Source organism: Flavobacterium sp. (genome assembly GCF_028689845.1).
Lineage (GTDB): Bacteria > Bacteroidota > Bacteroidia > Flavobacteriales > Flavobacteriaceae > Flavobacterium.
Map to the genome: position 1 here is coordinate 1 of NZ_JAQVCH010000007.1, position 57,671 is coordinate 57,671.

At 34.1% G+C, this 57,671-nt stretch carries 54 protein-coding genes (1 of these 54 running past the window's edge); 26 read left to right on the forward strand and 28 right to left on the reverse strand.

Features of this window, described 5'->3' with window-relative positions; translation table 11 throughout:
* Together PHR76_RS04260 and PHR76_RS04265 are read right to left on the reverse strand one after the other, a co-directional pair.
* On the reverse strand, positions 1 to 617 hold a 617-nt coding region (locus PHR76_RS04260; protein ID WP_300058907.1), incomplete at its 3' end, for a DUF3078 domain-containing protein.
* A 35-nt stretch (positions 618 to 652) separates the two neighbouring features.
* Positions 653 to 2,425 carry a 1-deoxy-D-xylulose-5-phosphate synthase gene (locus PHR76_RS04265; protein ID WP_300058909.1) on the reverse strand — a complete coding sequence of 591 codons (1,773 nt, stop codon included), beginning with the start codon at positions 2,423 to 2,425 and terminating at the stop codon, positions 653 to 655.
* A gap of 38 nt (positions 2,426 to 2,463) precedes the next feature.
* On the opposite strand from PHR76_RS04265, the gene PHR76_RS04270 reads away from it, so the two are divergent.
* The 3 genes from PHR76_RS04270 to PHR76_RS04280 all read left to right on the forward strand — a co-directional run bounded on the left by PHR76_RS04270 (position 2,464) and on the right by PHR76_RS04280 (position 9,946).
* On the forward strand, positions 2,464 to 2,907 hold the full coding sequence (locus PHR76_RS04270) for a nucleoside deaminase (protein WP_300058911.1): 444 nt from the start codon (positions 2,464 to 2,466) through the stop codon (positions 2,905 to 2,907).
* 119 nt (positions 2,908 to 3,026) lie between these two features.
* Positions 3,027 to 8,525: an MG2 domain-containing protein gene (locus PHR76_RS04275; protein WP_300059066.1), complete on the forward strand. Its 5,499-nt coding sequence runs from the start codon at positions 3,027 to 3,029 to the stop codon at positions 8,523 to 8,525.
* Between the two features lie 212 nt (positions 8,526 to 8,737).
* Positions 8,738 to 9,946 (forward strand): SGNH/GDSL hydrolase family protein, encoded by a 1,209-nt coding sequence (locus PHR76_RS04280; RefSeq protein WP_300058913.1) that lies wholly within the window; start codon positions 8,738 to 8,740, stop codon positions 9,944 to 9,946.
* Positions 9,947 to 10,016: 70 nt separating this feature from the next.
* On the opposite strand, the gene PHR76_RS04285 is transcribed toward PHR76_RS04280, so the two are convergent.
* Positions 10,017 to 10,280: a hypothetical protein gene (locus PHR76_RS04285; RefSeq protein ID WP_300058915.1), complete on the reverse strand. Its 264-nt coding sequence runs from the start codon at positions 10,278 to 10,280 to the stop codon at positions 10,017 to 10,019.
* Between the two features lie 216 nt (positions 10,281 to 10,496).
* Between PHR76_RS04285 and pbpC the strand changes: the two genes are divergently transcribed.
* On the forward strand, positions 10,497 to 12,890 hold the full coding sequence (gene pbpC, locus PHR76_RS04290; protein WP_300058917.1) for a penicillin-binding protein 1C: 2,394 nt from the start codon (positions 10,497 to 10,499) through the stop codon (positions 12,888 to 12,890).
* 2 nt (positions 12,891 to 12,892) lie between these two features.
* Here the strand turns inward: pbpC and PHR76_RS04295 are convergent, their stop codons facing one another.
* The 3 genes from PHR76_RS04295 to PHR76_RS04305 all read right to left on the reverse strand — a co-directional run bounded on the left by PHR76_RS04295 (position 12,893) and on the right by PHR76_RS04305 (position 16,135).
* The gene (locus PHR76_RS04295) at positions 12,893 to 13,849 is read right to left on the reverse strand and encodes a T9SS C-terminal target domain-containing protein (RefSeq protein ID WP_300058919.1); all 957 of its coding nucleotides are present in this window, start codon (positions 13,847 to 13,849) and stop codon (positions 12,893 to 12,895) included.
* A gap of 118 nt (positions 13,850 to 13,967) precedes the next feature.
* Positions 13,968 to 15,512, reverse strand: coding sequence for a ribonuclease E/G (locus tag PHR76_RS04300; protein WP_300058921.1), 1,545 nt, complete (start codon positions 15,510 to 15,512; stop codon positions 13,968 to 13,970).
* Between the two features lie 329 nt (positions 15,513 to 15,841).
* Positions 15,842 to 16,135 carry an HU family DNA-binding protein gene (locus tag PHR76_RS04305; RefSeq protein ID WP_112085891.1) on the reverse strand — a complete coding sequence of 98 codons (294 nt, stop codon included), beginning with the start codon at positions 16,133 to 16,135 and terminating at the stop codon, positions 15,842 to 15,844.
* Positions 16,136 to 16,268: 133 nt separating this feature from the next.
* On the opposite strand from PHR76_RS04305, the gene mutY reads away from it, so the two are divergent.
* From mutY to gldD, 4 genes are read left to right on the forward strand one after another with little or no spacing between them, the layout of a single operon-like run.
* Positions 16,269 to 17,309, forward strand: coding sequence for an A/G-specific adenine glycosylase (gene mutY / locus PHR76_RS04310; protein WP_300058923.1), 1,041 nt, complete (start codon positions 16,269 to 16,271; stop codon positions 17,307 to 17,309).
* Between the two features lie 50 nt (positions 17,310 to 17,359).
* Positions 17,360 to 17,806: a single-stranded DNA-binding protein gene (gene ssb, locus PHR76_RS04315; protein WP_300058925.1), complete on the forward strand. Its 447-nt coding sequence runs from the start codon at positions 17,360 to 17,362 to the stop codon at positions 17,804 to 17,806.
* A 22-nt stretch (positions 17,807 to 17,828) separates the two neighbouring features.
* Entirely contained in the window at positions 17,829 to 19,124 is a 1,296-nt protein-coding gene (gene gldE / locus PHR76_RS04320; RefSeq protein WP_300058927.1) for a gliding motility-associated protein GldE, read from the forward strand.
* Positions 19,117 to 19,686, forward strand: coding sequence for a gliding motility lipoprotein GldD (gldD, locus tag PHR76_RS04325; protein ID WP_300058929.1), 570 nt, complete (start codon positions 19,117 to 19,119; stop codon positions 19,684 to 19,686). Before gldE ends, gldD begins: the two co-directional genes overlap by 8 nt.
* A gap of 128 nt (positions 19,687 to 19,814) precedes the next feature.
* Here gldD and PHR76_RS04330 read toward each other — a convergent pair whose 3' ends face one another.
* A complete protein-coding gene (locus tag PHR76_RS04330) occupies positions 19,815 to 20,321 on the reverse strand; it encodes a cation transporter (RefSeq protein WP_300058931.1) in 507 nt (168 codons plus the stop codon).
* Positions 20,322 to 20,439: 118 nt separating this feature from the next.
* Between PHR76_RS04330 and PHR76_RS04335 the strand changes: the two genes are divergently transcribed.
* The gene (locus tag PHR76_RS04335; RefSeq protein WP_300058933.1) at positions 20,440 to 21,306 is read left to right on the forward strand and encodes a DMT family transporter; all 867 of its coding nucleotides are present in this window, start codon (positions 20,440 to 20,442) and stop codon (positions 21,304 to 21,306) included.
* A gap of 47 nt (positions 21,307 to 21,353) precedes the next feature.
* Here PHR76_RS04335 and PHR76_RS04340 read toward each other — a convergent pair whose 3' ends face one another.
* On the reverse strand, positions 21,354 to 23,393 hold the full coding sequence (locus PHR76_RS04340) for a pitrilysin family protein (RefSeq protein ID WP_300058935.1): 2,040 nt from the start codon (positions 23,391 to 23,393) through the stop codon (positions 21,354 to 21,356).
* A gap of 10 nt (positions 23,394 to 23,403) precedes the next feature.
* The gene (locus PHR76_RS04345) at positions 23,404 to 24,729 is read right to left on the reverse strand and encodes a pitrilysin family protein (protein ID WP_300058936.1); all 1,326 of its coding nucleotides are present in this window, start codon (positions 24,727 to 24,729) and stop codon (positions 23,404 to 23,406) included.
* Between the two features lie 200 nt (positions 24,730 to 24,929).
* Here PHR76_RS04345 and rplU point away from each other — a divergent pair, with 200 nt between their 5' ends.
* Positions 24,930 to 25,553 (forward strand): 50S ribosomal protein L21, encoded by a 624-nt coding sequence (gene rplU / locus PHR76_RS04350; RefSeq protein ID WP_300058938.1) that lies wholly within the window; start codon positions 24,930 to 24,932, stop codon positions 25,551 to 25,553.
* Between the two features lie 28 nt (positions 25,554 to 25,581).
* Positions 25,582 to 25,842 (forward strand): 50S ribosomal protein L27, encoded by a 261-nt coding sequence (gene rpmA, locus PHR76_RS04355; protein ID WP_290860439.1) that lies wholly within the window; start codon positions 25,582 to 25,584, stop codon positions 25,840 to 25,842.
* A gap of 305 nt (positions 25,843 to 26,147) precedes the next feature.
* On the opposite strand, the gene PHR76_RS04360 is transcribed toward rpmA, so the two are convergent.
* Both PHR76_RS04360 and ahcY read right to left on the reverse strand, forming a co-directional pair.
* Positions 26,148 to 26,498 (reverse strand): hypothetical protein, encoded by a 351-nt coding sequence (locus tag PHR76_RS04360; protein ID WP_300058942.1) that lies wholly within the window; start codon positions 26,496 to 26,498, stop codon positions 26,148 to 26,150.
* 76 nt (positions 26,499 to 26,574) lie between these two features.
* Positions 26,575 to 27,891: an adenosylhomocysteinase gene (ahcY, locus tag PHR76_RS04365; RefSeq protein WP_300058944.1), complete on the reverse strand. Its 1,317-nt coding sequence runs from the start codon at positions 27,889 to 27,891 to the stop codon at positions 26,575 to 26,577.
* A 138-nt stretch (positions 27,892 to 28,029) separates the two neighbouring features.
* Here ahcY and PHR76_RS04370 point away from each other — a divergent pair, with 138 nt between their 5' ends.
* The 6 genes from PHR76_RS04370 (at position 28,030) to PHR76_RS04395 (ending at position 34,924) form a co-directional block, all read left to right on the forward strand.
* Complete coding sequence (locus tag PHR76_RS04370) at positions 28,030 to 28,668, forward strand: 4'-phosphopantetheinyl transferase superfamily protein (RefSeq protein ID WP_300058946.1); 639 nt, start codon at positions 28,030 to 28,032, stop codon at positions 28,666 to 28,668.
* Positions 28,650 to 29,384 (forward strand): geranylgeranylglyceryl/heptaprenylglyceryl phosphate synthase, encoded by a 735-nt coding sequence (locus PHR76_RS04375; protein ID WP_300058948.1) that lies wholly within the window; start codon positions 28,650 to 28,652, stop codon positions 29,382 to 29,384. Before PHR76_RS04370 ends, PHR76_RS04375 begins: the two co-directional genes overlap by 19 nt.
* Complete coding sequence (pnuC, locus tag PHR76_RS04380; protein ID WP_300058950.1) at positions 29,377 to 30,000, forward strand: nicotinamide riboside transporter PnuC; 624 nt, start codon at positions 29,377 to 29,379, stop codon at positions 29,998 to 30,000. Before PHR76_RS04375 ends, pnuC begins: the two co-directional genes overlap by 8 nt.
* Entirely contained in the window at positions 29,961 to 32,075 is a 2,115-nt protein-coding gene (locus PHR76_RS04385; RefSeq protein ID WP_300058952.1) for a DUF4301 family protein, read from the forward strand. Before pnuC ends, PHR76_RS04385 begins: the two co-directional genes overlap by 40 nt.
* Positions 32,075 to 32,476 carry an alternative ribosome rescue aminoacyl-tRNA hydrolase ArfB gene (gene arfB / locus PHR76_RS04390; RefSeq protein WP_300058954.1) on the forward strand — a complete coding sequence of 134 codons (402 nt, stop codon included), beginning with the start codon at positions 32,075 to 32,077 and terminating at the stop codon, positions 32,474 to 32,476. Before PHR76_RS04385 ends, arfB begins: the two co-directional genes overlap by 1 nt.
* 285 nt (positions 32,477 to 32,761) lie before the next feature.
* A complete protein-coding gene (locus PHR76_RS04395) occupies positions 32,762 to 34,924 on the forward strand; it encodes a TonB-dependent receptor (protein WP_300058956.1) in 2,163 nt (720 codons plus the stop codon).
* Positions 34,925 to 34,963: 39 nt separating this feature from the next.
* Here PHR76_RS04395 and PHR76_RS04400 read toward each other — a convergent pair whose 3' ends face one another.
* Positions 34,964 to 35,383, reverse strand: coding sequence for a hypothetical protein (locus PHR76_RS04400; RefSeq protein WP_300058958.1), 420 nt, complete (start codon positions 35,381 to 35,383; stop codon positions 34,964 to 34,966).
* 232 nt (positions 35,384 to 35,615) lie between these two features.
* Here PHR76_RS04400 and greA point away from each other — a divergent pair, with 232 nt between their 5' ends.
* Together greA and PHR76_RS04410 are read left to right on the forward strand one after the other, a co-directional pair.
* The gene (greA, locus tag PHR76_RS04405; RefSeq protein ID WP_300058960.1) at positions 35,616 to 36,092 is read left to right on the forward strand and encodes a transcription elongation factor GreA; all 477 of its coding nucleotides are present in this window, start codon (positions 35,616 to 35,618) and stop codon (positions 36,090 to 36,092) included.
* Between the two features lie 12 nt (positions 36,093 to 36,104).
* The gene (locus tag PHR76_RS04410; RefSeq protein WP_300058962.1) at positions 36,105 to 36,494 is read left to right on the forward strand and encodes an HIT family protein; all 390 of its coding nucleotides are present in this window, start codon (positions 36,105 to 36,107) and stop codon (positions 36,492 to 36,494) included.
* A gap of 29 nt (positions 36,495 to 36,523) precedes the next feature.
* Here the strand turns inward: PHR76_RS04410 and PHR76_RS04415 are convergent, their stop codons facing one another.
* The 3 genes from PHR76_RS04415 to PHR76_RS04425 are packed head-to-tail and all read right to left on the reverse strand — an operon-like array spanning position 36,524 to position 38,625.
* Positions 36,524 to 36,997, reverse strand: coding sequence for a hypothetical protein (locus PHR76_RS04415; RefSeq protein WP_300058964.1), 474 nt, complete (start codon positions 36,995 to 36,997; stop codon positions 36,524 to 36,526).
* Positions 36,960 to 38,120 (reverse strand): hypothetical protein, encoded by a 1,161-nt coding sequence (locus tag PHR76_RS04420; protein ID WP_300058966.1) that lies wholly within the window; start codon positions 38,118 to 38,120, stop codon positions 36,960 to 36,962. The genes PHR76_RS04415 and PHR76_RS04420 overlap by 38 nt, the downstream gene beginning before the upstream one ends.
* A 49-nt stretch (positions 38,121 to 38,169) precedes the next feature.
* Positions 38,170 to 38,625: a hypothetical protein gene (locus tag PHR76_RS04425; RefSeq protein ID WP_300058968.1), complete on the reverse strand. Its 456-nt coding sequence runs from the start codon at positions 38,623 to 38,625 to the stop codon at positions 38,170 to 38,172.
* A gap of 123 nt (positions 38,626 to 38,748) precedes the next feature.
* On the opposite strand from PHR76_RS04425, the gene PHR76_RS04430 reads away from it, so the two are divergent.
* Positions 38,749 to 39,123, forward strand: a complete 375-nt coding sequence (locus PHR76_RS04430; RefSeq protein WP_300058970.1) for a helix-turn-helix transcriptional regulator — start codon at positions 38,749 to 38,751, stop codon at positions 39,121 to 39,123.
* An 81-nt stretch (positions 39,124 to 39,204) separates the two neighbouring features.
* On the opposite strand, the gene PHR76_RS04435 is transcribed toward PHR76_RS04430, so the two are convergent.
* On the reverse strand, positions 39,205 to 40,635 hold the full coding sequence (locus tag PHR76_RS04435) for a peptidoglycan DD-metalloendopeptidase family protein (RefSeq protein WP_300058972.1): 1,431 nt from the start codon (positions 40,633 to 40,635) through the stop codon (positions 39,205 to 39,207).
* Positions 40,636 to 40,893: 258 nt separating this feature from the next.
* Positions 40,894 to 42,042: a HAMP domain-containing sensor histidine kinase gene (locus PHR76_RS04440; RefSeq protein ID WP_300058974.1), complete on the reverse strand. Its 1,149-nt coding sequence runs from the start codon at positions 42,040 to 42,042 to the stop codon at positions 40,894 to 40,896.
* 101 nt (positions 42,043 to 42,143) lie between these two features.
* Between PHR76_RS04440 and PHR76_RS04445 the strand changes: the two genes are divergently transcribed.
* The 3 genes from PHR76_RS04445 (at position 42,144) to aat (ending at position 44,190) form a co-directional block, all read left to right on the forward strand.
* Entirely contained in the window at positions 42,144 to 43,022 is an 879-nt protein-coding gene (locus PHR76_RS04445; RefSeq protein ID WP_300058976.1) for a flavin reductase family protein, read from the forward strand.
* Positions 43,023 to 43,056: 34 nt separating this feature from the next.
* Positions 43,057 to 43,434 (forward strand): DUF3127 domain-containing protein, encoded by a 378-nt coding sequence (locus PHR76_RS04450; protein ID WP_300058978.1) that lies wholly within the window; start codon positions 43,057 to 43,059, stop codon positions 43,432 to 43,434.
* A gap of 108 nt (positions 43,435 to 43,542) precedes the next feature.
* Positions 43,543 to 44,190, forward strand: a complete 648-nt coding sequence (gene aat, locus PHR76_RS04455; protein WP_300058980.1) for a leucyl/phenylalanyl-tRNA--protein transferase — start codon at positions 43,543 to 43,545, stop codon at positions 44,188 to 44,190.
* A gap of 3 nt (positions 44,191 to 44,193) precedes the next feature.
* On the opposite strand, the gene PHR76_RS04460 is transcribed toward aat, so the two are convergent.
* The 7 genes from PHR76_RS04460 to rplM form a co-directional block, all read right to left on the reverse strand.
* Entirely contained in the window at positions 44,194 to 44,349 is a 156-nt protein-coding gene (locus PHR76_RS04460) for a hypothetical protein (protein ID WP_300058982.1), read from the reverse strand.
* A gap of 160 nt (positions 44,350 to 44,509) precedes the next feature.
* Positions 44,510 to 45,070 (reverse strand): DNA-3-methyladenine glycosylase I, encoded by a 561-nt coding sequence (locus PHR76_RS04465; protein ID WP_300058984.1) that lies wholly within the window; start codon positions 45,068 to 45,070, stop codon positions 44,510 to 44,512.
* Entirely contained in the window at positions 45,060 to 45,287 is a 228-nt protein-coding gene (locus tag PHR76_RS04470) for a VF530 family protein (RefSeq protein ID WP_300058986.1), read from the reverse strand. The genes PHR76_RS04465 and PHR76_RS04470 overlap by 11 nt, the downstream gene beginning before the upstream one ends.
* An 88-nt stretch (positions 45,288 to 45,375) precedes the next feature.
* Entirely contained in the window at positions 45,376 to 46,200 is an 825-nt protein-coding gene (gene tsf, locus PHR76_RS04475; protein WP_300058988.1) for a translation elongation factor Ts, read from the reverse strand.
* A 136-nt stretch (positions 46,201 to 46,336) separates the two neighbouring features.
* Positions 46,337 to 47,110, reverse strand: coding sequence for a 30S ribosomal protein S2 (gene rpsB / locus PHR76_RS04480; RefSeq protein WP_300058990.1), 774 nt, complete (start codon positions 47,108 to 47,110; stop codon positions 46,337 to 46,339).
* A gap of 146 nt (positions 47,111 to 47,256) precedes the next feature.
* Entirely contained in the window at positions 47,257 to 47,643 is a 387-nt protein-coding gene (gene rpsI, locus PHR76_RS04485; RefSeq protein ID WP_188361125.1) for a 30S ribosomal protein S9, read from the reverse strand.
* Positions 47,643 to 48,098, reverse strand: a complete 456-nt coding sequence (rplM, locus tag PHR76_RS04490) for a 50S ribosomal protein L13 (RefSeq protein ID WP_300058993.1) — start codon at positions 48,096 to 48,098, stop codon at positions 47,643 to 47,645. Before rplM ends, rpsI begins: the two co-directional genes overlap by 1 nt.
* 302 nt (positions 48,099 to 48,400) lie before the next feature.
* On the opposite strand from rplM, the gene PHR76_RS04495 reads away from it, so the two are divergent.
* Positions 48,401 to 49,420 (forward strand): LacI family DNA-binding transcriptional regulator, encoded by a 1,020-nt coding sequence (locus tag PHR76_RS04495; RefSeq protein ID WP_300058995.1) that lies wholly within the window; start codon positions 48,401 to 48,403, stop codon positions 49,418 to 49,420.
* Positions 49,421 to 49,424: 4 nt separating this feature from the next.
* On the opposite strand, the gene PHR76_RS04500 is transcribed toward PHR76_RS04495, so the two are convergent.
* Both PHR76_RS04500 and polA read right to left on the reverse strand, forming a co-directional pair.
* Positions 49,425 to 49,805, reverse strand: a complete 381-nt coding sequence (locus PHR76_RS04500) for a hypothetical protein (protein ID WP_300058997.1) — start codon at positions 49,803 to 49,805, stop codon at positions 49,425 to 49,427.
* Positions 49,806 to 49,881: 76 nt separating this feature from the next.
* Positions 49,882 to 52,743, reverse strand: coding sequence for a DNA polymerase I (polA, locus tag PHR76_RS04505; RefSeq protein WP_300058998.1), 2,862 nt, complete (start codon positions 52,741 to 52,743; stop codon positions 49,882 to 49,884).
* A gap of 401 nt (positions 52,744 to 53,144) precedes the next feature.
* Between polA and PHR76_RS04510 the strand changes: the two genes are divergently transcribed.
* On the forward strand, positions 53,145 to 54,380 hold the full coding sequence (locus tag PHR76_RS04510; RefSeq protein WP_300059000.1) for a metallophosphoesterase: 1,236 nt from the start codon (positions 53,145 to 53,147) through the stop codon (positions 54,378 to 54,380).
* Between the two features lie 73 nt (positions 54,381 to 54,453).
* Entirely contained in the window at positions 54,454 to 54,750 is a 297-nt protein-coding gene (locus tag PHR76_RS04515; RefSeq protein ID WP_300059002.1) for a thioredoxin family protein, read from the forward strand.
* Here the strand turns inward: PHR76_RS04515 and PHR76_RS04520 are convergent.
* Positions 54,747 to 55,391, reverse strand: coding sequence for a polysaccharide deacetylase family protein (locus tag PHR76_RS04520; protein WP_300059004.1), 645 nt, complete (start codon positions 55,389 to 55,391; stop codon positions 54,747 to 54,749). The genes PHR76_RS04515 and PHR76_RS04520 overlap by 4 nt on opposite strands.
* Positions 55,392 to 55,431: 40 nt before the next feature.
* Positions 55,432 to 57,671 carry the 3' portion of a DUF2723 domain-containing protein gene (locus PHR76_RS04525; protein ID WP_300059006.1) on the reverse strand. Its footprint extends 958 nt past the window's final position, so the window shows 2,240 of its 3,198 coding nt (coding positions 959–3,198); the start codon falls outside the window, past its right edge — the gene reads right to left on this strand; its stop codon occupies positions 55,432 to 55,434.

The window sequence follows — 57,671 nt, forward strand, 5'->3', positions numbered from 1 at the left end:
CCCTCTTCATCATAAATCGCTTTATCGACTCCAAACGAGCCTAAATCTGCTAAGCGTTGGGCTAAAACAAAGGTTGTTTTAAACGTTAAGGGCGAAAGATAAAAGGTAGCATTCCAATCTTTTCGAACGTATTCACTTCCTACTCCTAAAAAAACATAAGCAGGGGCAAACAAACGCGAAATTGCTGTTTCCGTGTCCGGATAAGCATATCCATTTGTAAATTGCGTGTTGAAATTAAAACGAGCCGTATTATACCAATTTGAATTTTTACTTGTTTTGTAGCCGTAATTAGATAAAATTGATAACGCATCATCCGTTTTTCGTAGCTCTCGTTCTTCTTGTTTATTGATGCCATATCGAATGCTCATTTCATTGTTCCAAAGTACATTTCCACGGGTATATTTTTTGGAGAAATCACCTTTGAATAAGCCGGAGATAGAGCTGTTTCCACCGGCATTCCAATTCACAAAAGCAATTTCAGAAATATCTAAACCAATCGCTTTTCGTTGTACCCAATACGTAGTATCTTTTTTAGCGATTACAGGTATAGAATCGGGAGCTTGTGCATAAAACGGTTTAAAAATAAGCAAGCAAAATAGCAATGAAATAAATTTCATATTCTTTAAAATTGGTTAGACTTTTGCAAAAGTCACTATTTCAGAGAAGCTAACAAAATTAAGACGATGTTTTCCGTGTTAATTTTACTATAATTTTGCAATTCTTCAACCGTTCCGTGTTCAATGAATTCATCTGGAATACCAAGAATCTGAATTGGATTAGGATAATTGTGTGCTGCTTTAAATTCAGCTATAGCGGCTCCAAAACCACCAATTTTCGCTCCGTCTTCTAAGGTGATTAGTGTTTTGTGTTTTCTAAAAATCGTATGAAGAAGGTCAATGTCCAAAGGTTTTACAAAAGCAAAATCGTAGTGTGCAAAATTATCTGAATTTGGAAGTTGATGGAAAGCATCGGTTACATTTTTTCCAATAAACCCATTCGATAAAATTGCTGTTGTGCTGCCTTCTTTTAATAAAGTAGCTTTTCCTATTTCAATTTTTTGAAAAGGTTGCTGCCAATCAACTACATTTCCTCTTCCTCTAGGATAACGGATGGCAATAGGATGCGATAAACCTAATTGAGCAGTGTAGAGCATGTTGCGTAATTCTATTTCATTTCGAGGCGAAAAAAGAATTAGATTTGGAATACATCGCAAATAAGCCAAATCAAAAACTCCATGATGTGTCGCTCCATCTTCTCCAACTAAACCCGCCCTGTCTAAACAAAAAATGACGGGTAAATTCTGTAAAGCCACATCATGAATGACTTGGTCATACGCTCTTTGTAAAAAAGTGGAGTATATATTGCAAAAAACAACCATTCCTTGGGTGGCCATTCCAGCTGATAATGTTACGGCATGTTGTTCTGCAATTCCCACATCAAAAGCTCTATCTGGAAAAGCATCCATCATGAATTTTAAAGAGCTTCCCGTTGGCATTGCTGGAGTAATGCCAATTATTTTTTTGTTCTGTTGAGCGAGTTCCACTAATGTTAATCCGAAAACATCTTGAAATTTTGGAGGTAAATGTCCTTCTTCTTTTATAAGAATTTCACCTGTAATTTTATCAAACTTGCCTGGAGCATGATATTTTACTTGGTCTTCCTCTGCTTTTTGAAGGCCTTTCCCTTTGGTGGTGATGACATGTAAAAATTTTGGTCCTTTTATTTTTTTTAAACGATGTAATTCTTGAATTAAAGCATAGATATCATGACCATCAATCGGACCTGAATAATCAAAATTCAAGGATTTAATCATGTTATTCACCTTTGGGTTTTTCCCTTCTTTAACAGCAGTCAAATAATTTTTGAGAGCACCCACACTCGGGTCAATGCCTATTGCATTGTCATTGAGGATGACCAATAAATTTGCATCGGTAACACCTGCGTGATTTAAACCTTCAAAAGCCATTCCGCTCGCAATTGAAGCATCTCCAATCACAGCAATATGGTGTTTGTCTTCTCCTTTGAGTTGAGAGGCAATAGCCATTCCTAATGCTGCCGAAATGGAAGTGGATGAATGGCCAACTCCAAATGTATCGTACACACTTTCACTGCGTTTTGGAAAACCGGAAATGCCATTTAATTGCCTATTTGTATGAAAAATAGCTCGTCTTCCAGTTAAAATTTTATGTCCATACGCTTGGTGTCCCACATCCCAAACTAATAAATCGTCGGGTGTTTGAAAAACATAATGCAAGGCAATCGTGAGCTCAACAACACCCAGACTCGCCCCTAAATGGCCTTCTTTTACAGAAACGATATCAATGATAAAATTTCGTAATTCTTGTGCCAATTCAGGGAGCAGATTTACAGTGAGTTTGCGTAGATCTTCAGGCGAATCAATATGTGAAAGTATTTTTTCAAGCATAAGGCAAATGTACGAATTGAAATTGTATTTTTGTTTCTATGGAAAATCCTTTTACAGATGAATATTTTATGAAAAAAGCCTTGCAAGAGGCTGAAATGGCTTTTGAAAAAGGAGAAGTTCCAGTTGGTGCAGTAATTGTAGTAGATGATAAAATTATCGCTCGCTCACACAATTTAACTGAATTACTTCATGATGTTACCGCTCACGCCGAGATGCAAGCGATTACTTCTGCAGCAAATTATATTGGTGGAAAATACTTAAAAAAATGCACGATGTATGTCACGTTAGAACCTTGTCAAATGTGTGCTGGTGCTTTATATTGGAGTCAAATTTCCAAAATTGTATTCGGAGCCAGAGATGAACAACGCGGTTTTATGACTTTAGGCACGCAATTACATCCAAAAACGGAAGTTGTTTCCGGTATTTTAGCTCAAGAGGCCTCCGATTTGATGATTCGTTTTTTTGCTTCGAAAAGAAAATAAATTAACCTAAATTTTCTTCTTAAAAATTAGTAAATTAGAAGACAATATTTGGAATGCTTTTTGTGTTATCGCAAAGAGATCATCGCTATTTTAGTTTACCACTTTTAATCATCCAGACCATGTTAATTAAACGTTTATCACTGCTTTTAGTTACTTTTTTAATTATGCAATCGTGTGCTAAAAAAGTGCCAACAGAAGAATTTAATTCGGATTTTTCCTTATATAAAGACTATGTTTTAAGTTTTAGTTCAGGTATAGTGTCCGCAAATTCTGACCTACGTGTGACCTTAGCGTTTGATAAAACCGAATGGAAACCCAATCAAGAAATAGAGAATGATTTATTTGAAATCTCGCCAAATGTAAAAGGGAAAATGATGGCTTTGGCGTCCAACACGATTGCTTTTATTCCAGAAAAACCCTTGGAACAAAATACAGAATATCGGATAACGTTTCATTTATCAAAATTAATTAAAACCCCGCAAGAATTAAAAGAATTTAGATTTTCCGTTAAAACAATAAAGCAAGATTTTATTGTCAATGTATTGGATTTACAATCGTATAGTCGGGACTTAAATTACTTAAACGGGACGATTCAAACCAGTGACCGAATGAGTTTTGAAATGGCTTCAAAACTGCTAGAAGCTTCGCAAGATGGAAAAAAATTAAAAATAAAATTTGATAAAGCCTTAAGTACCGAAACCGAATTTAAATTTCTCATAGATAGCATTCAAAGAAAGGTAAAAGATGATTTTATTCAAATTAAATGGAATGGCGAACCTTTTCAAATGAAGCAAAAAGGAAGTATCGATTTTGAAATTCCAGGAAAAGATAACTTTAAAATTGTTGGTGTAGAAATTGGCGATGAAGACAACCAATCGTTGTTTATCAATTTCTCTGATCCCGTTAAAAAAGGACAAGACTTAAGTGGATTAGTAGCCGTAGAAACAGCTCAATCAACTAAGTTTGCTATGGAAGGCAACCTTTTAAAAGTTTTTTTTAATGAGCCTTTAAAAGGAGATTTATTAGTGGAAGTATTTCAAGGAATAGAAAGCGACGAAGGGTATAAAATGAAAACAACGTTTACGCAAAAAGTCCTTTTTAACGAAATGAAACCAAATATTAGGTTTGTAAAAAACGGAACTATTTTACCGAGTTCTTCCAATTTGAAAATCAATTTTGAATCGACCAATTTAAAAGCAATCGATGTAAAAGTGTATAAAATTTATAAAGACAATATCCTTCAATTTTTACAAGATAACAATTTAAATGGGAATCGTAATTTGCGTAAAGTTTCCTCGCCCATCGCAAAACAAACGATTGATTTACTAAAACATAAATTACCCAACTACAGCAAATGGAATACGTTTGCGTTGGATTTATCGAAGATTATTACGCCAGAACCCGGAGCGATTTACCGAGTCGAACTTTCGTTTAAAAAAAGTTATTCACTTTATAAATGTGATACTACTACTGCCAATTTAACGCAAGAGGTGGAAGAGGAATCAGACGAAGTACGTTCGTATAATGATGATTATTATGACTATTATTGGTATGACGATTTTGATTGGTATGACAGTAAAAACCCTTGTGAAGACGACTATTTTCATCGGGGTCCTATTGGAATGAACGTGTTGTCTTCCGACATCGGAGTCATTGCAAAACGAGGTGAAAATAGTTCGTATGTTGTAGCGGTCACCAACATCGTCAACACACAACCAATTCCAAGAGCAACCGTTGACTTATATGATTTTCAACAACAAAAATTAGCTTCAACAGCGACCAATGCAGAAGGAATAGCCACTTTTGAACTCGATAAATATGCTTATTTTGCTATCGTCCAAAAAGATAACCAATCCACTTACCTCAAATTAGACGAAGGCTATTCACTTTCGGTCAGTAATTTTGATGTTTCAGGAGAGAAACTACAAAAAGGTCTCAAAGGATATCTTTATGGCGAACGCGGGGTTTGGCGTCCAGGCGATACGTTGTTTTTGAGTTTTATGCTAAATGACGCAGCGAGTAAATTAGACAAATCACATCCCGTTAAGTTTACATTAAATGATCCTTCCGGAAAATTAACGTACCAATCTTTCCAAAAGTACAATGAACTAAATCACTATAAATTCGTTGTGCCTACTCGTGAGTCGTATCCAACTGGAGGCTGGGAAGCAATTGTGAGTGTGGGAGGAGCGAAGTTTTATAAGTATATTAAAATTGAAACCATCAAACCCAATCGGTTAAAAATCAAAAATAAATTCGATTCAGAAATTTTGTCGGTTTCCAAACCAAATCAAAGCCAAGTAGAAGTAGCCTGGTTGCATGGAGCCGTTGCAAAAGACTTGAAAATGGAAATGCAAGCCAAAATAATGACACAAAAAACAGTATTCAAAGGGTTTGCAAATTATGTTTTTGATGATCCTATTCGCCAATTTGAAACGGAAGAAACCACTGTTTTTTCTGGAAAATTAAATAGCGAAGGAAAAGCGACTGTTTCGGTTCAACCAAAAGTCAGTAGTCCTTCACCCGGCATGTTAAAAGCCAGTTTTATGACGAAAGTATATGAAAATGGCGGTGATTTTAGTACGGATGTAATGACAGCAACCCTATCGCCCTATTCAACGTATATTGGGATTAAAACACCCGAACCGAACAAGTACGGCTTGTTAGAAACTGGAAAGATGAATCGGTTTGATATCGTCTCTGTAGATGAAACTGGAAAACCAAAACCAGTTCAAAACCTGACTGTCCAAGTCTATAAAGTAGAATGGCGATGGTGGTGGGATGCTAGTTTTGACAATCTATCGAGTTATGTTTCGTCTAATTCTACTACTGCGTTTAAAAACTTTACGGTTAGTACGAATAATAGTGGAAAAACCAGTTTTCAATTTAAAAATGAAGAAAATGAATGGGGTCGCTATTTAATCCGAGTTACGGATGAAGCGGGCGGACATGTCACGGGAACAACCGTGATGATTGATTGGCCTTATTGGTCAGGAAAAACTCGAAATTCGGATGCATCAAATGCTTCGATGTTGCTGTTTTCTACAGATAAAACGAACTATGCGGTAGGCGAAAAAGCAAGTGTTTCTTTTCCTTCGAGTGCAGGAGGAAGAGCGTTAATTTCACTGGAAAACGGTTCGCGAATTGTTAAAACATTTTGGGCTTCTACACAAAAAGGGGAAACTAAAATAGAAATTCCGATAACCGCAGAAATGGCTCCCAATGTTTTTATTCATATCACGTTATTGCAACCGCATGCTTCAACGTTGAACGATTCACCGATTCGTCTGTACGGAATTGTCCCCATTGAAGTATTGGATAAAAACACCATTTTAGAACCGCAAATTACTATGCCAGAAGTTTTAAAACCAGAAACCAAAACGACGGTTCGCATTAGTGAAAAATCAGGAAAAGCAATGACCTATACGTTGGCGATTGTAGATGATGGTTTATTGGATTTAACCCGTTTTAAGACACCTAATGCATGGAATAGTTTTTATGCTCGTGAAGCGTTAGGCGTAAAAACTTGGGATGTTTTTGATGAGGTAATTGGAGCTTATGGTGGAAAAATAAACCAAGTGTTTAGTATTGGAGGTGATGAAGATTTGGGAGGAAGTAAAGCTAAAAAAGCAAATCGTTTTAAGCCAGTTGTAATTTATTTAGGCCCCTTTAAATTGGAAAAAGGTAAAACAAATGCCCACCAAATCAAATTACCCAATTATGTTGGGTCGGTGCGAACTATGGTTGTAGCTGGCGATATCAATACCAATGCATATGGTGCGGCTGATAAAACATCGGCAGTTCGCAAACCGTTAATGGTGCTAGCTTCTTTACCACGAAAAATTTCGCCTACAGAAAAAGTGCGTTTGCCGATTACGATTTTTGCAATGGAGCCACAAGTTAAAAACGTAACAGTTCAGGTAAAAACATCCTCAAATTTATCTGTTATAGGAAACGTATCGCAAAATATAACCTTTACGCAACCCGATGAAAAAATGGTTTATTTTGATTTACAGGTGGGTAATGCCACAGGAATCGCCAAAGTACAAATTGTGGCTACTTCTGGGAATGAAAAAGCAACGTATGAAGTTGAATTAAATAGTACCAATCCAAACCCAATTACAACCGAATTTACCGATGTAGTTTTGGAACCCAACAGTACAAAAACAATTGCAATTTCTACTTTTGGAGTTCCGGGTAGCAATCAAGCTCAATTAGAAATTTCTTCTTTTCCTACGATGGATTTCAATCGAAGAATGCAGTTCTTAATTCAATATCCACACGGTTGTGTTGAGCAAACGACTTCGGGTGTTTTTCCACAATTATATTTAGCCGATATCTTTGATTTAACAGCCAAACAAAAGAATGAAATTCAGAAAAATATCAAAATTGGCATTCAAAAATTAGGAGAATTTCAGTTGGCAAACGGTGGATTTTCCTATTGGAGTGGCCAAAATTATGCAGATGATTGGAGTTCGTCATATGTGGGTCATTTCTTTTTAGAAGCAGAAAAGAAAGGCTATTTCTTACCCATACAGTTCAAATCAAAATGGATTGCTTATCAACAAAAAACAGCCAAAGAATGGCGTTTTAATAAAGCGAATAATGATTTAGCACAAGCTTATCGATTATATACGTTAGCAATTGCAGGTGTTCCCGATATGGCATCGATGAACCGTTTGCGTGAAACTACAGGAATTTCTAACGAAAGCAAGTTGCGATTAGCCGCTGCCTATGCCTTGGCTGGACAAAAACAAGCGGCACAAAGCGTGTTTGCCCAAAGTACCATTGACGATAAAAATTCAAATAGTTATTATTACTATGGTTCGCCAGAACGAAATCGTGCGATGGCATTGGAGACTTTGCTTTTAATTGGTGAAAAAGAAAAAGCTTTTTCACTCGCTACAAGTTTGGCCAAAAATTTGGCTTCAGACCAATGGATGAGTACACAAACTACGGCATATTGTTTGTATGCAATGGCTAAATTTGCTAAAGAAAATGGTGGAAAAGGAGTAGAAGTAAGTTATGTTTTGGATGGAAAAACGCAAACTATTTCTACTACAAAATCACTAGCAACACGAGAATTAGCCGTTAAAACTGGAAATAGCTCGGTATCTATTTCAAATACTAAAGGTAATACGATATATGTTCGGGTAGTAACCAGCGGCATTTTACCAATTGGCGAAGAAAAAGTGATGCAGCGGAACTTATTTACCAATTTATCATTCAAATTGAGAAACGGAACGGTTATGAATGTTTCTAAAGTTGCACAAGGAACCGAGTTTATAGGCGAAATAACAATTAGAAATCAATCGAATGAGCGAGTGGAAAATATTGCGTTGACACAAATTATTCCTTCTGGATTTGAAATTGTAAATACCCGTTTTACTGATTTTGGTAGTTTTGGCAGCAACGTAGCCGATCACATTGACATTCGTGATGACCGAACAAATTTCTATTTTAGTCTGAAAGCAAATGAATCTAGAACCTTCCGCGTCTTGTTGAATGCCTCTTATTTAGGGCGTTATTATTTACCAGGAATGCAAGCCGAAGCGATGTATGACAATAACTATTCTGCAAGAACAAAAGGACAATGGGTGGAAGTGGTGAAGGAGTAACACCTCGTTTAGTCATTCCGACGCTAGGAGGAATCTCATTAGGAAGACTAAAAACAATTTTTTTTACCAGCGATTAATCTTAAAATTGCTGGTGAGCAAAGTTTTATTTTAGTACAACAGCTTTTTTTTAATAATTTATACAACTTCATAAAAATGCAAAGTATCTTTGAACTTTAAACAAAATAATTATTAAAAAAACAAAACATATAGGAATGGAGTATAAAAAACTTATAAAAATTTCAATAGTTTTAAATATCATTCTGATGTGTGCGATATTATATTTGATTTATAATTTTCATCCAAAGTTAATTCCAAATTTAATATATACAGAATCAGCTGTTGAAATAAAAGAAAGTATATTAAAAAATAAAATTACTAAATCTACTATTTTCCATAACGCTGCTAAATTTAAAATATTAGGAAAGCTTCCAGAAACAGATTTATATGCTAGACTACCAAAAGAAGCAAAAAAATTTGTTAGCGAACCCGTATGGAAACTTTCTAGGAATTCAGCAGGAATTGCTATTCGCTTTTCTTCAAATTCATCTTCAATCAAAATTCGTTGGACTTTAAAAGATAATGTAGTATATTCCAATATGACTCCGATTGCTTCCAAAGGATTTGACCTATATACTTATTCTAATGAAAAATGGCAATTTGTTGGAGTTGCAAAACCTTCTGATAAGATTCAAAACGAATCAATTATAATAGATGGCATGCAAGCAAGTGAAAGAGAATACCTGCTTAATCTTCCTTTATATGATGGTGTACAATCGTTAGAAATTGGAATTGATTACGACGCTCATATATCTAGTCCTATTCAAAATATAATAGACAACAACAAACCTATCGTTTTTTATGGAACAAGTATTACTCAAGGAGCTTCTGCTTCAAGACCTGGACTAACTTATGTTGCACTTTTAGGCAGAAATTTAAATAAGGAAATTATTAATTTAGGCTTTAGTGGGAATGGTAAATTCGATAAAATATTGGCCAACTATTTTATGAGCATAAATCCTTCATTTATTGTTTTGGATTGTACGCCAAATTCTCCTTCAGACACAATAAGAAAAAATTTGCCCGATTTAATTGAGTTTGTTCGTTCAAAAAATAAAACTGTTCCTATTTTTTTTGTCGAAAGTATAATTCGTGATTTTTCTTATTTCAAAAAAGATGATAAATTAGTATTCGGCACGATGAGTTTTATAAACCAACAAAATAATACTCTTAATGAAATTTATAAAGAGAAATCTATGAAACATAAAAACTTGTATTATATCAATAGTGAAAAACTTATTGGAAATGATCATGAAGCAACTATTGATGGCACTCATTTTAATGATTTAGGACATTTTAGAGCCTATGAATTTTTGAAATGTGAAATCGATAAAAATTTGAATAAAAAAAGCAAATCTCACTGAACTCAGTGAGATTTGCTAAAGGATTTAATTGCAATAAAAAAATCCAAATACGATTTTTCAATTCCTCGGACTATTTTTCGACTTCCACCGATTTTTTGTCGTCATTTATTTTAATTTCAGTTTTTTTATCTCCTTTTTTATTTGAAAACTCCACACCATCTTTATCTATGCTGAATGAAGTTCCATCTTCTTTTTTTGGAGCAGCTGCTTCTACTTCAACCTCTTTTTCAATAATGGTTGTTTTTTCTATTACTTGAGGTTCAACCTTGTTTTCTTTACAAGCCACAAAAGCAGAAATAGTAAATATAGTAAGCATTATTTTTAACGTTCTCATCTTATTATTTTTAAGGATTATTATTAATTGCAAGATAAGCTTAATAATCGTTCCTCCATTTACATTCTAAAAGAAGTATGTTATAGGATTCACACTTCTTTTGATCCGAAATTTCAAATACATTCTTAAAACAACTACTTTTAAACATGAAAATAAAAACGCAAGATTTCAGTTATCTTAGCAGTATAATTTGAATCGTATTAGAAATAATTTCTGATGACGATTTATTACAAAACAGCAAACGTGCTTTCTTCTTTTCAAAAAATAAAAAAAAGGCTTTTTCAACACAAAATCAAATCTATTTTGATTTTGGTATTACTGATTGGCTATTATTTTTGCTTACCGAGAACACTTTTTAATGAACCCTATTCCACTGTTATTGAAAGCAAAGAGGGGAATTTATTAGGAGCAAAAATTGCTCGAGATGGTCAATGGCGTTTTCCTGCTTCGGATAGTGTGCCTAAAAAATTCAAAACGTGTATCGTTGCTTTTGAAGACCAGCATTTTTATAACCATCCCGGATTCAATCCCATTTCAATGTGGAATGCTTTTCGACAAAACCGCAAAGCCAATCGAGTCGTTCGTGGAGGAAGCACCTTGTCACAACAAGTCATTCGGTTATCCCGAAAAGGAAAAAGCAGAACTTATTTTGAAAAAATCATTGAAATTGTATTAGCGACGCGTTTGGAATGGCGGTATTCTAAAGCCGAAATCTTAAGTTTGTATGCCGCTCATGCACCGTTTGGCAGTAATGTAGTGGGCTTAGAAATGGCCTCTTGGCGATATTATGGTTTGCAAACACATCAATTGTCGTGGGCAGAATCTGCTACTTTAGCGGTTTTGCCTAACGCTCCAAGTTTGATTTATCCTGGAAAAAATCAACAGCGATTACTTGAAAAACGCAATCGGTTATTACTCAAATTATATGAAAACAAGTTGTTAGATAAATTGTCTTTTGAAATGGCTTTGCAGGAACCACTTCCGCAAAAACCATTTGAATTACCGCAAATGGCTCCGCATTTACTACAAAGAATAGCCAAAAAACAAGAAGGCCAAAAAATTAAAACGACTGTTCATTTTTCTTTACAGGAAAGACTGAACCAGATTGCACAAAATTATTATAACCAATACCAACAAAACGAAGTGTATAATCTCGCGATTTTAGTGGTTGATGTAGAAACGAGAAACATTATCGGTTATGTTGGGAATGCACCAACCGATAAAAATCATCAAAAAGATGTGGATATTATTTCAGCTCCGCGGAGTTCGGGAAGTATTTTAAAGCCATTACTTTATGCTGGAATGTTAGATGATGGCGAATTGCTGCCGAATACTTTAGTGCCCGATATTCCAACGCAAATCTCGGGTTATAGTCCGCAAAATTTTAACTTGACCTATGACGGAGCTGTTCCTGCTAAAAGAGCCTTGTCACGTTCGTTAAACATTCCGTCGGTGTTGATGTTACAAGATTTTGGGGTTTATCGGTTTTATGAACAGTTGCAACAATATGGTTTTACGACCATCAAAAAGCATCCCAATCATTATGGTTTATCGCTCATTTTGGGTGGTGCAGAAACCAATTTGTGGGATTTATGTAAAACCTATGCTGGACTTACTGGAACGTTGAATCAGTATCAAAAAACGAATTTTAAATACCGCAAAAACGAATTTTCTGAGTTGAATTATGACCAAGCGAAGCATATAGATTTCGGTAAAACAGCGTATCAAAAAACAGTAGTGGGAGCAGGCTCCATTTATTTCACGTATGAAGCAATGAGGGAAGTGAACCGCCCAGAAGGTGATGAAGCGTGGCGATTTTATGATTCTTCTTTGCCAATTGCATGGAAAACAGGAACAAGTTTTGGAAACCGTGATGCTTGGGCAGTTGGCACGAGTTCGAAATATGTTGTTGGAATTTGGGTTGGAAATGCCACGGGTGAAGGAAGGCCTTTATTAACGGGCGTCACAAGTGCGGCTCCTATTTTATTTGATGTTTTTAATTTATTGCCGCGAAGTAATTGGTTTGAAAAACCCTTGAATAATATGTTAGAAACTGAAGTTTGTGCTAAAACTGGTTTTTTAGCGAATGAACATTGTCCGAAACAGAAACAATGGATTCCAGTTTCGACCAAACAAACAAGTTTATGTCCGTATCATCCGTTAATTCATTTAGATGTTTCACAGCAATTTCGGGTGAATAGCAGTTGTGAAAATGTAGATCAAATTGTAATCAAATCATGGTTTGTACTTCCGCCGGTAATGGAATGGTATTACAAGAAAAAGAATTTAGATTATTGGGTTTTACCTCCTTTTCGACAAGATTGTTTAGAAAATCAAACCAATTCAATGGATTTTATTTATCCTAAAGCGAATGGTAAAATCTATTTAACCAAAAATTTTGATAGCGAAGTACAACCTGTCATTTTAAAAGTGGCTCATTCGCAACCCAATTTGAAATTGTATTGGTATGTAAATAATACGTATTTAGGTAAAACAGAGCAGTTTCACGAAATGCCTTTAAAAGCTACCTCGGGTATTCATTATATCACTGTTGTGGATGAATATGGAAATGAAATTAAACGAAAATTAGAAATAGTAAGAGCGGATTAAATTTATTGTGAACTTAAATCCAAAGAAAAAGAATGCATTTGTTGCAAAAAAGTTCCAATAATTTTTCTAGAAAAGCGTTCGTTGGTCATGTAAAATATATTTCCATCGGTAGAGCTTATTCCTTCGATTTGATGAAAAGGTAATTGGAGTTTGATTTTTCTTTGATTGATATTTTTAAAGTTGAGGTTTTTTAAATCATCAATGAGAATGATAAATGGTTTTAGTTTTTTGGTATGACCACAAAGTGCGATACGGTTTGTTTCTTCTACAAAAGTTGCTCCGGTGATTAGACCATTAACTTTTAAATCAACGAGGTATTTAGCCGAATAATTGCCTGGTGTTTTTGGTAAACTATAAACGGTAGTTTGATTATTTTTCCATTGTTTTGTAAATAAAATCAATTCATTTTCCATTGCAATAAAAGCTTCACAATCAAAGTTGGTGGTGTTGCTTTTTTGTTTAGAAAAATCAGTTTGCTCGGGGTAAGTAAAAGTGATTGTTTCAATTTTTGGAGATTCAAACAAAGTAGTTTTAGCAATTTTATAGATGGTTAAATCAGTCCGATTTCCATGAGCGTTGTTGCCAAAATCGCCTAAATAAAAGTGGGTTTTATCTTGTGTGATTTCTTCCCAATCCTTGTTTTTAATGCCGTTTAACTTAATGCTTTTTGTGATTGATCCATTTTTAGCTAACTGATAAAGATGTAAATCGGTATCGTCGTTGTGTGTGTAAAGTTGATTTTCCCACTCTACTAAACCAGAAGTTTCAGTAAGCGAATCACTCAAAACGACAGAAGTAAATTTCTTAATTTTCAGTTTTTTATAACAACAACTACCATCATTTTCAAGTGCATTGGGGTTGTAATTCTTAGCCAAAACATCGGTGCAACCCGATTGGGCAGAGTTCACATTAGAGAAAAAAAGACTAATGAGTAAGAAAATAAACAAATGAAACCGCATGCTAATTTTAATAGTAATAATCAAAAATAGTTGAATGAAAGTGAAGTTTATCCTATTTAGACAATAAATAAAAATAAACCAAAAAAAAAACGCCTACCAAAAAGGCAGACGTTGATTTTTATTCTTTTATTACATTACCTTCTTTATCATTAAATTGGTATTGTAAAAACGTGTAAGCATCACGAGGTATGATTTTCACCCATTTCTTATGTTCAAAATACCATTTTGAACGTAATGATGGAAAACCTTTGGTAAGGTATGCGGCCACAAAAGGATGGGCATTAAGCACCAGCTTTTTATGATTTTTTAATCGTTCAACATCTAACGAGATTTTGTCAATCACTTGAATTGGAGCATCTATTTCTCCAGCTCCGTTATTCGGATCTTCTTCTCTGGTTTTGATATTAACTTCTGGTCTTACGCGTTGACGTGTAATTTGAATAAGTCCAAACTTACTTGGCGGTAAGATTTTGTGTTTTGCTTTATCATCGCTCATTTCTTCTCGCAAGAAATCAAAAAGTACTTTTCGATTTTCTGGATTTTGCATATCGATAAAATCGACAACTATAATCCCGCCCATATCTCGTAAACGCAATTGTCTGGCTACTTCTGCAGCAGCAATCATGTTGACTTCAAGGGCTGTGTCTTCTTGGTTTTGAGCTTTATTAGAACGGTTTCCGCTGTTTACATCGATGACGTGAAGAGCTTCAGTATGTTCAATAATTAAATAAGCTCCTTTACTCATAGAAACCGTTCGACCAAAAGACGTTTTAATTTGTCTTTCGATATGGTATTTCTCAAAGATAGGCACTTCTTTTGATTGGTAAAGCTTGACAATGTTCACTTTTGAAGAGTCAATTTCTTCAATAGATTCTTTTGTTTGCTCAAACAACTCTTCATCATCAATATAAATTCCGGTAAAGGAATCATTAAATACATCGCGAAGGATAGAGGATGCTCTATTCATTTCGCTCAATACTTTTGACGGATGATGAGCCGTTGGTAATTTTTTACACATGGCAGTCCATTTACTGAGTAAATTCTGCATGTCTTGGTCTAATTCGGCTATTTTTTTGCCTTCGGCTACTGTGCGAACAATAACACCAAATCCTTTCGGTTTGATAGATTGTACAAGTTTCTTTAAACGGTCTTTTTCTTCTTTAGAATCTATTTTTTGAGAAACAGAAACCCGGTCTGAAAACGGAACCAACACCACATAACGACCAGCAAGCGATAGCTCTGAGCTAATTCGCGGCCCTTTGGTCGAGATAGGTTCTTTAACGATTTGTACTAAAACAGACTGATTGGCACTTAAAACGTCAGTGATAACGCCATCTTTGTCAATTTCTTTCTCAAACTGAAAGCTTTTTAGGGAGAAATCTTTTTGTTTACCTGTGCTTACAAGTTTAGTGAACTTCAACATGGAGAGTAAGTTAGGGCCCAAATCGTGGTAGTGTAAAAAGGCATCTTTTTCAAAGCCTAAATGCACAAACGCCGCGTTGAGTCCCGGAACCGGTTTTCTAATTTTGGCAATAAAAATATCACCAACTTGAAATCCGCTTTTTTGCTCTTCCTCTTTGTGTAATTCAATTAGTTTTCCATCTTTTAATAAGGCAAAATCTACAGCTTCAGAACCTGACCTGATGATCAATTCTTTATTCACGTTGTAAATTTTTATCCAAACATTTTAGTCATCGGCTTTCGTTGTTGGTTGTTGGAAAAACCAGCAACTTTCTACGTCAACCCACAACCTTAGGTTAGGATGGATTAAACAATATTTTAAACAGGTAGTATGTACCCGGTGAAACAGTTATTGTTTTTACTGTTTCATTTCAAAGAACTTTTTGTAAAAGAAAAAAGTAGTGTAAACTACTTTTTCTTTTTGTGACGGTTAGCTCTCGCTCGTTTTTTACGTTTGTGCGTCGCTACCTTATGTCTTTTTCTCTTTTTTCCACTTGGCATAGTGTGATCTTTTTGGTATTAATAAATGAGTTATACTGCTACTTCAGTGTTGGTTTTCACACCTTCTACAAAAACTTTTGCAGGTTTGAATGCCGGAATGTTGTGAGCAGGAATTTTAATTGTTGTGTTTTTTGAAATGTTTCTTCCTGTTTTTTCAGCTCTTGTTTTAATGATAAAGCTTCCAAAACCTCTTAAATAAACATTGTCACCAGTTTCTAATGAGTTTTTAACTTCTTCCATAAAAGATTCCACTGTTGCTTGAACATCACCTTTTTCAAGTCCTAATTTTTCTGAAATCTTCGCTACGATATCTGCTTTCGTCATTTTCTTTCGTATTTATTATTTATGTGTAAATTTTTGAGAGTGCAAATATACAAATTAAAAAAACAATTATTCAAGCATAATTGATTAAAATTTAATCACATAAACTTATACTTTTGTCAACCAATTTAAAAACATGACTTTTTCTAACCGGCTTATTTCTTGGTATTTAGAAAATAAACGCGATTTACCGTGGCGAAACACTGTAAATCCGTACCCAATTTGGCTTTCTGAAATCATCTTGCAACAAACGCGTGTGGCTCAAGGATTGCCTTATTTTAACACTTTTGTAGCTAATTTTCCAACCGTTTTCGACCTCGCAAACGCTTCAGAAGAGCAGGTTTTGAAACTTTGGCAAGGACTTGGTTACTATTCTCGTGCTCGAAATTTACATCAAACAGCAAAAATCATCGCATTTGAGCGTAATGGTGAATTTCCAACATCCTATGACGAATTGTTAAAATTAAAAGGAGTTGGAACTTATACCGCCGCCGCCATCGCTTCTTTTGCTTATCAAGAAGTCGTTCCGGTTGTGGATGGAAATGTGTTTCGGGTTTTGGCACGTTACTTTGATGTAAATACCGATATCTCGTCGGCTACAGCCAAAAAAGAATTTACCCTTTTAGCCAAAGAATTAATAGATGCTAAAAAGCCGTCACTTTTTAATCAAGCGATAATGGAATTCGGAGCGATGCAATGTGTACCCAAAAATCCAGATTGCTCTGTGTGTGTGTTCAAAGACAGTTGTGCAGCTTTACAGAAAAATAAAGTAAATCAGCTGCCAGTAAAATTAAAAAAGACCAAAGTAACCGAGCGATTTTTAAATTATTTGGTTTTGGAAGACGAACAAGGAAAAACCATCATTCAAAAAAGAACCGCTAAAGGAATTTGGCATAATTTATACGAATTTCCGTTAATAGAATTAGAAACAGAAGGGTCTAATCTAGAAATTGCGTCGGCTTTAAGGAACACTGGAATTGTTTCTGACGAACAGCTTATTTCTATTATTGGTTTTGAAGAAAAAAGTATTCGTCATATTTTATCGCATCAACGCTTATATATTCGGTTTTGGCATATTCTGATAAAAGGGAATTTAAAGGAAGGATTGTCCAAAAACAGTATCAAAAAGAAGCCTTTCCCAGTAGTGATTTTTAATTTTATCGAAAAGTATTTTTAAACTGTTTTAAAATTCGTAACTTTGAAACTATCCAAAAACAACAACTTATTATGACCGGAACTTTAAATAAAGTAATCTTAATTGGCCATTTAGGCGATGATGTAAAAATGCATTATTTTGACGGAGGTAACTGCATTGGCAGGTTTCCATTGGCAACAAACGAAGTTTACATTAACAAAACCACCAACGAAAAAATTACCTCTACCGAATGGCATAACCTAGTTGTGCGAAATAAAGCAGCCGAAATATGTGAAAAATATTTGTCTAAAGGCGATAAAATCTATGTAGAAGGCCGAATTAAATCCAGACAATGGCAAGCGGAAGATGGACAAACTAAATATACCACAGAAATCCAAGTAACCGAATTTACCTTTTTAACTACCAAAAAAGAAACCGAATTAAATAAACAACAGGTTCCTTCGATGTCAGAATCAAATAAAAACACTAATTTTGATGCCCAAAGTGGTAGTGGTAATGCCGATGATTCCACTTATTAATGTTTAACTAATAATTTTTAACTTGGATTCAGACCCCGCGAGTTTGTTCGAATTTGTAGACACGAGTTTGCTCCTAGGTTTGTTAGGCATTCTTGTTTTACTTTTTTTTTCCGCTTTAATTTCAGGAGCAGAAGTAGCTCTTTTCTCATTATCACAAAAAGATATAGACGAGGCGACGCTTCAAAATCAGACCAAAGGAAACTTAATAGACGATTTACTTAAAAAACCCAAAAAATTATTGGCAACTTTATTGATTGCTAATAATTTTATCAATATTGCAATTGTTATTATTTTCTCTTTTATAAAAGAAGTTTTATTTGGGTCTATTGCCTTAGATTGGCTTCGTTTTATGGTAGAAGTTGGCGTGGTTACATTTCTGATTTTGCTTTTTGGCGAAGTTTTACCTAAAATTTACGCAAACAGAAATAACATTAAGTTTTCGAACATGATTGCTAAACCTGTAGCAATTCTTAATTTTTTACTGACTCCTATCAGTATGCCCATGCGTGGAATCATCATTTATTTTGAGCATAAACTGAGTAAGCAAAAATCAAATATTTCAGTAAACCAATTGTCACAAGCGTTAGAATTGACTTCTTCTGAAGATACTTCCGATGAAGAACAAAAAATACTAGAAGGTATTGTTTCTTTTGGAAATACCGATGCGAGTCAGGTAATGAACCCGCGAATTGATTTATTTGCGATAGGAACAGATGAGAAATTTAAGGACGTGCTTTCTAAAATAGTTGAAAAAGGGTTTTCTAGAATTCCAGTTTATCGAGACAATATTGATCAAATAGAAGGCGTTTTGTATGTTAAAGATTTACTTCCTCATATAGATAAACCCGATTTTGATTGGACAACTTTATTGCGAGAACCCTTTTTTGTACCTGAAAATAAAAAATTAGACAATTTATTAAAAGATTTTCAAGGCATGAAAAATCACTTAGCGATTGTGGTTGATGAATACGGCGGAACGTCTGGAATTATTACGTTAGAAGATATTATTGAAGAAATTGTAGGTGATATTAGCGATGAATTTGATGATGAAAATATTAGCTATTCTCGAATTGATGAGCGTAATTTTTTATTTGAAGGAAAAATTAATCTAAAAGATTTTTATCGAATCGTAGAAGTTGATGAGGACTTGTTTGAAAATAGAAAAGGCGAAGCAGAAACTTTAGCCGGATTTATTTTAGAAATATTAGGCACTTTTCCTAAAAAAGGACAAAAATTAAATTTTGATAAATGCCTTTTTACTATTGAAGCGGTTGATAAAAAACGCGTGAAACAAATTAAAGTAACTATCGATGCCTAAAGGAATTGTAACGCTAGGAATGGTTGTATTGTTAAGCCTATTTACGGCTTGCCAAGAAGAAGTCTTGCCTAAACCGACGGCTCTTTTGCGTTTGGATTATCCAGTTGCTACGTATATGGAATTTAATAGTCCGTGTCCGTTTGAATTTCAGTATAATGCCGATACTAAAGTAAAAGTGAAACAAGATTGTGGCGTAACGATTGCCTATCCAAAAATGAAAGCGACTGTTTATTTAACTTATCGACAAGTAAATAACAACATTGATGATTTATTAAAAGACGCTCAAAAATTGACGTTTGAGCACGTAATAAAAGCCGATGATATTGTAGAAATTCCGTTTATGAATCCTGAAAATAAAGTCTACGGAATGTTTTATGACTTAGGTGGAAATGCCGCTTCAAACACGCAATTTTATTTAACAGATAGCATTCAACATTTTGTAACGGGTTCGGTTTACTTTTATTCAAAACCTAATTATGATTCGATTATGCCGGCCTCCAGTTATATTAAAGATGATATGAAAACGTTGATGGAAACGATACGTTGGAAAGCCAAAAACTGATTAACAAAACAAAAATAAAGCTTACAGAGCATTTAGAAGTTGAAGCGAGTTCTGCTTGATAAACCCTTTATAATACAAAAAAAGAGCTCCTAAGAGCTCTTTTTATATATAAATTGGGTATTTAAAATTTACAAAGTCTCTGCTTTTTTAGAAGCACAACACCCTGCTTTTTTCTCTGTTCCGCAAGACTTTTTCTCGTCTGAAGTTTCACTTTCTTTAGCAGCTCCTTTTTTCTTTTTCTTTTTGTCTTTATTAAAAAGCATGGCCTGATCTGCACTGTTGTTCATGTCAAGCACTTTATAGGTTTTTCCATCTGCTGCTCCTTCTACTGTTTGAGTCAAAAGCTCTGGAGTGACTTTATTTGCATCATATTCTACCGTTGCTTTTTTAGCCTCAAAATCAACTTCTGCTTTTTGTACGCCTTCTAATTTTGCTAATTTTTTTTCAATGTGATTGGCACAGCCTACTTCGCAACTCATTCCTTCAATAGAGAAAGAAGCTGTGGCTAATTGTGCCGGTTGATCTTGTGTTTCTTCAGTAGTTGCCGATTCTTTGGTTTCTGCTGTTTCATTTTTACAACTTATCATTAAAAAAGAAGTTAAAGCAAATAGGGCAATTGTTTTAGTGATTTTCATATCGTTTTATTTAAAAATTAAGTTCTAAAAAGGTAATTTTGAATTCATTACAAAAATAACAAATTTTATCTTTCTAATTGCGAAATTTAACGGAGTTTTGTGGCAGATTTAATACAGTATGGAAAATAAGCAATCGCGATTTGTATATTTAGTCATTTTGGCTCTCGTTTGGGGAAGTTCGTTCATTTTGATAAAAAGGGGCTTAGTGGGTTTGACCCCTTTTCAATTGGGTTCTTTACGCATTGTTTTTGCAGCACTTTTTTTATTAATTATTGGTTTTAGAAGTATTCGCGAAATACAATTACGCCATTGGAAATACTTAGCTCTCACGGCTTTGTTTGGGACTTTTCTTCCTGTTTATTTGTTCTCGGTGGCACAAACTCAAATGAGCAGTTCGGTGAGTGCTATTTTAAACTCACTCACACCGTTAAATACCTTAATTCTTGGTATTTTACTCTTTAAAATTGATTTTCAAAAAAGACAAATTTATGGCGTAGTTATTGGTTTGGTTGGGAGTGCCTTACTGATTTTGAATGGAGCAGCCAACCATCCGGAACATGATTACTCTTATGCAGTTTTATTAATTATTGCTTCGATTTGCTATGCGTTAAATGTCAATTTTATTAAACTATATCTTTCTGACTTAAAACCGTTGAGTATAACTACAGGAAATTTTGTAGTTTTATTAGTGCCTGGTTTATTGGTTTTATATTTTTCTGGTTTTTTTGAAGCTGTTCAACACGAAGAAACACAACAAGTGATTGGTTATATTGCAATATTAGGAATAGTTGGAACTGCTATTGCAAATATTTTATTTTTTAAATTGATAAAAATCTCTTCGCCTGTTTTTGCGTCTTCGGTAACGTATTTAATTCCAGTCGTTGCCTTTTTTTGGGGATTGGTAGACAATGAAAGTTTAACGAATATTCAATTTCTTGGAGCCGCTATTATTTTAGTTGGAATTTACCTTTCGGCTAAAAAATAAAAAAGACTGCCCGAAGACAGTCTTTTATCAATGTGTTGTTCAAAAGATTATTTAAAATCTTCTGGTGTTACACCTTCATTTATTTTCACCTCAGAAGTGCTTAATTCTAAATCAACACCAATGTTTAAAAGAGTTTTAAAAGGTACTTTTACACCTTTTACTTCTTTATAATCAGAATAATAAGTCATTTGTGTCATTTTCTGACCGGCTTGTTCTAATTCTTTAGCTTCAGCTACTTTAAGTCCAGATTTAACATCAAAATAATAAGTTGTTTTTCCGTTTTTAATGGTATACGCATCTGAACCATTTACACTTTCGATATTGCCTAAGGCAAGCTCTTTGTTGTTAACTAAAGTCAGTTCTTCAAAAGGTATGGCACCCGCTTGCATGTCTTTTAAATCATCGCCAGTGATATCTTTTCGTTGACCTTGTTGAACGATATAACCTCCAGTTTCATTGATTACTTGTTTCATCATCGTGGTTCCCATGGCTTTCATTTCTACAACCATTTGATTGTTCGTGGTAACTTTAGAAGTCATTTCTAACGCCATTCCTTGAACCGTTCCACTAGATGTTGTAAAAATAGATTTTACATCCGCTACCGCTTTTTGCCCACCAATTGCAGCAAGGTATTTTTCTAAAACCGATTTAGCTGTGACACTAGCATCAACTGTTTTTTCAACCGGTTTTTCAACCTTGTTTCCGTATTTATCAAAATAGAAAATTGGAATTTTAGTTTTTTCTAATCCCGGTAAAACTTCAGAACCTTTGCTCACAATTACAATACGTAGATTATCCGCTAAGAAATATTTTTTAGCAACTCGCAAAACGTCATCTGCAGTGACGGCATTGATGTTTTTTATGTAGTTTTCAAAAAAGTCAGCAGATAAACTTTGCGTTTTAGTTTGCAAAGCATAACGAGCAACGGTTGCTGGTTGTTCGATATCCATGACGAATTTACCAATGTATCCCGCTTTTACATTTTTCAGGGTAATGTCTGTTACTTTTTCCGTTTTAATACGTTTGATTTCTTTTAAAATTTCAACAACGGCACTATCGGTAACCGCATTTCTAACTTGTGTAGAAGCAGAAAAATTACCCACATATTTATTTCCGCGTAAGCTAGAACGAGCACCATATGTCCATCCATGAGCTTCTCTTAAGTTCATGTTTAAATAACTATTAAAATCGCCCCCTAAAATTTGATTGGCCACTAAAGCGGCAAAATAATCTTTATCGGTCATTTTTAGTTTAGTGATGTGTACCGCTGCAATTTCAGATTGTACGGCATTAGGAGCGTCTACAAAATTGATTTGAGTATATTGTACATCGATAGGATCATTAAAAGAAACAGTAGGCGAAGTAGCTTTTTTCCATGGACCAAATAATTCAGAAACACTCGCTTTTACTTCTTCAAATTTTACATCGCCAACAATCACCAAATAGGCGTTTTGAGGGGTATAATAGGAAGTGTAATTTTGAACGACATCGTTTAGTGAAATAGCGTTAATCGTTTCATTGCTAATATATTCACCGTTTGGATGGTTTTTTCCATACGCTAAAACACGCTCCACTCTTCTAGCAATAGAAGGCACACTTTTTTCTTCTGATTTGATTCCTTCGATAAATTTTGCCTTTTCTTTATCAAATTCTTCTTGTGTAAAAACAGGGTTGATGGCCCCATCGGCCATTAATTCCATAATTCGTTTAGAATATTTAGATAAACCGCTTGCACTGGCACCATTAGCACCAAAATTAATAGAAGCACCTAAAAAATCTACTTCTTCGTTAAAATCATCTTTAGAAATGGTTGTAGTTCCATTTCCTAAAAGACTACTCATCATGTCTGAAACACCTTTGATATTTCCTTCCACATAAGGAGCGTTATCAATAGTTAAGTTATAAGAAACCCGTGGAAGTTTGTGGTTTTCTACGACCAACACTTTTAAACCGTTTGGCAATTCAAAGGTTTGAGGTTTTCCAATATTAATTTTAGGAGCTGGTCCTGGTTTTGGTTGAGGTCTATCTTGTGCTTGCATAGTAAAAGTTAAAAACAAGCTCGTGGCTAAAATGGCTATTTTTTTCATGATTTATATCTTAATTTTGAGCTTTATCCGATTTTGGAGCGTAGTCCAATAATAAACGTTGGTTTGGGTTGAGGTATTTTTTGGCAGCCTCTCTAATATCTTCTCTGGTGATAGAACGGTAAATATCAATTTCGGTATTGATTAAATTCACATCGCCATACAATAAATAATAAGTTGCTAAATTACCAGCAATTCCTTCTACCGAAGCATTGGTGTCTACATACTGACTTTCGTAAATATTTTGTAATTTCTGATATTCTTTTTCTGAGATTAATTCAGTTTGTAAGCGTACGATTTCTTCGTCAATTTCTGTAATTAAACTTTCTGGTTCAATCCCGCCCATCGGAAGTCCATACATAATATACATGCCGTAATCTTCTTGGCTAAAGTTAAACGCTCCAATTTGAAGAGCCATTTTTTTATCGTCGACTAATTTTTTATAAAGTCTTGATGATTTTCCTTCAGAAAGAATGGTTGAAATCATATCTAAAACTCGCGCATCTCTTGTTTTCATAGAAGGTGTCCGATAAGAAGCCACTATCATTGGAATTTGAATATTCGGGTCTTCATATTTCGCCTTGATGGTTTGCGTAATGGGAGCTTCTTCTGCTTTTACCCTAACCACTGGCGTTCCTTTTGCAATTGGTCCAAAGTATTTTTGAATCCATTCTTTGGCTTTAGCCGATTCAAATTGACCTGCAACCACTAAAACGGCATTATTTGGGATGTAGAATTTTTTATTAAAATCTTGAAATTCTTTTAAAGTAGCAGCATCTAAATGTTCCATAGAACCAATTGGTGCCCAACGATAAGGATGATTTGTAAACATGTTGAGTTTTACTTCGGTAATCAGGTTGCCGTACGGCTGATTGTCCATGCGTAATCTTTTTTCTTCTTTCACCACTTCATTTTGCGTATCAACTCCAATTTGGTTAATTACGGGGTGCATCAAACGTTCTGATTCCATCCATAATCCCAATTCTAAATTATTAGAAGGAAAAATTTCATAATAATACGTTCGGTCGTCTGAGGTGTTTGCATTGTTGGTTCCGCCATTTCCGGTTACGATTTTAAACCATTCGCCGCGGTCAATGTTTTTGGTGCCTTCGAATAATAAATGTTCAAAAAAGTGAGCAAAACCAGTCCGTTCCGGATTTTCATCTTTCGCTCCTACATGATACATTACCGAAGTAATGACAACAGGTGCAGAATTATCTTGATGTAAAATCACGTGTAGTCCATTGTCTAACGTGTACTCTTCAAAAGCAACTTTTTGGGCAGAAATCGTTCCTCCAAGCATAAGTAGTGTGCTAAAAGTTAATATTGATTTTTTCATAAATAAAGGATAATTAATATTTGCATCATTAATAAGTCGCAATTTCGCAATTTTGTTACAGTTTTGCTAAAATATTTGCATAATATTATAGGTGTGGATATAAATCATATGCTAAAACATTTATTTTTTGTTTTGAGTTGTGTGATTAAGAATAAGTTGTATATTTGCAACCTTAAAATTTAACTAAAAACAGTATTGTTATGTACGCAATCGTAGAGATAGCAGGGCAACAATTTAAAGTTAGCAAAGACCAAAAAGTATTTGTTCACCGTTTAGCAGCAGAAGAAGGAAACAAAGTTTCTTTTGACAAAGTAATGTTGTTAGATGATAATGGAACAATTACTATAGGCGCCCCCGCTATAGAAGGTGCTTCAGTAGAAGCCAAAGTGTTACAACACTTAAAAGGTGATAAAGTTATCGTTTTCAAAAAGAAAAGAAGAAAAGGATACAAAAAGAAAAATGGTCACAGACAATCTTTTACACAAATTGTAATTGAAAGTATTGCTGCAACAGGTTCTAAGAAAGCTGCTGCAAAATCTGAAGCTCCAAAAGCGAAAGCGGCTGCTAAAGGTGACGATTTAAAATTAATTGAAGGAGTTGGACCTGTTGCTGCAGATGTTTTAGCTGCTGCTGGAATAACTACTTTTGCTAAATTAGCAAAAACGAGTGCAGACGATGTGAAAACTATATTAGAAGCATCTGACGCTAAAGTATCACATTTAGATCCAACTACTTGGGCTCAACAAGCACAATTAGCTGCGGATGGTAAAATGGATGAATTAAAAAAATTACAAGACGAATTAAACGGCGGTAGAGCAGTTTAAGGGCTATTAACTATAAAATTTAAACATCATGGCTCACAAGAAAGGTGTCGGTAGTTCCAAGAATGGTAGAGAATCAGAATCGAAACGTTTAGGCGTTAAGATTTATGGTGGTCAAGCTGCTATCGCAGGAAATATCATTGTAAGACAAAGAGGTTCAAAACACAATCCAGGGGATAACGTTTATATCAGTAAAGATCATACGTTACACGCAAGAGTGGATGGTGTTGTGAAGTTTCAGAAAAAAGGAGATAACAAATCTTTTGTATCTGTAATTCCTTTTGAAGCATAATTCACAAGGATTTTCAAAAAAATATAAAAACCCATTTCGAAAAGAAGTGGGTTTTTTTATGCATATTTATGATTATAATATAGTCTTATAACAAATTTGAATTTTAATCTATTTTATAAATTTTGCTTAATTTTTTCCAATTCATCTTTGTTAAAAAAATATAAGTCCCCTAAGTATTCTTTTTGTTTGCTAAGGGTAGCAACTCCTTGTAAATCATTTTCAAAGTAACGAGAGTATTTATTCCTGTTGTTACTTTCATAAAATTCATTGTCTATTGAGAATAAAGGGCTTGAAAAATTAATTCTTTATTCAGTAGTTTCATTTAAATTAGCGTATCCATCCATGACAAGAAATAATTTATAACCATTAGTTTTGGCATAATTTTCATAAACATACATCGGATTGCAAGAATCAGAAGTACATCCGTTTTTAAAAATATAAACCAACGATTTTTCATGTTTAGCCAATTCTACACGTAATTGTCGACCGTTTATTTTGTAAATTTTGTCAACGTTTAAATTGTTAAAACTTTCTAAGGGCACAATTGTTTGTTTTTCTTTCTTGCTTAATTTTCCGTAATCGTTGGTTAATCCTTGAATGCTGCAAGAAGCTAGAAAAAATAAAAGTAAGATCACACTACTGTTTTGTTTTTTCATGGTCGTGATTTTTTGTAAATATAAAAAAACCCTCACTTTTCAGCAAGGGCTTCAGTATTTCTATTCAATTGATGAACTAGTATCTGTAGTATTCCGGTTTGTATGGGCCTTGAACATCAACGCCAATATAAGCTGCTTGCTCATCATTTAACGTTTCCAATTCAACACCTAATTTAGCTAAGTGTAAAGCCGCTACTTTTTCATCTAAATGCTTCGGTAACATATATACTTCATTCTTGTATGCCGAACTGTTCGTCCATAATTCAATTTGAGCTAAGGTTTGGTTTGTAAATGAATTACTCATTACAAAACTTGGGTGGCCTGTGGCACAACCTAAGTTCACCAAGCGACCTTCAGCTAAAATGAGTATGTCTTTTCCATCAATGGTATATTTGTCAACTTGTGGTTTGATTTCATCTTTGCTAGCACCATGATTCTTGTTCAACCAAGCCATGTCAATTTCATTATCAAAATGACCGATATTACAAACGATGGTTTTATCTTTCATTGCTTCAAAATGCTTTCCAACCACAATATCTTTATTCCCCGTAGTTGTAATCACGATATCTGCATTGCCAACAACCGTGTCTAATCGTTTAACTTCAAAACCGTCCATGGCTGCTTGTAAAGCACAAATCGGGTCAATTTCAGTAACAGTTACAATAGAACCAGCTCCTCTAAAGGAAGCCGCCGTTCCTTTTCCTACATCGCCATATCCACAAACCACGACTCTTTTACCTGCTAACATAATATCTGTTGCACGACGAACCGCATCAACAGCAGATTCTTTACATCCGTATTTGTTGTCAAATTTTGATTTCGTAACCGAATCATTTACGTTAATAGCGGGCATGAATAAAGTTCCGTTTTTCATACGTTCGTATAAACGGTGAACCCCAGTAGTTGTTTCTTCTGATAAACCTTTAATTCCTGCAATTAATTCCGGATAACGGTCAAAAACCATGTTGGTCAAATCACCACCATCATCTAAAATCATGTTTAATGGTTTTCTGTCTTCTCCAAAAAACAAGGTTTGTTCAATGCACCAATCAAAGTCTTCTTCATTCAATCCTTTCCAAGCATATACTTGAATTCCAGCCGCAGCAATTGCAGCCGCAGCTTGATCTTGTGTTGAAAAAATATTACAAGAACTCCACGTTACTTCTGCACCCAAAGCAATTAAGGTTTCAATTAAAACCGCTGTTTGAATGGTCATGTGTAAACATCCAGCAATTCGAGCTCCTTTTAAAGGTTTGCTATCGCCATGTTCTTTGCGAAGTGCCATTAATCCTGGCATTTCGGCTTCGGCCAATTCAATTTCTTTTCTTCCCCAGGCGGCCAAAGAAATGTCTTTCACTTTGAACGCAACAAATGGTATTGTTTGTGTACTCATGTATAAAATAGTTATATTAGCTAAAATTTTTGGCAAAATTACGCAATTCAAGAGGATTTAGAAAGCCTTTTCGGTTTTTTTGTGATTTGTTTAGGATGCTAAAGTTTTGATAAACAATTTGATATCGAACTATAAAAGATGCCTTTTTATAAAAAAATAGAAATTGATTCGAAAACGACAACTCTAGTTTGGAAGATTACCGAAACTTTTTCGGATTTATTCCAGGCGGTTTCTCTAAAAGATACTTCTCTGGCTCGTTTAGAAGGAATGAAATCTGAAAGTCATCAAAATGGATTTTTAGCGGTACGAATGCTTTTGCAACAAGCGGGTTATACCGATTTTGATTTGTTTTATGATGCATTTGGAAAGCCTCATTTGAAAGATGGTACGCGAATTTCAATTTCACATTCGCATGATTTTTCAGTATTGGTCTTGTCGGATAAAAATATAGGAATCGATTTAGAATTGCGACGTGAATTAGTGATAAAAATCGCTCGAAAATTCGCCGCAGAAGAATTTGTGTTTCAAGCAGAACATGATTCAACTGATTTTATGCGTAAACTTACCGTAATTTGGGGTGTGAAAGAAGCCGTATTCAAAGTACGAAATGAAGTAGGAATTAGTTTTAAAGACCATGTTTTTGTTCGGCCATTTGAAATAGAAGATAAAAAAACAACGGCTTTATTAGATTTTAATGGGGTTAAACAAGAATTTATAGTTTACTTTACCGAAATAGAATCATATACCTTAGTTTGGCTATGGGAAACCCAAGAATAAAAAACATCTACCACGAAATAGGTCTAGCCAAAACTAGAAATCAAAAATTAATTGCCATTTTAATTGACCCCGATGAGATTGATGTTGATGGACTACAGAAACTTATACCTCAAATTAGTAACTCACCAGCAACCCATATTTTGGTAGGTGGTAGTATTGTAGAAACCAATCACATTGATGCGATTGTTCAATTTTTAAAAGCAAAACTTTCGTTGCCAATTCTACTTTTTCCTGGACATCCTTCGCAAATTTCTGTGCATGCCGATGGCATTTTGTTTTTAAGTTTACTTTCTGGAAGAAATCCCGATTACCTCATTGAACACCAAGTCAATGCTGTGCCTTTATTGAAAGACACTACTTTAGAAATCATTCCAACCGCTTATATTTTAATAGAAAGTGGGTGTGAAACGGCCGTTGAGCGGGTTAGTCAGACCAAACCATTAGACCGAAATAACAGTGATTATATTTGTCAAACAGCTCTTGCGGGACAATATTTAGGAAATAAATTAATTTATTTGGAAGCAGGTAGCGGAGCCATACAGGCTGTTCCGTTAGAAACAATTAAAAAAGTAGCGGACGCAATTTCTACCCCTCTTTTGGTTGGTGGCGGAATTCGAACGCAAAAGGGCATTCAAGAAGCATTCGAAGCAGGTGCCGATTTAGTCGTAATTGGAACTGCATTTGAACATGACCCTCATTTTTTTGAACATGATTGACTTTCTTTTTTCGCAATATGACACCTATTCTTTAACACACATTGTGTTGGAAATTATTGCGGTACTATTTGGTCTTGCAAGCGTTTGGTTTGCCAAAAACGATTCTATTTGGGTGTTTCCCACGGGAATTGTAAGCACTACCATTTATATTTATTTACTTTGGCAGTGGGGATTAGTAGGCGATATGTCGATTAATTTTTACTACTCTATCATGAGCATATATGGCTGGTATTATTGGACCCGAAAAAAAGATAATCAAACGGAATTTCCAATTGCTAAAATAACCGTAGTTGAAAAAAAATGGGTGGTTATAATTTTTATACTTACTTCAATTGGAGTAGTGTTATTGTATCGGTTTTTTGATAAATTTGTCCATTGGACGGCCTATGTAGATACGTTTACAACCGGATTATTTTTTGTTGGAATGTGGCTCATGGCCAAACGTAAAATTGAACATTGGCTATTTTGGATAGTAGGCGATATTATTTCAGTACCTTTATATTTTAGTAAAGGGTATACTTTTACTAGCGTTCAATACTTAATTTTTACTATTATTGCCTTTTATGGTTATATCGAATGGAAGAAAATCTTAAACAACAATCCTCAAGTATCCTGAAAATTACGCTTTACGGACCAGAAAGCACCGGAAAGACAACCTTGGCAAAACAACTTGCGGAACATTATAAAACAGTCTGGATTCCTGAATTTGCAAGAGAATATCTGCAAGATAAATGGAACAAATCTCAGCAAATTTGTGAAGAACACGATTTGATGCCCATTGCTATCGGACAAACAAAAATAGAAAATGAAGCACTGGAAAAAGCAAATAAAATTTTGTTTTCCGACACGTGTTTGATGGTAACCAAAGTCTTTTCGGATATTTACTATGAGCAAACCAATCCTGTTTTAGAAAAAGCAGCCAAAAAACACAAATACGATTTGTTTATTCTAACCGATGTCGATGTGCCGTGGGAGAAAGATGATTTGCGAGATGCACCGACCAATCGAAAAGCAATTTTTGATAGATTTGAACAAGCCTTAATTCAATATAACAAACCGTATCTAACCGTATCGGGTTCTAAAGAAAAGCGTCTTCAAAAAGCAATTAGTTGGATAGATAGTTTGATTGAATGCAAAGCAAATGGATTTAATTCTTTTGATTTTATTCAATTCCAACAACGAAACATGTCGTTAGATAAAATTCAAGGTCAAATTAATTATCTCAAACAAGGAATTCCTAAAATCAATTTAGATCGAGTAGCCAAAAGAGGTGATGGTATCACAGCCTTATCTGAAGAAGAAGCGATTTATTATGCCAATTTTTTTGATGATAAAAAAGGGCAATTACAACTAAAAAAATTTGTTCCCGCTTCGGGTGCCGCTACCCGAATGTTTAAGTTTTTAAGTGATTTTTTACATGATTTTAAATTAGGCGAAGAATCTATCAATGCTTATATCAATAGAAAAAAAGCCAGGAATTTATCTTTGTTTTTAATTGGCATTGAAAAACTTCCCTTTTATGAAACAGTTTTAAATCGAGTAAAAGAAATTTTTACCGAATATGATTCGTGGGGATATGACAGTAAAATGTTTGCTTTTATTAAAATAATGTTGGCAAAAAACGAGTTTGATTTTGCTAATAAACCAAAAGGAGTTTTGCCATTTCACCATTATGATACACATTGTGCTTCGCCCATTGAAGAACATTTAAGAGAGGCGGTTTCCTATGCCAGTTCTAATAAAAAAGCTAGAATTCATTTTACGGTTTCTAAAGAGCATCAGTATGATTTTGAAGCGATTATTGACAAAGTAAAGCCTGCCATTGAAGCGGAACACGAAATGGATATCACGGTCAATTATTCCTATCAAAATGAAGCAACCGATAGTGTTGCCTTACATTTAGATAACGAACTTTTTCGAGACGAAAATGAACTGTTATTGTTTAGACCCGGAGGACATGGAGCCTTAATTGAAAATTTAAATAGGTTAACTGCTGACGTTATTTTTATTAAAAACATTGATAACGTCATTCAAAATCACTTAAACGAAATTAGTCTATATAAAAAAGCATTAGCGGGTATCCTATTAGATAAACAACAACAGATTTTCAATTACTTACGTTTGCTAGAATCGAAAGAAGTAAATAAAGAGTTGTTACAAGAAATCGTGTTGTTTATTGAAACCAAACTCCATTTTGAAGTCGTAGAAGATTTGTCGAAATATACCAAAGAAAGTAAAATTGATTATCTCATTAATTACTTAAACCGACCTATTCGTGTTTGCGGGATGGTTAAAAATGAAGGAGAACCTGGCGGCGGCCCATTTTGGGTACGCGATAAAAAAGGGCTGGTTTTTTTACAGATTGTGGAAGCATCGCAAATTGATGATAAAGACACTAATCAAATGAAAATTTTAGAGAGTGCAACCCATTTCAATCCAGTAGATTTGGTATGCGGAATTAAAAATTTTAAAGGAACTAATTTTGATTTGACTAATTTCATCGACCCGTCAAGCGGATTTATTGTGCATAAAAATAAAGGTGGAAAAGAACTAAAAGCCTATGAACTACCTGGACTATGGAACGGGGCAATGGCAAAGTGGTTGTCTGTCTTTGTAGAAGTGCCATTAATTACGTTTAATCCTGTAAAAACGGTGAATGATTTATTAAAAACGGCTCATCAACCCAAATAATGGAAGCTGAAAGAATCATATCAGAACTACAATTCAAAGCCGTGCGAAGTAGCGGAGCTGGTGGACAAAATGTAAATAAAGTTTCGTCTAAAGTGGTACTGACTTTCAATTTGGTAGCTTCTCAATCTTTAACGGATGAAGAAAAATTACTGCTTTCCGATAAATTAAAAACGAAATTGACCTCTGAAGGGCTTTTGATTTTAACTTGTGGCGAAGACCGGAGTCAACTCAAAAATAAAGAAATAATTACCAAACGTTTTTTAAAATTGATTGAAAACGGATTAATTGTACCCAAAAAACGAAAAGCCACAAAAATTCCACGTTCCGTAATCGAAAAAAGATTAAAATCAAAACGAACAACTTCCGAACGGAAACAAAATAGAAAACGACCAGATGTTTAAAAGGTATTAGTAAGTAGGTTGTAGTTCTTTACTTTTGAGTTGAATTTGCTTTTTGTTATTGAGCTTGCTTTTTTATTGAAATTGAAATTTATTTCTATCTTTGCCCCGTCTCAAAGGGGTGCTCTAAAAAACGAGCTGAGATCATACCCAACGAACCTAGAACAGGTAATGCTGTTTAGGGAAAAGACAAAAAAGTAAATGTGCACGTTTATTTGGATGTCAAGAGTATCAATTTTAATTTTTAACCAAGAATAATTACCCCTTTTATTCGTAATCTTTTTACGAATGAAAACTTTATTCACAATTGGCTCAAATGCCACCAACATCAAAGGCAGGACTTGCTTGACAAGTTTGTTGCTTATTTCCTTATCTGGATTTGCTCAGGAAAAAGTAGCAGACACCACTAAAATCAAAGAAATCGCTCTCGATGAAGTATTGATTTCTTCCATCCGAGTTACAGCCCAATCACCCATTACGTTTTCTAACTTACGTAAAGAAGAATTTGAATCGCGAAATCTCGGGCAGGACATTCCGATGATGATGAATTTTCTGCCTTCTGTGGTAACCACAACCGATGCTGGTGCTGGAATTGGCTATACTGGAATTCGCGTTCGTGGTTCAGATGCTACTCGTGTCAATGTTACTATCAACGGAATTCCGTATAACGACTCTGAAAGTCAGGGCACTTTTTGGGTAAACATGCCTGATTTTGCTAGTTCAACCGAAAGTTTGCAATTGCAACGTGGTGTTGGAACGTCAACCAATGGAGCAGGTGCTTTTGGAGCCAGCTTAAATGTATTAACTGATTCCTATTCGCAAGAAGCAAATGGCGAAATTTCAAATTCGTTCGGAAGTTTTAATTCGCGAAAGCATACCGTAAAATTTAGTACAGGCTTAATGAACGAGCAGTTTGAATTGGCTGGAAGATTGTCTGCAATAAATTCAGATGGCTATGTTGATCGAGCTTCTTCTGATTTGAAATCGTATTTTTTGCAAGGAACATATGTTGGAAAATCAACTTTAATTAAAGCCATAACTTTTGGCGGAAAACAAACAACGTATCAAGCTTGGAATGGAATTGATGCCACGACGTTAGTAGAGGATAGAACATATAATTCCGCAGGAGAGTTTACCGATGAGTTTGGAAATAAGCGTTATTATGATAACGAAACTGATAATTACCAACAAGACCATTACCAATTGCATTGGAATGAAAAAGTATCCGAAAAATGGAATACCAATCTCGCTTTTCATTATACCAAAGGAAAAGGATACTATGAAAATTACAAAGAAGATGCGGATATGGCTGACTATGGTTTATCGGCAGTTGATACAATTACTACCACAGATTTAGTTCGTCAAAAGTGGTTAGATAACGATTTTTATGGAACTACTTTTTCGGCTAATTATAAAGCGGATAAGCTAGATTTAATTTTAGGTGGAGCATGGAGTAGATATGAAGGGGCTCATTTCGGCAAAGTAATCTGGGCACGTTATGCTTCTACGTCAGAATTAGGAGATCATTATTATGACGATTTCTCAACCAAAAATGATGCTAATGTTTTTGTAAAAGCCAATTATCAATTGTTAGAAAAACTTAGTATTTACGGTGATGTTCAATATCGAAATGTACAATACAATGCAAATAGTTGGGAAACAGGTTTGGTGGATGACAATTTTAATTTCTTTAATCCAAAGGCGGGTCTTACTTATACATTTAATCAAAAAAATGCTTTGTATTTTTCTTATGCTAGAGCAAATCGAGAACCGAATAGAACAGATTACGAAGGAGGAAATGACGTAAAGCCAGAAAAACTAAATGACTACGAATTAGGATGGAGATTCAAATCTCAAAAAGTGCAAGTCAATTCTAACTTGTATTACATGAAATACAAAGATCAGCTAGTTTTGACAGGAGAATTGGATGATGTAGGAGCTTCAATACGTAAAAACAGTGGTGATAGCTATCGATTGGGAATAGAAGTTGATGCTAAAATTCAATTTGCAGAAAAATGGTTAATTTCTCCAAACGTTACGCTGAGCAGTAATAAAAATGTTGATTTTGTTTCTGATGCTAGTGGAAGTTTAGTGGTGTTAGGAGATACTAACATTGCCTATTCACCTAATTTTATAGCAGCAAATAGTTTATCTTTTGCTCCAATTGAATCATTCAGAGTAAGTTGGTTATCAAAATATGTGAGCGAACAATACTTGAATAATATAGACGATACGACTGGAAAACTGAAAGACTATTTTGTAAATGACTTTAACGCTTCTTATGAAATTAAAACCAATTCAATTTTCAAATCGATTGTAATCAATCTTTTGGTAAATAATATATTTGATGTTGATTATGTTTCCAACGGAGCCGATTATGGTGGCGGTTATGTGTATTATTATCCGCAAGCCGGAATTAACTTCTTAACTGGATTAACCTTATTATTCTAAAAAAAAAAACAAACCCTGATGAAATGTCAGGGTTTGTTTTTAATTATATACTCGAATAATCGGAAGATTAACTTCTACACGGTATCTTTTCATCGGATATTGCAACGAACCTAATCCGGTAAATAAGCTATATTGCTCTTCATCACAAGGGCAAACAGCATAAATTCCGCTTACGGCCATTGTGGAACAATTTGAAATTGGTTGATTTGGGCAAGCGGCATCATAGGCATAATAACCACTGCCGCTATTAAAAACAATAACCCCCTTTGCTCCCGCAATTCCTTGTGGGATATAAACGGCATTACTCGGAAATTGTAAACTGCTATACATCGGTAAATCCATGTTGATATCTACCGTAAAGGAATAATTTGGAATATACGGATTGTTATTATTGCTTCCGCCGCTATCACAACCGGCTAGAAATAAACTTAATAAAAAAACAAAAGCAATTTTTTTCATTTATATTGTATAATAGAATTACAAATTTAAGGGAATTCTAATTCATAATTGGGATAGTTGAATAATTTTTAGATTTAATTAAATAAATCATTATCTTTGTCATAAGAAATCCTCTCAAAGGGGATTTCTTTGTATTTTATATAAACGAGAAAAAAAAATTAAAGTATAAGGTAGTCTTTCTTTTTTAAAATTAGAAAATAAGGAATTATCAAAACAATAAACACATGAAGTTATGAGTACAATATCTTATTACACCGCAGAGGGTTTAAAAAAACTAAAAGAAGAATTAGAAAATTTAAAACATATTGAACGTCCAAAAGCGTCACAAGCTATTGCAGAAGCTCGAGACAAAGGCGATTTGTCTGAAAATGCAGAATATGATGCAGCCAAAGAAGCACAAGGATTATTAGAATTGCGAATTTCTAAAATGGAAGAAGTGTATTCTAATGCGAGATTAATTGACGAATCGCAATTAGACATGACAAAAGCCTTGGTTTTATCGAATGTAAAAATAAAAAACCAAGCGAATGGCATGGAAATGAAATACACGTTGGTTGCTGAAAGTGAGGCGGATTTAAAAGCAGGAAAAATATCAGTAACATCACCTATCGGAAAAGGTTTATTAGGAAAATCAGTAGGTGATATTGCCGAAATCACGGTGCCAAACGGTATCTTAAAATTTGAAATTTTAGAAATCTCGAGAGATTAATTCTGTAAAAAAATGGCGAGTATATTCACTAAAATTATCGAAGGAGAAATTCCGTGTTATAAAATAGCAGAAGACGACCAATTCATTGCTTTTTTAGATGTAAATCCGAATGCAGAAGGACATACTTTATGTGTTCCAAAGCAAGAAATCAATAAGATTTTTGATATGGACGAGGCCCATTATCTTCAATTAATGCAATTTTCTAGAAAAGTAGCCAAAGCTCTTGAAAAATCAGTGGATTGTAAACGAATTGGAATGAGCGTCATCGGCTTGGAAGTGCCACATGTGCACGTACATTTAATTCCGCTTACCGATATGGAAGACGCACGTTTTCAACGAAAAGTGAGTTTGTCTAAAGAAGCTTTTGAAGATATAGCAAACAAAATCAAATTAAATTTATAAATTAAAAATCCCGAGCTATCGGGATTTTTTTATTTCCTTTTTGTTAATTCTTTGGGAAAGGATTCTAAATTGTCAATTTTGATATTTATTGTCGTATCGATGATTCCCTTTTTTAAGAAAAAGATTTTTGAATTATCAAAAAGAGCATTGATGTTTTCATTTTTTTCAAAATAGACATTTTTTGCCGTTAAAAACTCTGATAAGTCGATTCTACTTGAACTTGCGGAAACAATAAATAGGCAAGTTGAATCAGTTAAACTCGATTCGATCGTTTTGGCAAAAAACTGATTGCATGAATGACAATTTTTATGTGTTAAAATAAACACTTTTGAATACTTTTCGCTTAAAGTCAATTTGTGGTTTTCAGACAAATAATCGCTTAATTCCTTGGTGCTTTTTTCTTTTTCAGAAAGTATTTTACCCTCGCAAGAAAGCAGCAATAAAAAGCAGCAATAAAAAGCAATTCTAGTTGTAAACATCAAATATTTTCTTGTCTTTTTCATCTTCATACCTATTTAAAACCAACAAACCTTTTTGTGTCGCAATGCAATAATACGGCGAATGGGTACCATAATCGAATTTAGTTTCTTTTACTTTTTTCAAATTTTTATCATACATTAAGATAGAAAAAGGTCTATATTTTATGTCTTGACCTTCTTTTTTGCTGAAATCGTGAGCAAGGATGACATAGAATAGTTCTTTTTTTTCGTTGTATAATAAATCAAAAATACTTGCCTCGGATTGTAGCTTTTGACTGCTTACTTTGCCAAATGCAGCATGATTATCTTTTGAGAGTTCAACAGGTTGAACACCAACAGTAGAATAGTCAGAAATCACTTTTATTTTATCAACAAGATCCATCGTTTTTTTATCTAACCGCAAGATTAAATTAGAGTAGTGACTAAAAAGAAGTAGTTCATCCTCAATTTCTCGGCAATAAAAGGCTTCTGAAAAAGCATACGGTTTTTGATGAAATTTTTTATAATTATTCTCTTTTGAAAAAGTTATTGAAATTGAGTCTGTCAAATAGTTATCTACAGCTATCAAATCAGGGTTTTTTAAAAATTGTTCGTAATAATATTTTCCACATTCTAAAGTGCCGACTTTATATTTTTCAAAATAATCATTAAAAGCATTATTATACCAAGAGCAATTGACGTGAATTTTTTTTGAAGAATAAGAAAAATTTGAAAGAGAGGAAAATCTAAACATAAAAAGATCACCCTTTTCATTTGCAGCGAACTTACTTAAATCGTTGTTTACTTTTATTTGTCCTCGCTTGTTAATAAGCACTATTTTTTCAGAACCAAAAACAACAATAGAATCCAAGTTACGAACAAAGATTGCTTCAATCTTTTGAATAATATTGCTAACTTCTTTTAGAGGAATCGAATCAACTTTGGCACCTTCTAAATCATAAAAAAATAATTTTTTCTGTGTATATGGCTCCGAAATGTAAAATAATTGCCTTTGTTTTGTGAAGTCGTAATAAATACCTCTAGAAATTCCACCAAATTCAAACGGAATGTCAAAAGTTATGGTTTGCGATATTTCTTTACTGTCCTGTTTCTTGCAAGAAGTAAAGACTAGCAAAATCAAGAGTAAAATAAATAGTTTTTTATTCATTTTTTTATAAGGCTCACTTACCTATTGGCAAATGAGCCATTTAAATATATTACTCAAAAATAGGATAAACTCTTTTGATATTTTTATTATTGTCTTCAAAAATAAAATAATGGTCTTTTGTTCCCACTTTAGTTTTGATTTTTAATACAAGATTTCCATTTGATGTTGCGTTGATTATATCTTGCTCAAAATAGTCCAATAAGTCACTAGTACGAACTGTAAATATTTCTTTCACAAGGTTAGAGTTTTCTTTCATTACTGCATCCATCAAAGGAAGGATTGTATTAGTAAATGAAACTTTGTTAGGAGTAACAATTACTTCTGGTAAACAATCAGTGGGAGGGCCCCAACACCCCCAAGTATTACCATCGTCGTGATACGTGGTTATTTTTCCGATAGCTACCCTCTCATTTAAGCCAGCTTGCTGTACTTCTGTCGTTTCGTCATTACTTTCACAATTGAAAAGAAAAAATGACATTGCCGAAATTAACATGATTTTTTTCATAATTAAATGTTTTTAAAATTAATAATATATTTACTTGCTTACAAATTTTTTAAAAACTAAATTTGTTTCCTATTCAATAATGAATATTAGTAATCTTATTCTGAATATAATACATTTTATTCAATGTCTATCGGCTTTAAAATTAAAAAGTTACGTGAAGAGAAGAAGCTGTCTCAGCCTGAGTTGGCAGATATTTTGATGATTTCTCAATCTAAACTCTCAAATATTGAAAATGGGCAGACAAAAAGCATTGATTTTTTGTTAATGGATAAAGTTTGTCATTATTTTGAAAAAGATTTTGAGTTTTTTATAGAAAATACCACCCAAATAAATAATATTAAAAAATTAGATGGCAGTATAAACAATCATGGTACCATCAATCTATTTCCAGAGGTAATAATTTCTGAGATAAGAAAATTAGTTGAAGATAATAAAGATAAAGAAAACCTCATTTTAGCTTTAAGAGAGGAAAACAAGAATTTAAGAAACGGTAAATAAAATTTTTCTAAAGCTTCCTAAAACCAACAACGATTAAATTTCTTTTTTTGATTTTATGCTTAAATTCGTATACGAAATAGGTTATTCTTTTATCAGTTTAATTGTTTTCTTTTGATTAGAAGTTCCTTCAATTGTCAATAAATACATTCCATTTGAAAGTGTTTCAAGATTAATTTCTTTGATACTTTCAGTAGCGTTTTTAGTTACGGATATTGTTTTGCCTAACAAATCTGTAACCGTAGCTTTTTCAACAAAACTAGCTGAAGAAATAGTAACCACATTAGTACAAGGGTTTGGATAAACGGAAGTATTGCTAAAACCTTCTTCTGCAATACTCAACGCACCAGTAATGTTAAACGGATGCGTTATCGTTTGACCTTGGTAGGTTGCTTGCCACTTCCACTCACCATTCATGTTGTAAACGCCAGAATAATACCAATACCAGTAGGACGCATAATAATTATCAGTAAAATTAAAATTAAAATTATATAAAATAGAATTATCAGGACGTATGATTTTAAGATTGATGGTAGTGCCAGCTACTTGGTCTCTCATGTAAATTCCAAAATAAACAGTATTGGCGGCATCAAAATCATTGCTTTCATTTGGGGTCTCAGTGGTTGGACAGTCAGGAAAAATAGGTGCTGCAGAATGTGTCAGTACAGCGTTGATGTTTGGATTGGAATACGGCTTTTGATTTTCCCACCAACTAGCTGCATTTAAATCGTTGCAAGCACCTGCATAAGGATCTATCAAAATGTCTTGTCCCGTTCCGTTCCATTCAACTTCAGAATAAACTTCAAAATGTAAATGAGGGCCTGTTGAGTTCCCTGAGCTTCCAACAATACCTAAAAACTCTCCTGCAACAACACTGTCGCCGACATTCTTAGTGGTCAATGAGTTTTGTTTCATATGGCCGTATAAGGCAACGCTTCCATCAGCATGCTGAATGTATACTGCATTCCATAGATTGTTATTGAAAGCACAACTTCTATCTAATTGTGCTCCTTGTTTAGCTATAATTTGTCCGGGTGCAGCAGCAATAATTTCAACTTCATTATTGTCCATCATTTTCCAAGTAAAAGGCCAAGTAAAAATATCAACGCCAAGATGATTGTAGCCAGCCGCTGTGTCATAGGTTTTGGTGCCGCAGTTATAGTCTGTTAATTGGTTCGGATAGGCTTCGTTATGATCCATATAGCCCGAAATCGACCACACGTCGTTATAAGTAACGCCAGCAGCCTTTTGGATTGGCCAAATAAATGATGGGTGTCCGCCCGCTATTTGGAGCAATGGATTAAACGCTAATTTGTCTTGAGCATTTAACTGTTGGATACCATTTTTTATTTCAACTTTAACCGCTACTCTTTGGGCGTCTGTCAAACAAGGTGAATGGCTTTCATTAAACTTATATTCGCCTCCACCGGCTGGAGTCAAATCTTGTGCTAAAGTTTCTACTGAAAAAACGAATGTAGAAACAATCAATAAAAGGAAAGTAAAGTGTGATTTCATAAATTAATATTTTAAAGGTTATACTATTACATCGATTTATTGTCAAAATGTGAGCAAAAAAAATAAAAATAAACAATAAAGAGTGTTAAAGCTATTGAGTATAAACACATAAACAGCTAAAAGACAGCATTTTATTGAATTAATTTTTAAACGAAAATAATTGAATAAAATAAATTCAGTAACCAACTTGGCGAAGTATTCTTCTGAAAAGCTCTTCCATTAGCTCTTCCTTTTCGGATTCCTTTGGATGATAATAAACTATGCCTTCTTAAAGCTAACCACCATCGTACTGCCTTTATTAATTTCGGAATGATGTACTTTAATTTTGCCTTTGTGGTATTCTTCCACAATTCGTTTGGTTAAAGAAAGGCCTAATCCCCAACCGCGTTTTTTGGTTGTAAATCCAGGTTCAAAAATCTTCTTAAATTGACTTTTCGGAATTCCTTTCCCGGAATCAGAGATATAAATTTTTACTTCTGATTCATCATCAATAATATTCAAGGATAATTTTCCGCGACCCTTCATGGCATCGATTGCATTTTTAACCAAATTTTCGATTGTCCAACTATGCAATGCTGCGTTAAAATTAACAAATACAGGATGTGAAGGCCCTAAAAATGTAAATTCTACCTGTTTAGAAAAACGTGATTTTAGATAATCATAAGATTGCTCCGTCTCAGAAACAAGATCTAATTTTTCTAAAATCGGTTCGGAGCCCACTTTTGAAAAGCGGTCCGTTATCGTTTGCAAACGCGAAATATCTTTTTCAATTTCAGAAATGGTACTTTGACTGACGTTTTCAGATTTTAAGATTTCTAACCAGCCAATTAAGGAAGATAACGGTGTGCCAATTTGATGAGCCGTTTCTTTGGCCATTCCAGCCCACAATTTATTTTGCGTTGCAATTTTAGAGGTTTGATAAAAATTGAAAACCAACATCCCAAAGAGAAAAATAATGAGTAATAATGCCAGCGGATAATACTTTAATTTGTTTAATAAAGAAGAATCACCATAATATAAATATTGAAATTTACCCGCTACATATTCCATCACAATGGGGTCATTTTCCTTTTTTAATTTTGATAAAACACTGCGGAGTTTTACAGAATCTGTTTCCTCATTTTCTTCTAAATTCGTGGTGTTAATGATTTTATCGTTTTCATCCGTCACAATTATTGGAATCGTAGTTGTATTACTGATGATTTTTAAAGGTAAACTAATATCGGCATCCACATCAGAAGTAAATACGTTGGTTTGGGCTTCTGCCCACAGTTCCATTTTTAATCGTTCATCTTGTTTGAAACGTTGAAAAAAAGTATACGTATTCCAAAGTATTAAGGAAACAATCACAAAAGAAGCTAAAATTAAAACCCAGCGTGTCGCATTTCGACTGTCGGAAAACTGCATAAAAATGTATTTACGATAAATGTACTAAAATCTACTCGGAAATTAAAAAATCAACTCGCAATTCCTTTTCCTTTTTATACATTTGTAAAAATATAAATCAGATGATTAGCATTTCGCCACAAGAAATTTCGCCTGTTCAATTACAAGGTTATTTGCAAAGTGCTGTTGGTCCACGACCCATTGCTTTTGCTAGTACGATAGATGAGGCCGGAAATCCTAATTTATCACCGTTTAGTTTTTTTAATGTGTTTAGTTCTAATCCACCGATTTTAATTTTTTCTCCTGCTCGACGCGTGCGAGACAATACGATAAAACACACCTTAATCAATTGTAAAACTACGCGAGAAGTGGTTATTAATGTGGTAAATTATGCTATTGTTCAGCAAGCGTCATTATCTAGTACAGAGTATGCAGATGGAGTGAATGAGTTTTTGAAATCGGGGTTAACCATGTTGCCTTCTGATGAGGTTGGTCCTTTTCGAGTGGCCGAAAGTCCGGTTCAATTTGAATGTAAAGTAAACGATATTATTAGTTTGGGTTCAGAAGGTGGAGCAGGGAATTTAATCATTTGTGAAGTAGTCAAATTACATATAGACGAACGTATTTTAGATAAAAATGGAAACATCGACCAGCATCAAATTGATTTAGTGTCAAGGATGGGAGGAAGTTGGTATTCGCGAGCTAATCAAGGTCTTTTTGAAATTCCAAAACCATTGGCAACCTTAGGAATTGGCGTAGATGAAATTCCGCTTTTTGTCAAAGAAAGTCCCGTTTTCGACGGGAACGATTTAGGGATGTTAGGCAATGTAGAAAGTTTGCCAACATTAGAAGAAATTGATATATTTGTAAAAGAAAATATTCAGGTGAAAGGGGTGTTGAGTTCGGCAGATGAAATGAAAGTGCATCATAAAGCCAAAGAATATTTATTAAAACAAGACGCTTTGTCGGCTTGGAAAGTACTATTAGCCAAACGAGTATAATATAAGCCAATTAATAATTTTAAAAATCAAGAGTATGGAAGTTACAGGAAAAGTAAAAGTTGTTGGAGAAGTACAACAAGTAAGCCCAACATTTAAAAAAAGAGAACTAGTAGTTACTACAGAAGAGCAGTATCCACAAAGTATCATGGTTGAATTTGTACAAGATAAAACTGATTTATTGAATTCGGTTTCCGTTGGGGAAAACGTAAAAGTTTCAATAAATTTAGGAGGAAGAGAATGGGTAAATCCACAAGGGGAAACTAAATATTTTAATTCTATTAAAGGTTGGAGAATTGAGAAAATACAATCAGAAGCTCCTGCAGCAGCTCCAATGCCACCAATGCCAGCCGCTCAAGCTTTTGAGCCTGCCACAAACTTTAATGAAGAAGAGCATGATGATTTGCCTTTCTAATCAAAGTGTATAAAAAATATAAATCAGCAAACCAATCTAAAATTTATGTATAAATGTTAGATTGGTTTTTTTGATAATTACTTAATTCTATTTTCCTTTTTCTAAATCATGTATTTTCTCTCCAAAGAACTTTATTTCCCTCCTGTTAGTGAAGCTTCTATCGACGGTGTTCTTGCTGTTGGTGGCGATTTGAGTTCAGAGCGTTTACTTTTAGCTTATCGAAGCGGGATTTTTCCTTGGTTTGAAGAAGAAGAGCCTATTTTATGGTGGAGTCCGCCAGAGCGAATGGTAGTCGATCCACAGCTGTATAAAATTTCAAAAAGTTTGCGAAATATTCTGAATAGAAACCTTTTTAAAGTAACGTTTAACCAAGAATTTTCTACTATAATTAAATCGTGTCAGCTGTCACCGAGAAAAGACCAAAATGGCACTTGGATTACAGAAGCAATGGTTGAAGCCTATTTGCAGTTGCATGAAAAAGGCCATGCAAAATCAGTAGAAGTTTGGCAAAATGGCGAAATTGTTGGCGGCTTATACGGAATCGATTTAGGGAAGGTTTTTTGTGGCGAAAGCATGTTTTCAACGGTTTCAAATGCCAGTAAAGTTGCTTTTGTTTCGTTGATTCAAAAATTAAAAGAAGAAAATTACCATTTATTAGATTGTCAATTGCACAACAATCATTTGGAAAAATTAGGAGCATTTGAAATCTCAAGGAATTCGTACATGAAGATTTTAAAAAACAGTTTGTCTTCCTAAGAGTTACTTTCCGATTTTCCAGCTATATTCTTTAACGGATGGAATATAGGCTTTGTTTGCTTTTATTTTTAACTTGGTGAATACTTTTTCGTTATATTTAATTCCGATGGCATTGCCTGAAGTATATACTAAGTCGTCTTTAAAATTAATTTTAATCATTCCGTCTTGAAATTCAACATCAGAAACTCTATCAAGAAACCAAGTCGATTTCCATTGAAAGGCTAATTCATTTTAGGTTCATTCGCACACACTTTTTAGTTTCAATAGTTAAGAATTCTTCAATAGCCTAACTTTACACCTTTTTGTCGACAGCTGAAAATTACTGTCGTCTCCAACAGCTTGTCAAATGATCGTTAACCATACCGGTGGCCTGCATGTGAGCATACATGGTGGTTGGTCCAATAAATTTGAAGCCTCGTTTTTTTAATTCTTTGCTTATTTTTTCTGCTAATGGGGTATAAGCAGGAACTTGAACTAATTCAGTGAACTGATTTTCAATCGGTTTTCCATCTACAAAACTCCAGATATAGGTCGAAAAAGAGCCAAATTCTTCTTGGATTTTAATAAAAGCTTTTGCATTAGCAACAGCCGATTTAATTTTCAAGCTGTTTCGGATGATTCCGGCATCGTTCATTAATTCCTGAATTTCAAAGTCGCCAAACAGAGCAATTTGTTGGTAATCAAAATTTAAAAATGCCTTTCTGAAATTTTCTCTTTTTTTCAAAATTAAGTGCCAACTTACGCCGGCCTGAAAAGTTTCTAAAATTAAAAACTCAAATAATTTTTGGTCGTCAAATACAGGATTTCCCCATTCATTATCATGATAATGGCGATATAAATCATCTTTTTCAGACCAAGCACAGCGGTTTTTATTTTCCATCTTTTTTTGTTGAAAAGGTTTGTATGTATAAGTCTTCCACCTTTTTTCTAGCCCAATCTGTTTTTCGCAAAAAGGTCAAACTTGATTTAATGGATGGATTTTCTATAAAACATTTGATTTTAATTTTTTTTCCCAAAATTTCAAAACCAAATTTTTTTTCTAATTCGGTTAAAATTGCCAGCAAGGTTTTTCCATGAAGCGGATTGTTGTTTTCCATGCTCTAAAGGTATTAAAAAATGAAAAACCCCAATCGGAAAGATTGAGGTTTTTAAAATGTATCGTTTTTGAAACGAGTTCAGGATAAACTATCCTAAAGCTACTCTTTTAAATCCTGTAACGGTAAGGTTAGCATCAACAGATTTTACATAAGCAGTTACGCTCATTGAGCTGTCTTTAATATAATCTTGGTTTACTAAGGTGTTATCTTTAAAGAAACGACCTAATTTACCTTTTGCAATATTATCAATCATAGCTTCTGGTTTGCCTTCTTGACGAAGTAAATCTTTAGCAATTTCAATTTCTTTTTCGATGATAGCTTGATCTACGCCAGCCTCATTCAACGCAATTGGAGACATTGCCGCCGCTTGCATCGAAACGTTTCTAGCAGCTTCTTCAGCACCAGGAACGTTAGCAGAAAGTGAAGTTAACGTAGCAATTTTGTTGCCAGCGTGAATGTATGAACCAACGAAAGTGCCTTCTAATCTTTCAAAAGAAGCAATTTCAATTTTTTCTCCAATAACACCCGTTTGTTCGATTAATTTCTCTGCAACGGTCATTCCATCGAATGAAGCATTCATAAAATCTTCTTTGTTAGTATAATTTAGTGCTAAAGCAGCTAAATCTTGAGCTAATTTTACAAACGATTCGTTTTTACCAACGAAATCTGTTTCACAGTTTAACGAAATTACAACACCAGCTGTTTTTGCGTCATTTACTACGGCAATAACAGCACCTTCTGTTGAATCTCTATCGGCTCTATTTGCAGCTACTTTTTGACCTTTTTTTCTAAGGTTTTCGATAGCTAAATCAAAGTCACCATCCGCTTCTACTAAAGCTTTTTTGCAGTCCATCATTCCTGCACCGGTTACTTGTCTTAATTTATTTACGTCTGCAGCAGTAATTGTTGCCATTTTGTATTTATTTTTAAGTTTTTATTAATTAAAAAAAAATTCCAATATTCAAATTTCAAATTCCAATTTTAGTAAATCATTTTATAAAAAACGATTCTTTGGAACTTGGAATTTTCCTATTGGAATTTAAAAGGATTTATTCTTCTGAAGTTGTTTTAGCTTCTACTGCTACTACTTCTTCTACTGTATCTTCAACGGCCGTGTCACCATCTTTTTCAGAACCTCTTTCAGAAAGTCCTTCAATAATAGCACCCGTTACTAAAGATAAAATTTTGTCAATTGATTTAGAAGCATCATCATTGGCAGGGATTACATAGTCAACTTGACGTGGGTCAGAGTTGGTATCAACCATTGCGAAAACTGGAATGTTTAATTTTTGAGCTTCTTTTACTGCGATGTGTTCAGCTTTGATATCTACTATAAATAAGGCAGCAGGTAATCTAGACATATCAGCGATAGAACCTAAGTTCTTTTCTAGTTTAGCACGAAGACGATCTACTTGAAGTCTTTCTTTTTTAGAAAGTGTATTAAAAGTGCCATCTTTTTTCATTCTATCAATAGAAGCCATTTTTTTAACAGCTTTACGGATAGTAACGAAATTGGTAAGCATTCCACCAGGCCATCTTTCCGTGATGTACGGCATGTTCGCGGCAGCAGCTTTTTCGGCTACGATATCTTTTGCTTGTTTTTTGGTAGCTACAAAAAGTACTTTTCTACCAGAAGCTGCAATTTTTTTCAAGGCTTCGTTAGCCTCTTCAATTTTAGCAGCCGTTTTATATAGGTTAATGATATGAATACCATTACGTTCCATATAAATGTAAGGAGCCATGTTCGGGTCCCATTTACGAGTCATGTGTCCAAAATGAACGCCAGCCTCGAGTAAGTCTTTAACTTCAACTTTGTTTGCCATTTTTTTGTACTAGTTTACGTTCTGTTGATTAGCAATGATATAGTAGCGATTACTCTGGTCTTTATCATTTAGATGCTAAACTAATTTTTCGATCGAATCGAAATAATAACAACAATAACTTTTTTAATAATAATTTTGTAATTCGATTAACGTTTAGAGAATTGGAATCTCTTACGAGCTTTTTTCTGTCCAAATTTCTTACGTTCAACCATTCTTGGATCTCTTGTTAGTAATCCTTCTGGTTTTAAGATAGCTCTGTTTTCAGCTTCTACCTCACACATTGCTCTTGCAATTGCCATTCTCACAGCTTCTGCTTGGCCTGTTGAACCACCACCATGAACATTTACTTTTACGTCAAAGTTAGTCGCATTTTCTGTCATAGACATAGGTTGCATCACTTTGTACTGTAAAGTAGCCGTTGGAAAGTAGTTTTCAAATTCTCTTTTGTTTACGGTAATTTTTCCTGTTCCTTCAGAAACATAAACACGTGCCACAGCACATTTTCTTCTACCGATTTTGTGAATAACTCCCATTACTTTAGATCGTTTAAGTTAACGGTTTTTGGTTGTTGAGCCGCATTTTTGTGCTCAGAACCAACATTTACATTTAAATTTCGGAATAATTCGGCACCTAATTTGTTTTTAGGTAACATTCCTTTTACAGCCTTTTCCACTAATAATGCAGGGTTTTTTTGTTGCATTACTTTAGCAGTCAAGCTTCTTTGTCCACCTGGGTAACCTGTGTGACGGATGTACGTTTTGTCATCCAACTTGTTACCAGTCAGGTTGATTTTTTCTGCGTTGATAACGATTACGTTATCTCCACAATCAACGTGCGGGGTATAATTTGGTTTGTATTTACCTCTTAAAAGCATCGCTACTTTTGAAGCAAAACGACCTAAGTTATGACCCTCAGCATCTACAACAACCCACTGCTTATCTGCGGTAGCTTTGTTGGCTGAAACTGTCTTGTAGCTTAATGTGTTCACAATAATAATTTTTAATTAAACATTCCATCCCCAATAAAGGGGTTGCAAAAGTACAATTAATTATTATAAAAGCAAATAGGAGTTTAAGAATATTTTTTCAATCTTTTTTTTAACCCTATTTTTGAGCTAAATCTCATGGTGTAGGTCGGTTAAATCTTTTTTTTCGCACTGATTTTTTTTGTTTTTTGCTTAATTAACGACTATTTATTTCTATTCATCCTACATTTTTTGATGAGTTATCCTAAAAGTCTTTCTATTTCTATTCATTATTTTAGTATTTTTACGTTCAAAATTGGATAGGAATGAAACCAAAAGCGACTTTAAAACAAATTGCTAAAGATTTAGGGATTTCAGTATCAACTGTTTCTAAAGCGTTGAGCGATAGCCATGAAATTAGTGATCCCACTAAATTAAGGGTTCAAGAATATGCAAAGCTTCAAAATTATAAGCCAAATACGATGGCTAAAAATTTAAAAAATCAACGAACAAATACTATTGGAGTCATTATTCCGAATATTCTGAATCCTTTTTTTGCTAAGGTTTTTAGCGGAATTGAACAAGCGGCAAATAAGAAAGGATATAATGTGATTACTTATATCTCTAACGAATCGTTTCTAAAAGAAAAACAAGCGATGGACTTGTTGAGTAACGGAACGGTGGACGGCTTTATTCTATCAGTCGCAGAAGAAACGCAAAAGCTACATGAATTCTCGCATTTTAAAGAAATTCTAAGAGAAGGTTTGCCAATTGTAATGTTTGATCGTATTATGGAAGATGTGCTATGTGACAAAGTTGTGGTAGATGATTTTGAATCTTCTGTAGAAGCCGTAAACCACTTAATTCAATCGGGTTGTTCTAAAATTGCATTGCTATCGTGTATTGATAATTTGAGTGTTGGTAAGCACCGAGCCTTAGGCTATGAACGGGCCTTACAAGATCATGAAATTACTATTCGATCTAATTATGTAATTAAAACCGATAGTGAAAAAGATTTCGATTCTCGTTTAAAAAAACTGTTATCTACTGGAGAAATTGACGGCATTTTGGCTGTTGATGAACATGCTTCAACCATGGCGATGAAATTAGCAATTCAACTCGGAATTAAAATTCCAGAGGAATTATGTATTATTGGATTTGCCGACGGGGTTTGGTCTCGCCGATTAACTCCGAGTTTGTCAACGATTAGCCAACATGGACCTGAAATTGGGCACGAAGCAGCGAGGCTTTTAATAGATAAATTAGAAAACAAACAAGAAATACCAACGTATAAAACAACCGTAATTAAAACAGAGTTGCGTCAACGAGAATCTACTAGAAAGTGAAAGCTTATTCGATAATGCCACAGATGCCATCCACACAACCCACTGCTGTTGGCGGAACTGCCACTGCACAATCTGAAACAGCTCCAGTTTCTAAATTAAACTGATGTTGCATTTCGTTGTATTCTAAAACTTCGGCAGTAAGAAATTCCAAATCAACTGCATTCGAAAAAACTAAATATCCCCATGGTCCACCGCAGGGTTTAGAGCCAAAAGCAATAAAATTACATCCTATTTCTTCCTCACAAGGAAAAGTTGCGATATAAGCTTCAATTTCAGATTTTTTCAGATTTAAATCTTCAGGAGTAATTGTAGAAGGATTATCCTCTTCACATTGAAAACTTTGAAGCAATAAGACTAGGACGAAAAGTTTTATAAGATGTTTCATAATTGCTATTTTAATAAAGATGCAAAAAAACAATTTTGGTTGCTTTTCAATTCTATAATTCCAACTTAAAAATAATTTAATGTGCTTCTAGCCAATTTTTGCCCATCCCTAAATCGACGACCAAAGGAACATCCAATTTAAAAGCATTTTCCATTTCAAACTTAATCATCGGCTGAATCTTTTCTAATTCAGTATTATGAACATCAAAAACCAATTCATCATGTACTTGGAGAAGCATTTTAGACTTCCAATTTTCTGAGGTTAGTCGCTTGTGAATATTGATCATGGCAATTTTTATAATGTCGGCGGCACTTCCTTGAATAGGAGCATTGACCGCATTTCGTTCTGCCGCACCACGAACAACAGCATTGGCCGAATTAATATCTTTTAAATACCTTCTTCTGCCTAAAACAGTTTGCACATATCCATTTTCTCTTGCAAAATCAATTTGCTCTTGAATATAGGTTTTTAATCGCGGATAGGTTTTATAATAAGCTTCAATCAACTCAGCACTTTCTTTTCGAGTTAAGTCGGTTTGATTACTCAATCCAAAAGCAGAAACCCCATAAATTATTCCGAAGTTTACGGTTTTAGCATTACTCCGTTGCTCTTTGCTTACCTCTTCTAGTGGTACATTAAAAACATTGGAAGCAGTAGAACGGTGAATGTCTTCGCCATTTTGAAAGGCTTTTATCATATTTTCTTCGCCACTCAAAGCAGCAATGATACGTAATTCTATTTGTGAATAATCGGCAGCGACTAAGGTGTAATTTTCATCTCTAGCAACAAAAGCTTTTCTAATTTGTCGTCCTCTTTCAGTCCGAATGGGAATATTTTGTAAGTTTGGATTGTTGGAACTTAGCCTTCCCGTAGCTGCTACCGTTTGCATATAATCGGTATGCACTCGTTTAGTTTTAGAGTCAACTTGGTTTGGTAACGCTTCAACATACGTATTTTGCAACTTGACCAATTGTCTCCAATCAAGTATTTCTCTTACAATTGGATGTTCATTAGCTAAATAAGAAAGCACTTCTTCACCCGTTGCATACTGTCCTGTTTTGGTTTTCTTTTGTTTGGTTCCGCCAATTTTAAGTTTGTCAAATAAAATATCACCAAGTTGTTTGGGAGATGCTAAATTGAATTTTTCGCCTGCCGTTTCATAAATATTTTGTTCTAATTTTTTACTATCAGTATCTAAATCTTTTGATAGCGAATTTAGAAAAGCGACATCTAAATTGATGCCTTCCGCTTCCATATCGGCCAAAACTTGCACTAAGGGAATTTCAATTTCATCAAATAGTTTTTTGGTGCCTGTTTTATCTAAAATTGGACTAAAAGTTTCTTTTAACTGAAAAGTAACATCAGCATCTTCTGCAGCATATTCTTTACAAGTTTCCAACGGAACATCTCGCATGGATAATTGATTTTTTCCTTTTTTACCAATTAAACTGTCGATAGATTTTGGCGAATAACTTAAATATGTTTCTGATAAAACATCCATATTATGTCGCATATCGGGATTAATCAAATAATGAGCAATCATCGTATCGAATAGTTTTCCGCGGATTGTAATGTTATAATTTTTTAAAATTTTTATATCATATTTGATGTTTTGACCCACTTTTTCAATCGATTCGTTTTCAAAGAATGATCGAAATTTTTCAATTAAAAGTTGTGCTTCGTCTTGATTTTCGGGAAAAGGAACATAAAAACCCTTTCCTTTTTCATATGCAAAGGCAATTCCAACTAATTCCGCATGTAAAGCATTTAAACCAGTTGTTTCGGTGTCAAAACAAACAGAAGGTTGATTCATTAAATTTTGTAAAAGTAATTTTACAGGCAAATCACCTTGAATAAGTTGGTAAAAATGTTCTGTGTTTTCTAATGTGGCATAGGCAGAACTCGAACTCATTTCAGAAGTTTCCACATCTACAAAACCAAATAAATCAAATTGCTCTTCATTGGTTTTTTTTGTAGTTGGTTGCTTTTGAACTTGATTCTTAACATGATTGGTTTCATTGCCATTGCCATTAGTGTTTATTTCGTCATATTCATTGCCTGAGCCGAACCATTTGTCAAATTGGGCTTTCATTTGTCGGAATTCCAATTCATGAAAAATAGCATCTGTTTTTTCTACATCGGGTTTTGATAATTCAAAATCTGTTGCGTTAAACGTAACTGGACAGTCTAGTAGAATTGTGGCTAGTTTTTTGGATAATAAACCTTGTTCAGCATTGTCCTCTATCTTTTGTTTTATGGCTCCTTTGAGTTGGTCTGTATTCGCTAAAAGATTTTCCATAGAACCAAATTCTTTCAATAATTTCTTGGCCGTTACATCGCCAACACCAGGAAAACCTGGAATATTATCTACTGCATCGCCTTTCATTCCTAAAAAGTCAATCACTTGTTCAGGTCGCTCAATTTCAAATTTTTCGAGTACTTCTGGAATACCCCAAATTTCTATGCCATTTCCCATTCGAGCAGGTTTATACATAAAAATGTTTTCAGAAACTAATTGGGCAAAATCTTTGTCTGGCGTAACCATAAAAACTTTAAACCCTTCTTTTTCTGCTTGTTTAGCTAAGGTTCCAATTAAATCATCGGCTTCAAAACCTGCTTTTTCCATAATTGGAATATGCATCGCTTTTAGTAATTCTTGAATATAAGGAACAGCAATTTTAATAGCTTCTGGCGTTTCGTCGCGATTCGCTTTATACGTTGGAAATAGTTCATTTCTAAAATCACTTCCGCCTTTGTCAAAAGCAACTGCTAAATGATCGGGTTTTTCCCTTTTAATAACATCCATAAGGGCATTCATAAAGCCCATTATGGCAGAAGTGTCCATTCCTTTAGAATTAATTCTTGGGTTTTTGATAAAGGCATAATAACCTCTAAAAATTAAAGCATAAGCATCGAGAAGGAAAAGGCGTTTTTGCATGAAATGTAAAAATTGGTTTATTTTTCAAATTTACAAATAAACTAAACAGCTTATATTTATTTTTTTAAAAACAAAAAAACCATTTTACAAACTGAAAGGCTTGGTTTGCAAATTTCGGTTTACTACTACGCTTTTAATTTCTTTTATTTGTTTTCCCAAAAGCACTTAAAATGAAAAACATAGACATTAAAATAAAATGGTTATTCTTTGCCATATTACTCACCATTACATTAAATGCTATTAATTTAATTTATGCATTACAGTTGAATTAATGTAATGTTTTGATTTTGAGTATTCTTTATTTACGGTTGATTGGAATCTTCCTCTAGAAAACAACCGTTAAATTTTTAATAAATAGCAAATTATCTTTTTTAGATGTTGTTATTTTGTATAAAAAATTGATGTTTATTCGTTTACTACTTTTATTAGCCTTTATTGCTTTCATAGAATTTTATGCTTTTCAAGCCATAAGAACGATTTCTCGTCATAAATGGGTTCACTATTCCTATATTATTTTAAGTGCAATAGTTGTTGTCTATATTATATATTCCTTTACAAAATTTGATAGAAGAGTAGGGCAAACACATGAAACTTTATTTACCATGGGTTTGTTGTTAATTACTTTAATGCCAAAAATCATTTTAACCTTAGTACTCTTTGGAGAAGATTTTTATCGAATAATTTCGGGGTCAATCACTCATTTTTTTGGAGTAAATGAGAAAGTTGGATTTTTGCCTGAACGAAGAAAATTTGTGAGTCAAGTAGCAATTGGTATTGCTGCAGTTCCTTTTTTGTCGCTTTTGTATGGAATGACAAAAGGAAAATACAATTTTAAAGTAATCAAGCAAACCTTGTTTTTTTCTGATTTACCTGCTAGTTTTGATGGAACCACCATTACTCATATTTCAGATATTCATTCGGGAAGTTTTGATGATGCCGAAAAAATAAAATATGCAGTTGATTTAATTAATGAGCAAAAATCAGACATTATTCTTTTTACAGGCGACATTGTCAATACACATGCTACCGAGATGCATCCTTGGATTGAAACCTTTAAAGGGATTGAGAAACCAAAATTCGGTAAATATTCAGTGCTTGGAAATCATGACTATGGCGAATACATCGATTGGCCTTCGCAAAAAGAGAAAGCAGCTAATTTTGAAGCGATAAAAGCGTTACACAGTCAAATTGATTTTCAATTATTGTTAAATGAAAATGTAAAAATTAAAAATAATGAAGAAACAATCGCTCTTGTTGGTGTTGAAAATTGGGGGCACAATTTTAAAAAAGCAGGCGATTTAAATAAAGCAGGACAAGGATTAAGTCCGCAGGATTTCAAAATTTTAATGACGCACGACCCGAGTCATTGGGAATATGAAGTGAAAAATGATGAGAAAAACTATCATTTAACACTTTCTGGTCATACACATGGGTTACAATTTGGAATAGAAATCCCTGGAATTATAAAATGGAGCCCAGTGCAATATGTCTACAAGCAATGGGCTGGATTATATGAAAACTTGGGCCGCTATGTTTATGTAAACCGAGGTTTTGGCTTCCACGCCTATCCTGGACGAGTAGGTATTTGGCCAGAAATTACAGTTATTGAACTAAAAAAAGGAGAAAAAGTAGCGTAATTCGTTAAAAATGCTACATTTGTATAATATTTATTTAAGATAGGTTAAATTTCAATATAATATTTGTCAATTTATGTCAAAATTTGGAGAACTTATTAATGCACACGTCCCTGTATTAATTGATTTTTATACGGAGTGGAATGAATCCTCAGTTGCGATGCATCCCGTTATTAAAAATGTTGCTGCCGCTTTAGGAGATAAAGCGAAAGTAATTAAAATTGATGTGGATAAAAACCAAGAATTAGCAGAAGCGTTGCGAATCAAAACACTACCAACCCTAATGATTTATAAAGAAGGGCAAATGGTTTGGAGGCAATCTGGCGAATTGGATGCGGTCACGATTATCAACTTAGTGGAAGAACAAGTTTAATCGATTACATTCATTTTGTATCCTTTTTCAGCTAGAAAAGCTAGCGTTTTTGGTAAACAATACTCTAAATTTGGAAATGCTTTAACACTATCATGAAACACGATGAGGCTTCCTGGTTCAAGGTTGTCTAGTACGTTTTGTAGGCATTTTTCTTTTGAAACGCTCGTGTCATAATCTTTACTCAAAACATCCCACATCATTATTCGAAAACCTTTTTTTCTCAAAAGCGTTGCTTGAGAGGGTTTTATTTTTCCATACGGCGGTCTAAACAGCAATGATTCAAGCGAGTTGATGGCTGTTTTTCGAATGATTTTATCACACGCATCAACTTCATTTAGGTAGGTTATGGTTGAGGTCTTCCAACCTTTTACATGATTAAACGTGTGGTTTCCGATAGCGTGACCATTTGCTAGGATACGATTAAAAATAGAGGGATATTTTTCAATATTGTTTCCTATGCAAAAAAAAGTAGCCTTTGCTTGATGTTGCTGAAGTTGATTTAAAACCCAATCTGTAATTTCGGGTGTTGGGCCATCATCAAAAGTAAGGTAAACTATTTTTTCGCGTGTTGGAATTCGCCAAACATAGTTTGAAAAAATAGTTTTTATAAGCCAATTCGTTTTTATCCAAAGAGCACTCATGGTCTATTTGTAAAAAGAGCCATCGAAATGGTTCTTGTTTTTATTCGTTTTTTCGATTAAATCGTTCGAAGCGTTGGTTGTAATTATTGAACGTTTTTTTGTTTTTTTCATAGAAATCAACATCTTCTTTTTCCTTCATTACTAGCAACAAGGAGCGATAACGTTCTATATTCGTTACAATATCAACAATTCGATCATTTTGTTCAGAGGCTTTTGTTCCGCTGTGATAATTTAAATTGTCTTGATATTTCAACATTAATTTTTGTAATAAAGCCCTCGCTTTTTCTTTTTCTCCTACATCATAATATCCAGCGGCAAAAGGTTCGACCATGGTGTAGTAACCATAGTAATCAATAGGCATTTTATCTATGGCTAATTGAATTACTTCTTTTGCCTTAGCTATTTTTCCTTCTAAAATTAATTGTTGCATCAATCGCGATAAGTTAGTGCGATACGTTATGCTATTTCGTCGGGTTTCTACATCATGATAAATATCGGTGCGATCGCCATTGCCCCAATCCCATTTCATCACGATATCATACATTTTATCCGTATCAATTTGACCCATATCAAAAGGAGTGTCTTCGTTTACTTTAGTTTTAACAGGAACTAATTTATAAACCATACCATCCAATTGAAGGTAATCTTTCATCCATAAATAATCTTCATCAGTAAAGCTTCCACCTGTAAAATAAATTGGTCTTTCCCAATTATTATTTGTAATCACATCAAACATCATGATTCGAGCTTTATAAATGGCCCGGTCTTTAATGTCTACATCAATAAAAGGAACGATTGAATCATAATATTTTTCTGCTACAACCTTATTTTTGATAATTACATTTTTATCAATTGGAATTCGAATTTTATTTGTTGGAAAAAAATGAACGCTTTGACCACTTTGCATTTCCAGCATCGTATTTGGATCATCACTTTTTATGAAATCTAAAAAGCTTTTAATGTCCCATCGGTTTTGTGTAATCTCATTATAAACACAATAATCCAATTTGTCTCCCACATAATGGCTCCGGTCAAAAGAAATAGGGAGCGGTTCTGAATCATACGCTTTTGCCTTCATTTGGTCGATGTGCCAATCGGTCATAAATAATTGAGTGTTAACCACGCGAACGTCACGACGGATGCCTTCAATTTCTTGAGCATACCATAACGGAAACGTATCATTATCACCAATAGTAAATAAAATAGCATTGGGCTCACACGATTCTAAGTAGCCTTTTGCGTTAGACAAAGCGGTGTATTTATTAGAACGATCGTGATCATCCCAATTTTGAGACGCCAATAAAACGGGTGCGGCTAATAGCGTAACCACAAATACTATAGGTAAAGCAATTTTTGGTTGAATCCATTTTCTCAGAAAATCAAAAATGGCAAACACGCCAATTCCAATCCAAATGGCAAAAACATAAAATGAACCCACTAAAGCATAATCGCGTTCGCGAGGTTCAAAAGGACGTTCATTTAAGTAGATTTTTAAGGCAATTCCTGTAAATAAAAACAAAACCAAAAGCACATAAAAACTTTTAACATCGCGTTTAGCATGAAAGAGAATACCAATAATTCCTAATATAAAAGGTAAAAAGAAATACGTATTTCTACCTTTATTATTCTGCACATCTTGCGGAAGATTTTGTTGCGACCCTAAAAACAGTTCATCGATAAAAGTTATACCGCTCAACCAATTTCCTTCATTGTCATATTTTCCTTGGATATCGCTTTGACGACCCACAAAATTCCAAAGTAGATAACGCACATACATGTAGCCAAACTGAAATTGAACCATGAAACTGATGTTGTCCGCTGTGGTGGGTTTGTCAACAATTAAATAATTTCCGTAAGATTTTAAAAAAGAAATATAATCTTCGTTATCTAATCGGCCTGAATTGTAAGCTTTTCTAAATTGAGAAACTACGTCGACCAATTCTTCTTCATGAGCATAATCTGGATTAATTTTGAAATCAAGAATAGAAGTAAACTCCATATAATTTTGGGCATTATCACCACTCCACATTCGAGGCAAAATCGCTTTATGGTCATTGTGACTATTTTGAGTCGCGTTGATATAATTATTTGTAATTACATATTTACCTAATTTATAATCTCGTTCATAGTTAGGTGCTTTGTCTAAATACGGTTCGTCTGGATCTAAACCAGCAAACATGTCTGAGAATTGTGGGCCATAAAACAAAGGGTTTTGCGGATATTGTTCCCGGTTATAATAAGCCAACACTTCACGAGCATCAGAGGGCCTATTTTCATTAA

Bases quoted from the DNA above. Each gene is read 5' to 3' on its own strand.
- PHR76_RS04265 (WP_300058909.1), bottom strand. From the start codon at position 2,425: ATGCTTGAAAAAATACTTTCACATATTGATTCGCCTGAAGATCTACGC.
- PHR76_RS04270 (WP_300058911.1), top strand. From the start codon at position 2,464: ATGGAAAATCCTTTTACAGATGAATATTTTATGAAAAAAGCCTTGCAA.
- PHR76_RS04275 (WP_300059066.1), top strand. From the start codon at position 3,027: ATGTTAATTAAACGTTTATCACTGCTTTTAGTTACTTTTTTAATTATG.
- PHR76_RS04280 (WP_300058913.1), top strand. From the start codon at position 8,738: ATGGAGTATAAAAAACTTATAAAAATTTCAATAGTTTTAAATATCATT.
- PHR76_RS04285 (WP_300058915.1), bottom strand. From the start codon at position 10,280: ATGAGAACGTTAAAAATAATGCTTACTATATTTACTATTTCTGCTTTT.
- pbpC (WP_300058917.1), top strand. From the start codon at position 10,497: ATGACGATTTATTACAAAACAGCAAACGTGCTTTCTTCTTTTCAAAAA.
- PHR76_RS04295 (WP_300058919.1), bottom strand. From the start codon at position 13,849: ATGCGGTTTCATTTGTTTATTTTCTTACTCATTAGTCTTTTTTTCTCT.
- PHR76_RS04305 (WP_112085891.1), bottom strand. From the start codon at position 16,135: ATGACGAAAGCAGATATCGTAGCGAAGATTTCAGAAAAATTAGGACTT.
- mutY (WP_300058923.1), top strand. From the start codon at position 16,269: ATGACTTTTTCTAACCGGCTTATTTCTTGGTATTTAGAAAATAAACGC.
- ssb (WP_300058925.1), top strand. From the start codon at position 17,360: ATGACCGGAACTTTAAATAAAGTAATCTTAATTGGCCATTTAGGCGAT.
- gldD (WP_300058929.1), top strand. From the start codon at position 19,117: ATGCCTAAAGGAATTGTAACGCTAGGAATGGTTGTATTGTTAAGCCTA.
- PHR76_RS04330 (WP_300058931.1), bottom strand. From the start codon at position 20,321: ATGAAAATCACTAAAACAATTGCCCTATTTGCTTTAACTTCTTTTTTA.
- PHR76_RS04335 (WP_300058933.1), top strand. From the start codon at position 20,440: ATGGAAAATAAGCAATCGCGATTTGTATATTTAGTCATTTTGGCTCTC.
- PHR76_RS04340 (WP_300058935.1), bottom strand. From the start codon at position 23,393: ATGAAAAAAATAGCCATTTTAGCCACGAGCTTGTTTTTAACTTTTACT.
- PHR76_RS04345 (WP_300058936.1), bottom strand. From the start codon at position 24,729: ATGAAAAAATCAATATTAACTTTTAGCACACTACTTATGCTTGGAGGA.
- rplU (WP_300058938.1), top strand. From the start codon at position 24,930: ATGTACGCAATCGTAGAGATAGCAGGGCAACAATTTAAAGTTAGCAAA.
- rpmA (WP_290860439.1), top strand. From the start codon at position 25,582: ATGGCTCACAAGAAAGGTGTCGGTAGTTCCAAGAATGGTAGAGAATCA.
- PHR76_RS04360 (WP_300058942.1), bottom strand. From the start codon at position 26,498: ATGAAAAAACAAAACAGTAGTGTGATCTTACTTTTATTTTTTCTAGCT.
- ahcY (WP_300058944.1), bottom strand. From the start codon at position 27,891: ATGAGTACACAAACAATACCATTTGTTGCGTTCAAAGTGAAAGACATT.
- PHR76_RS04370 (WP_300058946.1), top strand. From the start codon at position 28,030: ATGCCTTTTTATAAAAAAATAGAAATTGATTCGAAAACGACAACTCTA.
- PHR76_RS04375 (WP_300058948.1), top strand. From the start codon at position 28,650: ATGGGAAACCCAAGAATAAAAAACATCTACCACGAAATAGGTCTAGCC.
- pnuC (WP_300058950.1), top strand. From the start codon at position 29,377: ATGATTGACTTTCTTTTTTCGCAATATGACACCTATTCTTTAACACAC.
- PHR76_RS04385 (WP_300058952.1), top strand. From the start codon at position 29,961: ATGGAAGAAAATCTTAAACAACAATCCTCAAGTATCCTGAAAATTACG.
- arfB (WP_300058954.1), top strand. From the start codon at position 32,075: ATGGAAGCTGAAAGAATCATATCAGAACTACAATTCAAAGCCGTGCGA.
- PHR76_RS04395 (WP_300058956.1), top strand. From the start codon at position 32,762: ATGAAAACTTTATTCACAATTGGCTCAAATGCCACCAACATCAAAGGC.
- PHR76_RS04400 (WP_300058958.1), bottom strand. From the start codon at position 35,383: ATGAAAAAAATTGCTTTTGTTTTTTTATTAAGTTTATTTCTAGCCGGT.
- greA (WP_300058960.1), top strand. From the start codon at position 35,616: ATGAGTACAATATCTTATTACACCGCAGAGGGTTTAAAAAAACTAAAA.
- PHR76_RS04410 (WP_300058962.1), top strand. From the start codon at position 36,105: ATGGCGAGTATATTCACTAAAATTATCGAAGGAGAAATTCCGTGTTAT.
- PHR76_RS04415 (WP_300058964.1), bottom strand. From the start codon at position 36,997: ATGAAAAAGACAAGAAAATATTTGATGTTTACAACTAGAATTGCTTTT.
- PHR76_RS04420 (WP_300058966.1), bottom strand. From the start codon at position 38,120: ATGAATAAAAAACTATTTATTTTACTCTTGATTTTGCTAGTCTTTACT.
- PHR76_RS04425 (WP_300058968.1), bottom strand. From the start codon at position 38,625: ATGAAAAAAATCATGTTAATTTCGGCAATGTCATTTTTTCTTTTCAAT.
- PHR76_RS04430 (WP_300058970.1), top strand. From the start codon at position 38,749: ATGTCTATCGGCTTTAAAATTAAAAAGTTACGTGAAGAGAAGAAGCTG.
- PHR76_RS04435 (WP_300058972.1), bottom strand. From the start codon at position 40,635: ATGAAATCACACTTTACTTTCCTTTTATTGATTGTTTCTACATTCGTT.
- PHR76_RS04440 (WP_300058974.1), bottom strand. From the start codon at position 42,042: ATGCAGTTTTCCGACAGTCGAAATGCGACACGCTGGGTTTTAATTTTA.
- PHR76_RS04445 (WP_300058976.1), top strand. From the start codon at position 42,144: ATGATTAGCATTTCGCCACAAGAAATTTCGCCTGTTCAATTACAAGGT.
- PHR76_RS04450 (WP_300058978.1), top strand. From the start codon at position 43,057: ATGGAAGTTACAGGAAAAGTAAAAGTTGTTGGAGAAGTACAACAAGTA.
- aat (WP_300058980.1), top strand. From the start codon at position 43,543: ATGTATTTTCTCTCCAAAGAACTTTATTTCCCTCCTGTTAGTGAAGCT.
- PHR76_RS04460 (WP_300058982.1), bottom strand. From the start codon at position 44,349: ATGATTAAAATTAATTTTAAAGACGACTTAGTATATACTTCAGGCAAT.
- PHR76_RS04465 (WP_300058984.1), bottom strand. From the start codon at position 45,070: ATGGAAAATAAAAACCGCTGTGCTTGGTCTGAAAAAGATGATTTATAT.
- PHR76_RS04470 (WP_300058986.1), bottom strand. From the start codon at position 45,287: ATGGAAAACAACAATCCGCTTCATGGAAAAACCTTGCTGGCAATTTTA.
- tsf (WP_300058988.1), bottom strand. From the start codon at position 46,200: ATGGCAACAATTACTGCTGCAGACGTAAATAAATTAAGACAAGTAACC.
- rpsB (WP_300058990.1), bottom strand. From the start codon at position 47,110: ATGGCAAACAAAGTTGAAGTTAAAGACTTACTCGAGGCTGGCGTTCAT.
- rpsI (WP_188361125.1), bottom strand. From the start codon at position 47,643: ATGGGAGTTATTCACAAAATCGGTAGAAGAAAATGTGCTGTGGCACGT.
- PHR76_RS04495 (WP_300058995.1), top strand. From the start codon at position 48,401: ATGAAACCAAAAGCGACTTTAAAACAAATTGCTAAAGATTTAGGGATT.
- PHR76_RS04500 (WP_300058997.1), bottom strand. From the start codon at position 49,805: ATGAAACATCTTATAAAACTTTTCGTCCTAGTCTTATTGCTTCAAAGT.
- polA (WP_300058998.1), bottom strand. From the start codon at position 52,743: ATGCAAAAACGCCTTTTCCTTCTCGATGCTTATGCTTTAATTTTTAGA.
- PHR76_RS04510 (WP_300059000.1), top strand. From the start codon at position 53,145: ATGTTTATTCGTTTACTACTTTTATTAGCCTTTATTGCTTTCATAGAA.
- PHR76_RS04515 (WP_300059002.1), top strand. From the start codon at position 54,454: ATGTCAAAATTTGGAGAACTTATTAATGCACACGTCCCTGTATTAATT.
- PHR76_RS04520 (WP_300059004.1), bottom strand. From the start codon at position 55,391: ATGAGTGCTCTTTGGATAAAAACGAATTGGCTTATAAAAACTATTTTT.